This window comes from Kitasatospora sp. NPDC048715, from assembly GCF_043198905.1.
Lineage (GTDB): Bacteria > Actinomycetota > Actinomycetes > Streptomycetales > Streptomycetaceae > Kitasatospora > Kitasatospora lactacystinica.
Genome location: NZ_JBICVH010000013.1, coordinates 230,685 through 288,355 on the forward strand (window position 1 = coordinate 230,685; position 57,671 = coordinate 288,355).

The following is a 57,671-nucleotide window of genomic DNA, read 5'->3' on the forward strand; positions in this document are numbered from 1 at the left end:
CGGAACAGGCGCACCGCGTTGCGGTGCGGGACCACCACGCCCTTGGGGTTGCCGGTGGAGCCGGAGGTGTGGATGACGTAGGCGGCGTGGTCGGGATCGACGGTGATCCCCGGGTCCGTGTCCGGCAGCTCGTCCAGGTCGAGCGCGTCCAGCGGCAGCCGGTCGACCTGCTCCGCACCCGGCAGCTCGCCGGTCCGGCTCGTCGTCAGCAGCAGCGCCGGCCGGGTGTCCTGGAGCAGGTACGCGATCCGGGCGGCCGGGTACGCCGGGTCCACCGGCACGTACGCGGCGCCGGCCTTGAGCACCGCGAGCACCGCCACGACCAGGTCCGCCGAGCGCGGCAGGGCCAGCGCCACCAGCTGCTCCGGGCCCACGCCCCGGTCGATCAGGGCGTGCGCGAGCCGGTTGGCACGGGTGTTCAACTCGCGGTAGGAAAAGGTTACTTCACCGTCCGTGAGGGCGACGGTGGCCGGGTCGGCCCGTACCTGCTGCTCGAAGAGCGCGGCCAGGCCGCTCCCCGGCGTGTCCTCCTCCCGGTCGGTACGAGCCGGGAGGAGCGCGCGGAGCTCCTCGGCGGACAGCACGTCCACCCGGCCGATCCGCCGGCCGGGATCGGCGACGACGGCGCGCAGCAGCCGCAGCCACCGGTCGACGATCCCGGCCACGGTGGCCTCGTCGAACAGGTCGGTGCTGTACTCGACCACGCCCGACAGTCCCTCCGTACCCGGCTGTTCGGCCAGGATGAAGGTCAGGTCGCACTTGGCCGTCCCGGTGTGCACCAGGTCGGTCGTCACCCGCAGCCCCGGCAGGTCGAAGGCGCCGAGCGGCGCGTTCTGCAGGGCGAGCATGGTCTGGAACAGCGGGTGGTGCGCCAGTGTCCGGGTCGGGTTCAGCGCCTCCACGAGGTGCTCGAACGGCACGTCCTGGTGGGCGTACGCGGCCAGCGCGTCGGAGCGGACCCGGCCGAGCAGTTCGGTGAACGAGGGGTCGCCTGACAGGTCGGTGCGCAGCACGAGGGTGTTGACGAAGAAGCCGACCAGGTCGTCCAGGGCCTCGTCGGTGCGTCCCGCGATCGGCGTGCCGATCGGGACGTCGGTGCCGGCGCCGAGCTTGCCCAGGAGAGCGGCCAGCCCGGCCTGGAGCACCATGAAGAGGCTGGCGCCGCCGTCCCGGGCGAGCGCGCGCAGGCCCTGGTGCAGCTCGGCGTCGATCCGCACCGGCAGGTGGGCGCCCCGGTAGGACATCGCGGCCGGCCGGGGCCGGTCGAAGGGCAGTTCCACCTGCTCGGGCAGGTCCGCCAGCTGCTCCCGCCAGTAAGCGAGTTGGCTGCTCAGCAGGCTGTCCGGGTCGGCACCGTCGCCGAGCAGCTCCCGCTGCCAGAGGGCGTAGTCGGCGTACTGGACGGGCAGTGGCGACCACTCCGGCTTCGCGCCCTCGGTACGGGCCGCGTAGGCGGTCCGCAGGTCCCGCAGGAGCGGCCCCGCCGACCAGCCGTCTCCGGCGATGTGGTGCACCACCAGCAGCAGCACGTGCTCCTCGGTGCCGAGCCGGAACAGCTCGGCTCGCAGCGGCGGCTCCTCGGAGAGCTCGAAGCCGTGCCGCGCCGCCTCGGCCAGAAGGTCCGGCAGGTCGTGCTCACCGGCCTCGGTCACCCGCAGCCGCGGCCGTGCCGCGTCGGCGTCCAGCACTCGCTGGCACGGCACGCCGTCGACCACCGGGAAGACGGTGCGCAGGCTCTCGTGCCGCTCGACCAGGTCCGTCAGGGCGGCCTCCAGGGCCCGCTGGTCCAGGTGTCCGGACAGCCGCAGGGTCAGCGGGATGTTGTACGTGGCGCTCGGGCCCTCCATGCGGTGCAGGAACCAGAGCCGGCGCTGCGCGAAGGACAGCGGGACGGCCTCGGACCGCTCGCGCCGCCCCAGCGCCGGGCGGGCCCGGCCCGCGACGTCCACCGCCGCGGCCAGTTCCGCCACCGTCGGCGCGTCGAACAGGTCGCGCAGCCTCAGCTCCACGCCCAGTACCGACCGGGCCCGGGCGACCAGCCGGGTGGCCAGCAGGGAGTGCCCGCCGAGGTCGAAGAAGCTGTCGTCGGCGCCGACCTCCGGCACGCCGAGCACCTCGGCGAACAGGCCGGCGAGCAGGTGCTCGCTCGCGGTGCGCGGAGCGCGCCCCTGGTCGACGGGCTGCCGGTCGGGCGCCGGGAGGGCCCGCCGGTCGAGCTTGCCGTTCGGGGTCAGGGGCAGGGCGTCCAGCAGCACGAAGGCCGACGGCACCATGTGCTTGGGCAGTCGCTCCCGCAGGTGTGCGCGCAGGGCGGTGTCGGTGACCGCGGCGCCGGGCTCGGCGACGGCGTAGGCGACCAGCCGGGGCTCGCCCTCGGTGCGCACCACGACGGCGGCCCGGGCGACCCGCGGGTGCTCGGCGAGGACGGCCTCGATCTCGCCGAGCTCCACCCGGAAGCCCCGGACCTTGACCTGGTCGTCCGTGCGTCCGAGGAACTCCAGCTGCCCGTCCGCACCCCAGCGCACCAGGTCACCGGTGCGGTACATGCGGTCGCCGTGCGCGCCGAAGGGACTGGCCACGAACCGTCCGGCGGTCAGCCCCGGCCGGTTCAGGTAGCCGCGGGCGAGGCACGCGCCGGCGATGTACAGCTCGCCCGGCACCCCGGCCGGCACCGGCCGCAGGGCGCCGTCGAGTACGTGGAGCCGGACATTGGTGCCAGGCCGGCCGATGACCGGACGCGGGCTCGAACCCACGGACGCGATCACCGGGTTGACGGTGCACTCGGACGGTCCGTAGAGGTTGAGGCAGGACACCCCTTCGGCCGCCCGCAGCTGTTCCCACAGCCGCTCCGGGACGGCCTCGCCGCCTGCTGCGACCAGCGCCGGACGCCAGCCGCGGTGGCCCGACAACCCGTGGGTGACGAGGACCTGCAGGTAGGACGGCGTCGCTTCGATGTAGTCCAGCCCGCAGCGCGCCGCGTAGCCCACGAAGGCCTCGGGGTCGGTCCAGGTCGCGTGGTCCAGGACGTGCAGCTCGTGGCCCGCGAACAGGGCGAGCAGCTGGTTCAGGGAAGCGTCGAACGACACCGAGGTGGTCAGGGCCACTCGCAGCCGCTGCCGGTCCCCGAGCGCCGCCCGGAAGTGCACCTCCCGGAGGTCCGTGAGCAGGTTGAGCAGGCCCCCGTGGGTCGGCAGCACGCCCTTGGGCCGACCGGTGGAGCCGGAGGTGTGGATGACGTACGCCGGGTGGCTCGGATCGACGGCCACCATCGGGTCGGTCGCCTGGCAGCCCGCCAGCAGGGCGGCCGTCTCCGGGGCGTCGAGCACCAGCCGGTCGACCGGACCGCCGTCGGGCAGCCGCTCAACGCTGCCGGAGTCGGTCACCACCAGCGCCGGCCGGGCGTCGTCGAGCAGGTAGGCGATCCGGGCGGCCGGGTACTCGGGGTCGACCGGGACGTACGCCGCGCCGGTCTTCAGTACGGCGAGGATCGCCACCACCAGCTCGGCCGACCTCGGCAGCGCCACCGCCACCAGGCGCTCCGGCCCCGCGCCCCGGTCGATCAGGGCGTTCGCCAGCCGGTTCGACCGTGCGTCGAGCTCCGCGTACGTCAGCGAGACGTCGCCGCACACCAGCGCGACGAGGTCCGGAGTCGCCCGGACGTGCTCGCGGAACAGCTCCGGCAGGCTCGTGGCCGGCGCCGCCGCCACCCGCCCGGTGCCGAGGGCCGCCACCTCGTGGTGCTCCTCGGTCGTGAGCAGGTCGATCCGGCCCACCGCCTCGTCGGGGTCGCAGTCCGCGACTGCGTCGAGCAGGGCGAGCAGCCGCTGCCGGTGCGCGGCGAGGTCCTCGTCGCCGTACGCCTCGGGCGCTCCGTGCAGCCGGAGGAGCGGGGGGTTGCCGTCCCGGTAGTCGAAGACCCAGACGGCCAGGTCGCTGGTCGACCCGGACACGAAGTGGTGCACGGAGGCGGGGTGCCCGGCGAAGGCGGGCCTGGCGTTGAAGGCCATGATGTTGACGATCAGCGGGAACGCCGTGCCGATGCTGCCCGGCGCGCCGAGGTCCCGCAGCAGGTCCTCACTGCGGTAGCGCTCGTGCGCGACGGCCGCCTCGACCTCCCGTGCCACCTGGGCGACGAGTTCGCGCCACGGCATGTCCGGTCGTACCGTCAGCCGCAGCGGCACCACGTTGGACATCGTGCCGGGCACGGACATCAGGTCGCGGTCGGAGCCCCGACGGGCGGTGACGGGGAGGGCGAGCACCACGTCCTGGGATCCGCTCAGCCGGTGGGCGTAGAGCGCCGCCGCCGCGATCACCAGGCGGGACCACCGGACTCCGGTCCGCCCCGCCGCCGCCCGCAGCGCCTCCGGGCTCCGCAGTTCCCGCTCCTCGGCCAGGCGCAGGGCGCGGTGCGGATCGGTGGCGGAGGTGTCGGTGAGCCGGGTCGGGGCGGGCAGGTCGGCGAAGCGCTCGGTCCAGTAGGAGCGGTCGGCGGTGAAGTCGGCGGACGAACGGTAGGCGGCGTCGCTGTCGACCAGGTCCCGTAGCGAGCCGAACGGGCAGGGCGGCACGGCGCCGCCCTCGGCCAGCGCCGAGTACACCTCGCCGACCCGCTGGCGGACCATGGAGCTGCTGATCGCGTCCAGCACCACATGGTGGTAGTTCAGGTACCAGAGGAACTCGGTCGGTGACAGCTTGACCAGCGCGTGCCCGAACAGCGGGTCGTGCGCGAGGTCCAGCGGGCGCATCAGGTCCCGCTCCATCCACTCCATGGCCGCCGCGCGGGGGGCGGGCTCCCCGCTGAGGTCCAGGTGTGCCGGTGTCCAGTCCCAGGTCTCGCGGAGGATCTGGCGCGGGCCCTCGCCCTCGTCGACGAAGGTCACGTGCAGGGCGTCGACCTCGTCGACCACCCGGCGCAGCGCGGTCTCGAACAGTTCCGGATCGACCGGTCCGTGGATCTCCAGGCACTCACCGACGCGGTAGCCGGGGATCGGTGTCCGGGAGCGCTGCTCGGCGAGCCAGATCTCCCGCTGGGCCGCGGTCAGGGGAAGGACGTCGCCGTCGCGACGGGACATGGGGGTACCTCCAGAAGTGTGGGCGGGCATGCGCGCAGGACGCGCCGGGCCACGCCGACCGTGGTGGCGTCACACGGTCGGCGGGCGGTGCGGCTCTCTGCGGTCAGGCGGCGAGTTCGCCGGCCTGGAGCTGCCAGAGGGATGCGTAGAGTCCGTGCCGGGCGAGGAGTTCGTCGTGGGTTCCCTGTTCCGCGACGACACCGCCCTTGTCCATGACGTAGATCCGGTCGGCGTGACGGACGGTGGAGAGCCGGTGGGCGATGATGACCATCGTCCGGTCGGCCGCGAGGCCGCGGAGCGTGCGCTGGATGGCGGCCTCGGTCTCGTTGTCCACGGCGGAGGTGGCCTCGTCCAGGATCACGACCGGCGCGTCCTTGAGGATCGCCCGTGCCAGGGCGATCCGCTGCCGCTGGCCGCCCGAGAGGGCGGCGCCGCGTTCGCCGATCACCGTGTCGTAGCCGTCCGGCAGCGTCGCGATGAAGGTGTGGGCCTCGGCCATCGTGGCCGCCTCGGTGACGGCCTCGTCCGAGGCCTCGAAGCAGCCGTAGCGGATGTTGTCGGCGATGCTGCCGTCGAAGAGGAACGGATCCTGGGCGACGAACCCGATCGCGTGGCGCAGATCGTGCCGGGGCAGGTCGCGCACGTCCCGCCCGTCGAGCAGCACGCTGCCGGATTCCGCGTCCTGGAAACGCATCAGCAGCTTGGCGACCGTCGTCTTGCCGGAGCCGGTGGCGCCGACGAGGGCGGTGGTCCGCCCGGCGGCAATCGTCAGCGAGAGGTCCTCCAGTGCCGGCGGCCGACCCGGGTAGGCGAAGGTCACCCCGTCGAGGACGATCTCGCCCTGGACCTTCTCGACGTCGAGCGGTCCGCCGGCACCTTCGGCCTCGACGGGCAGGGCCCGCAACCGCTGGACCCGGTCGTAGGCGGCGAGGGTGCGCTGGTACTGGTCGACGATGCCGCCGAGCCGGTTCATCCGGAACAGCACCATCTGGGGCAGACCGATCAACGGGCTGAACACCTCGAAGCGCAGCGTTCCGTTGAGCACCGAGCGGCCGCCGACCAGCAGGGTGCCGGCCATGGAGGCGGTCGTGCAGGCCCGGACCGTCTCGGCGTGGCGGATCGTGCTCCGGGCGGTCTGCTGGTTGCTCTCCTGAACCGCCTCGCTCAAGCCGTCGATGCGTTCGGCCTCGTAGTCCTCCGTGCAGAAGCTCTTGACGGTGGCGCCGGCCTCCAGCGAGTTCACCAGCTGGCTGTGCAGCCTGGCCCGGTTCTCGCCGGAGACGGCGTAATCGGCCGCGACCTTGTCCTGGTAGTGGAGCGACAGCCAGGCGATGACGGGGATGGGCAGGAAGGCGATCCAGGCGATCTGCGGCGCCATCAGCAGGAACATCGGCACCAGGATCAGCAGGCTGGTCCCCAGGTGCAGCACGTCGTTGGCCGAGGTGGCGAAGAACGTGCCCAACTGACCGACGTCCCCGGTGAGCGCACCGGCGACCCGACTGGTCCGCTCGCCTTCCAGGTGGCGCAGTTCGAGGTGCTGCACGTGGGCGTACGTCCGGCTGCGCCAGTCGTGCTCGATGTCCTCGCCGAGCCCGCGCCACTGGAGGTTCGAGGCGTACGAGAGGCCCGCCACGGCGGCGCAGGCGGCCGCCACCAGCCCGGCCAGTCCCCAGAGTTGGGCGGACGCGGTGGTCAGGCCGAGGCGGACGAGCGGTGCGGCCTCGCCCTTGATGAGTACGAGTCCCGTCCAGCCGAGGAAGGTGCCCAGCGCCATCTCCGAGACCTGGCAGGCCACCGACAGCGCGGTGGCGCGGTAGAACCGCTTCCGGTGCGGTCCGACGATCTCCAGCAGGGGGTGGCGTGCGGCTCCGGTCCCGGACAGGTCCCGGGTCGTCCCGACCGTCCTGCGCCAGGCCTTCCGGACGACGGCCGCGGTCGCGGCCGCGACCCCACCGAGTGCCACCAGCTGCCTGCTCAGCGCCGACCCGCGGATCAGTGCGATGCCGGCCGCCACCCCGCCGCCCACGGCGAGGACGGGGCGCAGGACGGGAGCGCGGTCCGGACGCGTCCCCGGTTCGACGGCGGGCCGGGCCGCCACCGGAGGTCCGGTCCGGACCGGACCCGCCGCGACCCGGGCGACCACCCTGCGGATGATCCGGCCGACATCCGCGGCGCGCAGCTGCGGTTCGTGCCGGACGAGGACCCCACCGGTGATCGGGTTCGCCTGTGCCTCGGTGATCCCGGGGACGCGACGCAGGGCCGCTGCGAGGACTTCGGCCGTCCGGGGCCGTCCGAGGACCAGCTTGACGTCCCAGCGCTGGCGGCCCGGAATGACCGAGCGCGGGCTCGCGTCCGGATCCACGGAGCGGAATCCGGCTGCGGCACCCAGCAGAGATGGCATGTGTACGATCACCTGTTTGCGGAGGTCACGGGCGATCCGTCATCGGGCACGACGGAGCACTGCGACGGAGTGGGAATCTGAAGGGGGCGGGTGGTACGGCCGGAACGCCCACGGCCGGCCACCGCGTGGACACAGGTCGCGAAGTCGGTCGCGGTGTGCGCCCAGGCGGCGGGTCGAAGCGTGCCGGTGCGTCAGTGCGCCTTTCCGGCAGCGGCCGTCGCACGGATCTTCGGGGCCCTCGTCTCGGCCTCGGCCGGGTCGATCACCTCGGTCTTCCCCTCGATCGGTGCATCGTGCTCGACGGCTCGGTGGCCGTCACCGGAGACGGCCTGCGCCGCCACCATGTCGGCGGCCACCTCGGCCGCGAGGTCGTGGATGTTCTCACCGGCCTCGTGGGCGGCCTTCTTCACCTCCATGACGATGCCGACGGACGTCTTGACGACGCCGCGCACCAGTGGCTTGAGAAGGCGCTTGGCCAGCGGCGCGACGACGAGACCGATCAGGAACGGCGGAACTACGGGCGGCATGGTGTTCCAACCTCTCTACGCAGACGGTTGACACGGGACCCCGAGCGCTTCGGACTCCGGAGCGTGCACAGCAGGACGGACGGAAGCACCCCTCTCGCCGGATGACCGGTTCCGTCGCGGATTTCCCGCCGAACCGAATTCCTCGCCGATGGGGTCCACCGCCCGATCCTCCGTCACCGTAGTCGAGCCAGACTCGCCAAAACCAAACGTTCTCAACGGGATTCACTCGTGCGAGTGCAATCCGAACCACCAACCGCGACGAATCGTGGTACGCATGCCCATTAATTTGACGGATAATATTATTTAGCGATCAGCCATGACTTCCGAATTCCCGCGCCACCCGCCGGCGCAGGGCGGAGAACGGCAGCGCGCCCCCTCCCAGCACCGCCTCGTGGAAGGCCCGCACGTCGAACCCGGCACCCCGGCCGGCCTCGGCCCCCTCCCGCAGCCGGACGAACTCCAGGTACCCCGCGCGGTAGGAGAGCGCCTGCCCCGGCAGGTCCGTCGAGTACCGCAGCAGGTCCGAAGCGATCTGGCCGTCCTCCTCCGTGGAGTTGGCGCGCATGAAGTCCCGCGCCTGCGCCAGGTCCATCGTCCCGAGGTTGAGCCCGGTGTCGACGACGAGCCGCTGCGCGGTGAACCGCTCCTGCGCGAGGCGCCCGTACGCGTCCCACGGGTCCTCGTAGAGGCCCATCTCCCAGCCGAGCCCCGCCGCGTACTCGGCCCAGCCCTCGTTGAACGCGCCGAACTCCGCCGCCTCGCGGCGCACCAGCGGCAGGGCGGTGTTCTCCGCCTGCCGGGCCAGGTGGAAGTGGTGCCCGGGCGCCAGCTCGTGGTAGATCAGCGAGGCCGAGCCGATCAGGGACCGCCGGTCCAGGTCCGAGCCGTTGTAGCGGTAGCGCCCGACCGCACTGGCCGCGGTCGGAGCCTCGTAGTACCCGAAGGTCATCCCCGGCTCCAGTGCCGGGTCCAACCGGGCCAGCCCGTACGGCGCGGCCGGCAGGGTGGCGAACCACTGCGGCAGCCGTGGCTCCAGCCGGTCGAGGTGGCCGCGGAAGCGGGCCTCGACCTCCTCGGGAGTCCGGGCGTACAACCGGGGCTCGGTCCGGAGCCGTGCGTGGAACTCGGCCTCGGGGCCGTGGAAGCCGAGGGCCGCGCGCGCCTCCCGCATCCGCTCCGCCAGCTCTCGGCACTGGTCGCGGCCGAGCTCGTGCAGCCGCTCGGGCTCGGTGTCGCTCCCGGTGTGGGTCCGGACGAAGTCCCGGTACGCTTCCCCGCCACCCTCGTACTGCGCCCACCCGACGCCCTGCGGCGCCCCTCCCGGGTACGCCGGGTCGTCGACGCACCCGAGCAGCCTGTCGAAGGCCGGCGCCAACTCGGCCTCCACCAGCCCCTGCACACCGTCGCGGAGGCGGCCGCGCTCGGCCGGTCCCAGCCCGTCGAGCCGGTCGTCCGCCACCGCGACCCGGCGCACGGCGGAGGACCGCAGGTCCTCGATGGTGGCCCGCACTCCGGCCAGGGCCGGCGCCGGCACCCGGAAGCCGAGCGCGGCCTGTCCGACCACCTTGTCGCCGATCGAGCCGACCACGCGCGCGAGGTCCCGCACCAGCGCCAAGTAGCGGTCGCTGTCGGACCGTTCGGCGAAGCGGAAGGCGCTCAGGACGACATCGACGTACAGCGAGAGCGGGAAGAGCCGGTACGGCGTGGCGGAGGGCGTCAGCCAGTACCACCGATGGGCCCGCAGCTCCTGTTCCGCCAGCGCCACGAGGACGGCCGCGGTGTCGGCATCGGCACCGGGCAGCTCCGCTTCGTCGAGCGCCCGGACCCGCGACAGCACGTCTGCCGCGAACCGCTGCCGCTCCTCGGCCTCGGTGAGCGACGCTCCCGGCAGCGTGTCGACCGGGAGCCCCTGACGGACCCGCAGCAACGGCTCCCGCTCCAACAGGAACTCCCAGTAGCGGTCGGCCAGGTGACCGACCTCGCGACCCGGCTCGTTCGTCGTCATGTCGACACAGTGTGGCGATGACGGACGGCCAGGTCACCCGGGCGGGGACGGACAGCCCACAACACCCCCCGAAAGAGTGAATCAGGATCACCGCCCCGGCTCTCCCGCGCCCGACGCCCACCGCTCCCGTCCAGGCGAGAGGCGGACCGGGTCACTCGAACACACCTTTGCCACGGTCCAGTTGAATCGCCATCGCCAATCCCCGGTGGCACCATGACGCCATGCCCCGTCGTTCACCGTCGGTCGCCCTGGCGGCCACCCTGACCGCCGCGGCCGTCGCGCTGAGCGGGTGCGGCGGCGCCGAGTCCTCGACGACCACCCCCCTCGTGGACCGCGGGACCGTCCGGATCGCGGCGGCCAGCGAGACCCCCAGCTTCGACCCGTACTCCACCTTCGGCGCTGCTCAGGCCCGCTACGCCTACGACTCCCTGGTCAACCTCGCCCCCGACGGCACCCTGGTCACCGGTCTGGCCTCGTCCTGGCAGGCCACGACCACCACGGCCACCTTCACCCTGCGCCCGGACGTCACCTGCTCCGACGGCACCCCCCTCACCGCCTCGGCGGTGGCCCGGGCGCTCACCTACGCGAACGACCCGGCCAACCAGCTCGCCGGCGCCCGGACCGTCCTGCCGAACGTGCCGTTCACCGCGAGCGCCGACGACGGGACCGGCACGGTGTCGGCGACCACCGCCGCCCCCTTCCCCTTTCTCACCCGCAGCATCGGCCTGCTGCCGATCGTCTGCCCCGCCGGGCTCGACCGGCCCCGGACGCTGGACCGCGCCACCCAGGGCACCGGCCCCTACGTGCTGACCCGCTACACCCCCGGCGGGCCCTACGAGTTCACCGTCCGCGACGGATACTCCTGGGGCCCCGCCGGGGCGACCACCGCGGCGTCCGGCCTCCCCGCGCGCATCGTCGTCTCGGTCGTTCCCCAGGCCTCCACCGCGGCGAACCTGCTGCTCACCGGGGGCGTCGAGATCGCGAACGTGAACGGGCCGGACCGCGCCCGGCTCACCGGCCACGGCCTGGCCGCCACCGACGTGGCGACCGTGGTCGGGCTGACCTTCTTCAACCAGCGCCCCGGCCGGGCCCTCGCCGACCCTGCGCTGCGCCGCGCCCTGGTCTCCGCCCTCGACCGTCGGGGGCTCGCCAACGTCGCCGTCGGCGGCACCGGCAGCCCCGCCACCGACTTCGGCGCCGAGGGCGCCGTCTGCCACGCCGACCTCGCCGACGCCAACCTGCCCGCCCAGGACGGCGCCGAGGCCCTGCAGGCGGCCGGCTGGACCCGCTCCCCCGGTGGCCCGCTGACCAAGGACGGCCGGACGCTCCGACTCCGCCTGATCACCAGCCCCGACCTCGGCCCGACCCTCTCCTCCGTCGCCGAGCTGATGGCCCGGCAGTGGACGACGCTCGGTGCGCAGGTCGACCTGGTCACCGAGAGCCTGCCCGCCCTCGTCAACGCCATGTACGAGAGCGCCGACTTCGACGTGGTGGTCGGCAGTACCCCGGGGTTCGCGCTCCCGGTCGGCTTCATCCCCTTCTTCTCCGGCCCCACCCCCGCCCAGGGCCTCAACTTCGCGGGCGTGCGCAACCCCGAGTACGACGCCCTGGTCACCCAGGCCCTCCGGGAGACCGACACCACGGGCTGCGGCACCTGGAACCGGGCCGCCGCCGCGCTCTTCCGCGCGGCCGACGCCCTGCCGATCGCCGACGGCCGAAGTGGCGTGTACGGCTACCGCACCACCTTCACCACCACCTTCGGCGGCCAGCTCGTCCCCACCAGCATCCGCCTCCACCAGTGACCGGGGGCCCACCGTGTCCGTACCCCGACTGCTGCGGCACCCGTGGACCGTGTTCCTCGGCCGCCGCACCGTCCGGCTGATCCTCTCCCTCGCGGTCGTGCTCACCGCGTCGTTCGCGATGATCCGCCTCGTCCCCGGCGACCCCGTCCGCGCCGCGCTCGGCGTCGACGCCGCCCCCGACCTGGTGGCCGCCCGCAGACACGGCCTCGGGCTCGACACGCCGTTCCTGTCCCAGTACCGGCACTACCTCGGCGGCCTCCTCCACGGCGACCTCGGCACCTCGCTGACCACCGGGACACCGGTCGCGGAGCTGGTCCGCACCCGGCTGCCGGCCACCCTGGAGATCGCCGGGCTCGCCTTCCTGGTCACCCTCGCCGTCGCCCTGCCCGGCGGCCTGCTCGCCGCCGTCCGCACCCGCGACGGCCGCCGCCCTCGCACCGAGCTGACGTTCACCGCCGTCACCGCCGGCCTGGCCGGGGTGCCGGACTTCGTCCTGGCCGCCGGACTCACCGCGCTGCTGGCCGTCGGCCTCCAACTCCTTCCGGTGGCCGGTGCGGCGGGTGTCGAGTCGTTCGTCCTGCCGGTCCTCGCCCTCTCCCTCGCGCCCACCGCCGTCCTGGTGCGCATCGTCCGCGTGGAGGCGCTGAAAGTACTGGACGAGGACTACCTGCGCACCGCCCGGAGCAAGCGGCTGTCCCCCGCGCGGTACTACCTGCGGCACGCGGCACCGAACACGGCCACCGCCGCGCTCACCGTCGCCGGGAGCCTGCTGCCCGCCCTGATCGCCGGCACCGTGCTGGTCGAGAAGGTCTTCGCCTGGCCCGGCATCGGCTCCGCCATGGCGCAGTCCGTGGCCGCCCAGGACTACCCGGTGGTCCAGGCGATGGTGCTGGTGCTGGGCACCACCGTGCTGCTCGCCGGCCTCCTGGTCGACGTGCTGCTCGCCGTGCTCGACCCCCGTTCGGCGATCCGGGAGATGTGACCATGAACCTTCCGTCCGGCCTCCGGCGCTCGCCCATGGCCTGGGCCACCGCGGTCATGCTGGCCTCGGTCGTCGTGCTCGCGCTGGTCGGCCCGCTGGTCTGGGGAGCGGCGGCCGACCGCCCGGACCCCTCGGCGGTACTCCAGGGGCCCTCCGCGGGACACCCGTTCGGCACCGACAACCTCGGCCGGGACGTGCTCGCCCGGGTCCTGACCGCCACCCGGCCCTCCCTGCTGCTCGCGCTGGCGGCGGTCCTGCTCGGCGCCGGCACGGGAGTCCTCCTCGGAGCCTCCACCGCCGTGCTCGGCAGGCGCGCCCGCCGGCTGACCGGCGGGCTGATCAACCTCCTGCTCGCCTTCCCGGCGCTCCTGGTCGCGATGTTCCTCGCGGTCGTGTTCGGCGCGGGCGCCGCCGGGGCGATGCTGGCCCTCGCGGCCGCGGGCGTCCCCGGATTCGCCCGGCTCGCCCAGACCCTCGCCGCCGCGGTGGCGGGCACCGACCACCTGGCCGCGGCCCGGGTCCTCGGACTGCGCCGCCTGCGGCTGCTGTGGCGGCACGTCCTGCCCAACATCGCCGAGCCACTGCTCCTGGGCACCACCACCGCGGCGGGCACCGCCCTGGTCGCGCTCTCCGGGCTGAGCTTCCTCGGCCTGGGCGTCCAACCGCCCGGCTACGACTGGGGGCAGCTGCTCAACCAGGGACTCGACCGCGTCTACGCCGAGCCCCTGCCCGCCCTCGCACCCGGTCTGGCCATCCTCTACGCGGCCCTGACCTTCCAACTGCTCGGCGAGGTCCTGGCCGGGAGCGCCGCCCGGCGCGGCGCGACGCCGCGCACGCCCGCGCCGGCACCCGCCCCGAGCGGGCCCGCCGAGGACGGCCTGGTCCTCCAGGTCGAGGACCTCCACGTCGAACTCCCCACTCCTGACGGCGTGATCCGGCCGGTGCGCGGAGTCGGCCTCGCGCTGCGGCCGGGCGAGATCGTCGGGCTCGTCGGCGAGTCGGGGTCGGGCAAGTCGCTCACCGCGCTCGCCATCGCCGACCTGCTGCCGTACGGTGCCCGGGCGCCCCGGCGCACCCTGCGCCTGCTCGGGGCCGACCTCGCCGCCCTGCCCCCGAAGGAACGGGACCGGCACCTCGCGACGGGCCTGGCGGTGATCTTCCAGAACCCGGCCTCGGCGCTCAACCCGTCCCTGCGGATCTCCACCCAGCTCACCGAGACCGTCCGGGCCCATCGGGGCGCGAGCCGCGCCCGGGCCGCCGCGGAGGCCGCCGACGCACTGCGCCGGGTCGCACTCCCTCCGGCGCTGCTGCGCTCCCGCCCGCACCAGCTCTCCGGGGGTCAGCGCCAGCGCGTGATGATCGCCGCCGGGCTGATGGTACGGCCGGGCCTGATCATCGCCGACGAGCCGACCACCGCGCTCGACGTCACCGTGCAGCGGCAGATCACCGGGCTGCTGTCCGAGATCCGGCGGGACACCCGCGCCGCGATCCTGTTCATCAGCCACGACGTCGCACTCGTCGGGGAGTTCTGCGAACGCGTCCTGGTGATGTACGCGGGCACCATCGTCGAGGCCCTGCCCGCCGACCGCCTCACCGACGGCGCCCGGCACCCCTACACCCGGGCCCTGATCGCCTCGGTTCCGGACCTCACCGCCGACCGCGACCGGCCGCTGCTCACGGTCGAGGGCACACCGCCCGACCCGCTCGCACCCGCACCGGGGTGCCCGTTCGAGCCCCGCTGCCCGCGCCGCCGGGAACAGTGCGCCGAACAGACCCCGCCGCTGGACGACCTCGACGCGAACCACCGCGTCGCCTGCTGGTACCCGGTACCGGTGGCGGCGGACCCGGAGACGGTGACCGCGTCATGACCGGCCTTCAGGTGACCGGCCTCGTCGTCCGCCACCCCGGCCCGCGCGGCCCGGTCACCGCCGTGGACGGCGTCTCGCTGGAGGTCCCGTCCGGTACCACGCTCGGTCTCGTGGGCGAGTCCGGCTCCGGCAAGTCGAGCCTGGCCCGCGCGATCGTCGGCCTCACCCCCGTGCACGCCGGCCGGGTCCTGCTCGACGGCCGGGAGGCCCGCACCCGCACCGTCCGCGGCCGTCGCCGGCTCGGCCGCCAGGTCCAGATCGTCCTCCAGGACCCGGACACGGCGCTCGACCCGCGGATGACGGTCCGCCGGACGCTCGTCGAAGCGGCCACCGTCTTCCGCCGGCTCGACCGGCCCGCCCGTACCGAGCGCGTCGCCGAACTGCTCGGCCTCGTCGGCCTGGACCCTCGACTCGCCGACCGGCTGCCACGGCAACTGTCCGGCGGACAGCGCCAGCGGGTCGCCGTCGCCCGCGCTCTGGCCGTCGAACCCGGTCTGCTGATCGCCGACGAGATCACCTCGGCACTCGACGTCTCGGTGCAGGCCTCCGTCCTCAACACGATCCGGGAACTCCAGCTGCGGCTGGGGCTGTCCATGCTGTTCATCGGCCACAACCTGCCGGCGGTCTGTCACGTCTCCGACGCGGTGGCGGTCATGCGGCACGGCCGGATCGTCGAGACCGGTCCCACCGGAACCGTCCTGCACACCCCGCAACACCCGTACACTCGGACGCTGTTCGCCGCCGTGCCGAGCCTGCGCACGCCACCGCCCGGGGAGGGGCCGTCATGACCGTCGTTCGACCGGACGCCGTGGTCGTCGGAGCCGGGGTGATCGGCGCGGCCGTCGCCCTCGAACTCGCGCGCGCCGGGCGGCAGGTGGTCGTCGTGGACAAGGCGGGCGCCGTCGGCCACGGTTCCACCAGCGCCTCCAGTGCGATCATCCGCTTCAACTACTCCACCTTCGCGAGCGTCGCCACCGCCTGGGAGGCGCAGCACTTCTGGACGTCCTGGCCCGACCACCTGCGGCCGACCGGCCGCCGCCCGCTCGCCGCCTTCCACCGCACCGGTGCCGTGCTGCTCGACTCCCCCGAGGTCGCGCCGTCCGAGACCGCCGCCCTGTTCGAGCGCGCCGGCGTCCCGTACGAGCGGTGGGACGCCCCGACGCTGCGCAGGCGCCTTCCCGGGATCGATCCCGGGCGGTACTGGCCGCCGAAGCCGGTGGACGACGACGCCTTCTTCGCCGACCCGTCCGGCGAGCTCGGTGCCCTGGTCACGCCGGACGCCGGGTACGTCGACGACCCGCAGCTCGCCGCCCAGAACCTCGCCGACGCCGCGGCCGAGCTGGGCGCCCGGTTCCTCCTCCACCACACCGTGGTGGCCGTCGACCGGCACGCGGACCGGGTGACGGGCATCCGCCTGGCCGACGGCACGCGGATCGGCGCACCGGTCGTGGTCAACGCCGCCGGCCCGTGGTCCGGCGGCCTCAACCGGCTGGCGGGGGTCGGGGAGGACTTCACGATCGGTGTGCGTCCGCTGCGCGAGGAGGTCCACCAGGTCGCCGCACCGGACGTCCGGACCGCCGACCCGTTCCCCCTGGTCGCCGACCTCGACCTCGGCACCTACGTCCGCACGGCCCCCGGCGGGCACCTCCTGGTCGGCGGGACCGAGCCGGAGTGCGACCCGCACGAGTGGATCGAGGATCCGGACGAGGCCGATCCCCGCCCCACCGCCCGCCGCTTCCGCACCCAGGTGACCCGGGCGGCTCGCCGGTTCCCGGCGCTGCGGGTCCCCAACCGGCCCCTCGGCGCGGCGGGCGTGTACGACGTCGCCGACGACTGGACCCCGATCTACGACCGCACCGCCCTCGACGGCTACTACGTCGCGATCGGCACCAGCGGCAACCAGTTCAAGAACGCCCCGCTGGTGGGCCGCTTCCTCGCCACCCTGATCGACCGCGTCGAGGCCGGTCACGACCACGACGGCGACCCGGTCCACTACCGCGGCGAGCACACCGGCAACGTGATCGACCTGGGCGCCTTCTCCCGCCGGCGCCCGGTCCGGACGGACGCCGCCCGAACGGTCATGGGCTGATCACACGCAGCTCCCGCACGAGGTCCCCGACCACGCCGACCACGAACTCCGGCGCCTCGTGCGGGAAGTCGTGGCCGGTCCCCTCCGGCGTGTGCACCAGCCTCGACGCCGTCGACGCCGCCAGGTAGCGGACTCTGCTGCGGAGGTAGAAGCCGCTGATCCGCTCGGCCTCGACCGCGTCCCGGGCGTCGGCCAGCACCGCCTCGCCGCCGATGAGATCCCGCGGTATCACCAGCACCAGCGGCAGGTCCCCGAGATCCCCGTCGTACACCACGGTGTCCCAGCCCACCCTCGCCAGCCCGGACGGCGACAGCTCCGCGAAGATCGACGCGGCGGCGCAGCCCTGCCCGGCCCGGGCGCCGGGGCTCCGGTGCGCACCGAACAGCTGCCGCACCGCCGTCAGCAGGAAGCCTCGGCGCATCGCCGCGAGCTGCCCGTTGGGCGGCGCGAAGGCGATGACTTCCAGAGGCGTCGGATCCAGCAGCACGAGGCCGGCCACCAGGTCCGGTCGGCGCCTGGCCACGTTCGCGACCAGCAGCCCGCCGAAGGAATGGCCGACGAACACGAAGGGTGCCCGCTCCCCCGCCGCCTCCAGCGCCGCCGGCAGCTCCTCCGCCTCGGCCGCCGTCGTCCGCGGGAAGGGCCCGACGTCGCTCCGGCCCGTCCCGAGGCGGTCGACCAGCACCGACCGGGTCCGGGCGGACAGCATCGTGTGCAGCTCCCGGAAGTCCTCGCCGGGGGCGTGCCCGCCGGGCATCCAGACCACCGTCGGCGCACCTCCGGCCCGCCCCTCGGCGAGGACGTGCATCCGGTGACCGCCCACGTCCACCAACCGCCCCGGCGGTGGATTCACCCGCGCCTCCCGGGCCACCAGCACGAGGTGCCGAACGGCTCCCGCCGCCAGCAGCACCCCGACAGCCAGCGCCAGGCCACCGAGCGTCACCGCCCAGGCCGCGCCCGTCGTGAGGAGGCCGCCGCCCGCTCCTGCCACCACCAGCGCGACCGGCACCCCGATCCAGTCCCGGCTCAGCGCTGCGAGCAGGGAGTTCGCCATTCGTCCGTCCCGTCGCATGGGCCCTCCGCAACGGCACTCGTAGACCGATCCCTCCCAGTGTTCTTCCCCCGCTCATCCGGCCCGACGCCCAGCCGTCCTCCCGCAGCGGCCCGGGAACGCACCGCACACGGCCGGAGGCCAGCTCGCCGACGCCGGAATCGACGGGGTGGTGTTCGGCCGGGTCGACCACGCCGGACTCACCCGGGTGAGGTCCGTCCCGCTCGCCCGGCTCGAACACGCCGCCGGACAGTTCGCGGTCTCGGTCGCCGCCGAGGGGCCGGTCGAGGCGGCCGACACCACGATGCCGGTGCGCCACACCGTCCGGGCGGTCTCCGCCCGGCACGGCCCGCGGGTCTCGTTCGCACCCGTCTTGACCGGGTTCCGTGGCCTGCTCCTCCACCCGCTGTGCGCCCCGCTCGGCCCGACCGGCGCGAAGGCCGACGCGCGAGCCCCTGTTCGGCATCTCCGCGCCGATCCCCAGCTCTGCACGCCCGCCCCGCCCCGGGCTACCGCTCGGCATGCGGAACCACCCGAACGGCGTCAATGTGAGCCTCATGGCCTTGACGGTCAGGTCCCACCGGACCCTGTCCAGGAGCTTCCGGATGCCGGGATCACGCACGGCGGCGCCCTGCGCGCGGGAGAGCCGGGCGAGGCAGTGGTGGCCGACCGGGGGCGCACGACGGCCGGGCCGGCCGGCGGACAACCGGGCACCGCCGGCCCGGTGGATCGGTGCGTCCCGCTGGTCCCGGCTCGGTGACCGGCCGAAGATGGCGGCATGGGTGTCGACGACTCGGGTACCGGGCTGCTGGTGACGAACGTGCGCGTCTTCGACGGGATCGGAGGGGAAGCGGTGCCGGGGCATGTCCGGGTCCAACGGGACAGGATCGCAGAAGTGGCGCTGGGCCGCCCCTTCCCGCGCGGCCTCCCGGGAGGCGCGACGGTGCTCGACGGCGGAGGCCGCACCCTCATCCCGGGGCTCACCGACGCGCACGTCCACCTGTTCGCGATCGGCGGCACCATGGCGGAACTGCAGCTCGCGCCGACCGGCACCGTGTACTACCAGGCCCTGGCCGCTGCCCGCGACATGCTGATGCGCGGCTTCACCACGGTTCGGGACATGGCCGGCGACACCGAACCGCTGCGGCGGGTGCTGGACCTCGGACTGTTCCCGGGCCCACGGATCTACCCGAGCCAGGCGGCCGTCTCCCAGACCGCCGGCCACGGCGACTTCGGGACGGTCCACGACGCACCGACCGCCCTGGGCGGACCACCGGCCCGGACCGAACAGATCGGGTTCACCCGGGTGGCCGACGGGCCGGAACGGGTGCTCGCCGCGGTGCGCGAACAGCTCAAGAAGGGCGCCACCCAGATCAAGCTGATGGCCGGCGGCGGCGTCATCTCCGAGTTCGACCCGCTGGACGTGCTGCAGTTCACCACGGCCGAGCTGGAGGCCGCCGTCGCCGCGGCCACCGACTGGGGCACCTACGTGACCGTGCACGTCTACACCTCCGAAGGCGTCCGCCGCGCGGTGCGGGCCGGGGTGCGCTGCATCGAGCACGGGCACCTCGTCGACGAGGACACCATCCGCTACCTCGCGGAGAACGGCGTGTGGCTCAGCACCCAGCCGTTCGAGGTCGACGACCACCACTACGCCTCCCCGGACAGCGACCGCAAGAACCGCGAGGTCTGCGAAGGCGTCGCCCGCACCATCGCCTGGGCGGTGAAGCACGGCGTTCGGCTGGCCTTCGGCACGGACCTGGTCCTCGACCCCGGGAAGGCCCACCGGCAGAACGAGATGCTCGTCCGGCTCGGCAGCTACCTCGGCCCGGTCGAGGCCCTGCGGACGGCCACCTCCGGCAACGCCGAGCTGTTCCGCCTGTCCGGCCGCCGAGACCCCTACCGCGCCGCGCCGCTCGGCGTCATCGCACCGGGAGCGTGGGCCGACCTCCTGGTCGTCGACGGCGACCCCACCACCGACCTCTCCGTCCTCGCCGACCCCGCACGCAACCTGCGACTGATCGTCAAGGACGGCGTCGTCCACAAGAACGAACTCGGCTGACCCCGGGGCCGGTCGGTCAGGCGTGTCGCAGGCAGAGGCTCCCCCACTGGAATCCCGCGCCGATCCCGGACAGCACGTAGGTGTCCCCGGGGAGCAGCGCGCCTTCCGCCATGGTGGCGTGGAGTGCGGTGAACAGGCCGGCCGACCCGGTGTTGCCCAGCCGCTCGACGGTGACGGGGACACGCTCGCGGGGAACGCCCAGGGCGGTCATGGTTTCGGTGAGGATGTTCAAGTTGGCCTGGTGCAGGAAGAAGTACCGGATCCCTCCGATCGGCACACCGGCCCGGTGCACGGCGCCGGCGATGCTCTCGGGCAGACGGGTGGTGGCGGTGTTCCAGACGGCACGGCCGTCCATCCGCAGGTAGTGCTCCCCGGCGGCGACGGTGGCCGTGGTGGTGGGCAGCCGGGTGCCTCCGGCGGGGATCTGGACGTCGTAGGAGAGCTGGGATCCCAGGTCGTAGGAGAGCAGACCCGCCCCGGCCTCGTCGGTGCGGGTGAGGACCACGGCTGCCGCGGCGTCTCCGAAGAAGACACCGGTCGTGCGGTCGGTGGGATCGGTGACCCTGGAGGCGCAGTCGGCCGCGAGAAGCAGAACGGTGGTGATCGAGGGGTTCTGCAGGAGGTGGGCGGCGATCAGCATGGCCTGGACACCGGAGGCACAGGCCGCCTGGGTGACGTCCAGGGACAGGGCGCGGTGGGCGCCGAGGGCGTCCTTGACGATCAACGCGGTTGACAGGAGCGGCTGGTCCCAGGTGTAGGTGGCGACGATGACCGCGTCCAGCTGGGCGGGCGCGACACCGGCGGCGTCCAGGGCCGGACGGGCCGCGGCGACGCACATGTCGGAGGTCGCCAGGTGCGGGGCCAGCCGCCGGCGCTCACGGATTCCGGTGCGGCTGGTGATCCATTCGTCGCTGGTGTCCAGGGTGCGGGTGAGCTGCTGGTTGGTGATGACGGTCGGCGGCAGGTGCACCCCGGTCCCGACGACGGCGAACGGCACGGGCAGGCCGGCGCCGGTCTGGTGGAACAGCGTCCGGTCCACGGTGACGGTCACAGCAGGCTGCTCCACCCGGACTCGACGATCGGTTCGCCGCGAGAGACTCCCATAATTCGTTTCCCTCCCCTGCCGGTCCGTGCATGGCTCAGCACAGCCCGGTCCGTCGTGTTTCAGTACCGTCGTATCGTTCCATGACACATCTGGGTCGGAAATCGCACCGTAATCCGTGCGCGTGACAAAGCCTCCACGTGTTTGACGTCATGTCGCTGTTATTCGCTACCGCGTTCGCCGCGGCACGCCATGCACGGATTCCACATCGACCGGATTCCGGGATCGATCCGCACGTGAAAAAGGAATACAGCGCTCCTGATTCTTGATCGTCCTCCAGGCAAGGCCGTACGAAGGGGGCGCGGGTGACCGATCCGAAGGTGTTCCGGCGGGGTGCGCCGGGGTGATCGCGGCAGGGCCCGGACTGGCCCGTCGCCGGATCGGTCGGCAGGGGACACGGCCGTCGCCGAACCCGGCCCGGCGGCTCAGGCCCGGCGGCGCCGGCGGCGCCAGAACCCGGTGCCGACCAGCAGCACGGCCGCGACGGCGGTGCCGGCGGTGCCGGCGGCGGCCCAGGTGGTGGAGTCGGAGGTGTCGCGCGCGGAGGCGGAGCCGGAGGCCGCGGCCGGTGCGGAACCGGCGGGGGCGGGCTCGGACACCGGCCCGCCGGTGGGCACCGGGACGGGCCCGGCGCCCGTCCCCGTCGACGCGGCCGACGGCACACCGGCCGGGGGCGACGCGGCCGCCGTACCGGCGGGCGCCGGGTCGTCGATGACGGCGTCCGCCACGTCCAGTTCGCGCTGGGCGTGGCCGAGCGAGGGGAAGGCGCAGTCGACGGTCACCTGCCAGTGCCCGGCGGGCAGGATCTCCCGGGTGGTGTACGTCCCCGGGCGGCCCGGGACGCCGACCAGTCGCCAGGGGCCCACCGTCCGGCCGTCCGCCGCGGTGGCGGAGAGCGTGCCGGCGAACTCCTCGGTCACCGGGTCGTGGTCGTTCTCCCAGGTGGCGACGGTGCTGACGTGACCGTTCTGCTGGCCGGTGACGTCCAGGTGGACGCTGTCGCCGTGGGCACCGGCCGGTGCGGCGGTGGGCAGGACGGCGGCCGCCGCGAGGGCGCAGGCGGCAAGGAGCGGGCGGGTTCGCATGGCGGGTGTTCCTCGGAGCGGTGTGGGAGGACGGGTGTGGGAGGACGGGTGCGGGAGACGGGGGCGCCGGGCGCGGCCGCGCCGGAGCGGGTGGCCGCGCCCGGCGCGCGGGCCGGGCGACGTGCGGGACCGTGGCACCGGGCAGCCGGGCAGCCGGACTGCCGGACTGCCGGGCCACGGTCCTCGGGCGCGCGGCCCGCGGTCGGTCGGAGCTGCCTGCTTACGTGGTCTTCAGGAGCGACCAGTTCTGCTGCGGCCGGCCGTTCGCCTGCTGCAGCTCCAGCAGCCAACCGCCGTAGTACCAGCGAGTGCTGAGCCCCAGCACGAGCGAGCCGCCGTCCGCGGTGACGGTGAACCCGCCCTCGACGGCGTTGAGCTGCCACTTCTGCGCGGTCGTGTCGGAACACGGCTGCTGGGCGACGTACTGACCGGCCACCGGGGCGCCGCCGAGCTGCAGGCACTTGCCGGAGCGCGCGGACTTGATCCGCACCGCGCCGTTCCCGGCGTCCTCGAACTGCCACTTCTGGTTGGCGTAGCCGGTGCGCTGGTAGGCGATGGCCACGGTCCCGTCGTTCGTCGAGCTGCCCCACAGGTCGGCGGCCTGCCCGGTCAGTCCGTTGACCATCGTGTAGCGCGTGCCCGGCTGCGGGCGGCCGGTGTCGGCGACCGTGCGGAAGGTGGCGGTGCGACCGGGCTTGCCGACCGCGCCGGCGGCGTCGCGGACGGCCACGGCCACGGTGTACGAGGTGCCGGGGGCGAGGCGGACCACGCCGACCACCGTCGAGCGGACGGTGCCGATCGCCTGGCCGTTCAGCAGCACGTCGTAGCCGGCCGCGGCGGGTACGGCGGTCCAGCTGAGCACGGCGGAGTTCTGGGTGACCTGGCTGACGCCCACCGCGGGGCCGGTGTTGCCCGCCGTGGGGGTCGCGGTCGGAGTGGGGGTCGGGGTCGCAGTCGCAGTCGGGGTCGCGGTCGGCGACGGGGAGCCGGTCGGGGTGGGGGTGGTGCTGCCGGTGGGCGTCGGGGTCGGCGAGGGCGTGCGGGTCGGCGTGCCGGTCGGAGTCGGGGTGGGCGTCGGGGTGGGCGTCGGGTCGGGGCCGCTGCCGCCACCGGCGATGAGGAAGCGGTTGTTGGCGACGTTCCAGTGCGTGGTGAGGTAACTGCCCGGCGACGGTGAGGTGTTGTAGTAGTCGTCGTGGTTGCAGTCGAGCCGGTCGTCATGGGCGCGGTCCGGGCAGACGGTCCGCATCTGCGGGTAGTCGGGGGCGTCCGAGTAGCACATCACGTCCCACTCGTCGACGCAGTGCCCGGCCTTGCTGGAGTTGGGCGCGCTGTTGTTCACCGCGCCCAGGTTGTGGCCGAGTTCGTGGGCGGCGGTGCTGCCGCCCCAGCACCCGGAGTCGGTCCGGCCGTACGAGGGCCCGAAGTTGCTCAGGTTGTCCTGGCCGGGGCGCTCGTCGCCGGCGAAGGTGCCGATCCCGCAGTACACCTTGGCGTCGGTGAACATCATGTACTTGCGGTCCTTGCGGTTGAACCCCTGCGCGGCGAGGGCCCGGTTGCTCGCGTTGAAGTCCTGGATCTCGGCGTCGGAGATCTGCACGTTCAGCACCGAGGCGCTGCAGTCGGACTCGGTGACGAAGCGGACGTGCCGTTCGCCGCCGGTCTCCGCGGCGCTGGCGTTGTAGATGACGTCGACGTCGGCGGACCACTTCTTGAACGAGGCGAGGTACTGGGCGAAGCGGTCGTTGCCCGGGCTGTGGACGTACACCACCTGGACGCGGTTGCCGCTGCTGCCGTCGCCATCGCAGACCAGCTTCGACCCGGCGGGCACGGCCGCTGCGGCCGGGGCAGCGTCCGCGGCGGTGCCGGCGCCGCCGAGCAGCGCCTTCTGCGTGGCGTCCAGGACGGGCGCGGAGCCCTTCAGCAGGTCGGCGGCGGCGGGTGCCTGGGCTCCGGCCGCGACGGTGAGCGCGGGCGTCCGGGCGACCGGGGCCGCGACCGGCGGGACGTCCTGGCGGATGTCCACGCCCTTGGGCGGCACGTCCGGGCCGTGGCTGCACTGGGTGCTACCGGTGACCTCCAGCGTGCCGCCGCAGCGGTCGCTGCCGGGCAGGCTCAATCCGGCGTAGACCAGGCCGCGTTCGGGCTCGTCCTTGGGTATCGCCTTGAGCGGCGCGGCCTTCTGGTCCCGCTTCGGGGCGGGCGCCTGGGTGGCCCCCTCGGCGGTGCCGGTCTCCCCCGGTCCGCCGTCGTAGCCGACCAGCCCGGCCTGCGTCCCCGAACCGTCGACCCCGTCGGCCGCGGCCGTGACGGCGCCGTTCAGGGCCGCCGGCTCCAGCGCGGTGCGGATGCCGAGCGTTCCCGCCAGCAGCCCTGCCGCCACCGCCGCGGCGACCAGGGCGCTCCTGCGGGTGAGCCTGCGGCGCTTGCGCCGGCGAAGCTCGGTGCTCCGGTGTCCCATCGCGTTCCTTTCCTCGTGCGATGGCCCGGACCCTGTGGTGAGGGGGTCCGGGCCTTCCGACACTCCGGAGAGCACGAGGGACGACCGGCGATAACAGAAACATCTTGCGAAAATATTCAGCGCGTTCGAACCGGGGGCGGCGGCGCCGGTTCCGGCCGGGGTGGTCCGGAGCCCGGCGACGGACCGTGCCGCACGGCCAAGAGGTGATCCGGCCGGCGAAGTGAGTGCCTTCGCCGACCGGATCACCTCAGAGGTCAGTGCTCAGTGCTCAGTGCTTGGTGCTCGGTGCTCGGTGCCGACACGGTCAGAAGATGAGCTTCCAGCCGTCGATGCGGCCCGAGTCGGTGCGGTACATGTCCTGCACCCGGAGCCGCCAGGTACCGTTGGCGAGCTGGGCGGAGGCGTCAACCGTGTAGGTCTCGATGACGTTGTCGCCCGAGTCGCCGACGTTGCTCTTCTTCAGCGAGTACACCGCGCCGTCCGGGCCGACCAGGTCGACGACCAGGTCACCGCGCCAGGTGTGCTTGATGTCCACGCCCACCTTGAGGTCGCTCGGCGCCTGGCCCGGGATCCGGTCGATGACGATGTCCGAGAAGATCGCGGGGCCCCCGTCCGGGATCTGCACAGGGGTGGTGTTCGCGAAGATGCCCCGGGAGACCTTCCAGGTGAACGTCGTCGCGAGGCTGCTGTGGTGGGAGGCCTTGGCGGTGACGGTGACCGTGTACGTGCCGGTGAGGGCCGGGACGCCGGTGACCCGGCCGGTGACCGGGTGGAGCGTCAGGCCCTCGGGGAGGCCGGTCGCGTGGTAGGTGACGATGCCGGGGTTGAAGTTGGCGGCCTTGATCTGGAGATCGGCGGGGGCGCCGATCGCGGTGATCTGGCTGGCGACGGGGTCCAGCAGGAGGCCGTCGACGACGCGCGGGCCGACGTTGATGGCCGCCCAGGCGTTGGCGGTGTTCATGTAGGTCGCGCTGGTCGGCCCGTACAGGTCGGCGGCGGCCTGCAGGGTGGCGGTGCGGGCCGCCGCGTAGTTGGTCGACGAGGTCATGTAGGTGGTCAGCGCCCGGTACCAGATCTTGGCGGCCGCGTCCCGGCCGATGCCGGTCACCGGCAGGCCGTCGGAGGTCGGGGAGTCGTAGGCCACGCCGTTGACGGTCTTGCTGCCGCTGCCCTCGGAGGCCAGGTAGAACCAGTGGTTGGCCGGGCCGGAGGAGTAGTGCACGTCGATGGAGCCGAGGTCGGACGACCAGGAGTCCCTGGAGCGGCCGTCCTTCGAGGGCTTGTCCATGTAGCGCAGCGGACTGCCGTTGCCCCTGATGTCGATCTTCTCGCCGACCAGGTAGTCGCCCTTGTCCTCGGGGTTGTCGGCCCAGAACTCGATGGCGGCGGCCATGATGTCCGAGGTGGCCTCGTTCAGGCCGCCGGACTCGCCGCTGTAGATCAGGTTCGCGGTGGCGGAGGTGACGCCGTGGGTCATCTCGTGGGCGCCGACGTCGATGGAGGTCAGCGGCTTGACGTTGCCCGCGCCGTCGCCGTAGGTCATGCAGAAGCAGCTGTCGGACCAGAACGCGTTGACGTAGTTGTTGCCGTAGTGGACCCGGGTGTAGGCGCCGACGCCGTCGTCCTTGATGCCGTTGCGGCCGTGGACGTTCTTGTAGTAGTCCCAGGTGAGTTGGGCGCCGTAGGCGGCATCCACGGCGGCGGTCTGCCGGTTGGAGACGGTGCCGTCGCCCCAGGTGTCGGTCGGATTGGTGAACAGCTTCCTGGTGGAGCTGGTGCCGTTCAGGTCGTAGGTGCTGTGGCCGCCGCGGGTGTTGTCGGTCAGCGCGAAGCCGCCGCCGGCCGCCGCCGAGGTGCCGATGGTGACCTGGCCCGAGTACTTGCTGTTGCCGACGCCCGTCTCGATGCCCTGGTACTCGAAGATCTTCTTGCCGGAGTTGGCGTCGGTGATGACGTGCAGCTCGGACGGCGTGCCGTCCTCCTGCGTGCCGGTGACCACCGTCTCCCACGCGAGGCGCGGGGTGCCGGACGCGGCCCAGACCACCTTGCGGGTGCTGTCGGCCGCCGGCTCCGCGACCTTCGCGCTGCCGGCGCTGTCGAGCGCGAGGCCCTTCGCCGCCTCGGCGCTCTCCTTGGCGGTGGTGTCGACGGCGATGTCCGCCTCGGTGGCCTTGGTGACGCCCTTCGTGGAGCCGTCCGCGGCGGTGTGGACGACCAGGTCGCCGCCGAGCACCGGCAGTCCGTCGAAGGTCCGCTCGTAGCGGGTGTGCACGCTGCCGTCGGCGTCCTTGGTGACGCCCCTGGCGACCAGCGCCTCCTTCGACCCCAGCTTCAGCGAGCCGGCGGTCTCCGCCAGCGACGCGTCCGCCGAGGCCAGCAACTCACCGCGCTGCTCCGGCGACAGCTGCACCGGCAGCGCGCCGGCGGCGGCCCGGACCTCGGCGGGGGCCTGGACGGGAGTCTCGTCGGCGATGGCGACACCGGATGTCAGGGCAGCCACGATCATCGCGGCGCCGACTGTCAACGCGCCTGCGCCGGTGGTCTTTCGGGAGGATCGATTCACACTGAACTCCTTCTGCGACGGCCGCGCGGGTGCGGCCGGAGTCAGCCGGGAGGGCAGGGATGGTGCCGCCCGGTAGAGCTGGTGGTTCGAGTGGGGGACAACCTCCACGTGGTCACCGCAGCGGGTGGTGCGCGTGCGACTGCAAGGGCCGCTGCAGCGATGGGACGGTACAGTGCCATCTTTGTTGGAAACACGTCACCCGTGCGGCGACAAGTTGGCCGGAATGCTTCGTGATAGACGTAATGTCGAGGTAATCCATCGTCAGAAGACGGGTAATGCGGGGGAAAACAGACCGGCGCCGGCGTCGGCCCCGCACCGCCCCCGGCTCCTCCTCCCCGAGCTCCCGGACGGTCCCCCGTGATCGCCTCAGCATGGGGCGCGCGGTGTGGTGCTTACGGGTGGGTGGCCTTGATGTTGGGCTGGGTCTTCTGGTTGTAGATCTCCTTGCCGTCCGCGTTGTAGGCGTGGACGTAGGGGGCCGGGGGGAAGGAGTTCGCGTTGTTTCCGGTGGAGACGGCCGCCGTGTAGGCGAAGGCGCCGCCCGCCATGACGGCCGGGTACTGGGTCGGGTCGTCGCCGTAGCTGATGGTGACCTTGGCGACATCGGGTGTGTAGTGTCCGGCGCCCAGGGAGAGGAACTGCCCGGCACCGGCCGGGGTGCTGAAGCTGTCGAAGAACGAGATCAGGTGACCGGTGCCCCACAGGCGGTCGTTGATGAACGTCGCGGGGACGGACTTGCTGTTGCCCTGGTGGCCCTTCGACTCGCACTGCACGTACTGGCCGGCGGAGTTGACGGCGATGACCACGCCGTCGGTGTCCGGCGAGGCGACGGGAGCGCGGACCGCGATCACCGCCTGGTACTGCGACGCGTCGGAGCCCAGGCAGGAGGCCAGGATCCCGGCGACGGCCCCGGCCTCGATCGGGGTCGTCGCCGTGCTGGTGACGGTGAAAGCCGCCGGCGGGTGGGGGGAAGCCGGCACGGAGGGGGTCTCTGTGGTGGCTGCTCCTTGTTGTGGTCCCGGTGAGTGCGGCGCGGACGGGAGAGCCAGGCACAGGGCTGCTGCGATGCAGGCCGCGGCCGCGCCCAGGGCGTGTCGGCGGTGGCGGCGCCGGTCGGCGCGCCGGCGGATCTCCGCAGCGGGCAGGGTCGGTGCGGGCATCTGCGTGCCGAGCAGCCGCAGCCGGTCTGCGAGGGTGTCGTGGATGGGGTCAGACACGGAGCTTTCCTTCCTCGCCGGCCGGGGTCAGGTCGGCGAGTCTGGCCGCGAGCGCGGCCCGGCCGCGGGCGAGGCGGCTCTTGACGGCGCTGACGCTGGCGCCGGTATCGGCCGCGACCTGCTCGACGGAGAGATCGCACATGTGGTGCAGGACCAGGGCGCTCCGCTGTGCCTCGGGCAGCTCGCGGAGCGCGGCGACCAGCATCAGGTGCTCCTCGGTGGGCGGCTCGACGGTGGGTGGTTCCTGGCGGTGGTGGCGTCCGGCCAAGTGCAGGCCCCGGGCCAGACGTCGCCAGCGGGAGAGGGCCAGCCGCCGGGCCGTGGTCCGGATCCATGCCTCCGGGGCGTTGCCCGGGTCGAAGGTACGCCTTCGGTCCCACGCGCGGATGAAGGCCTCCTGGACCACGTCCTGCGCTTCGGACCAGTTGCCGGTTATCGCGTAGAGCTGCCCGGTCAGGCGGGAGAAGGACGCCGCGTAGAACGCGTCGAACTCCTGTGGCGTCATCAAGGGCCTCTCTTCCGGGGCTGTCCGTCAGCTCGCGGCACAGGCGGTGCGCGAGGAAGCACTCCTCGGCCGCGGCGGCGGATCTGTGCGTCCTGGGCGGAGCCTCCCGCCCTGTACGCACGAGCCCCGTCCCGGCGTTGCGCCCACGGACTATGACGTGGATCACGTGTGCGGGGTGCGACCTGCCGGGCGCCGGGAGGCGTACAGGGGTGCTGGCATCAACCGGACGCCCGCAGGAAAGGACACGGATTCATGCGTATCCGCCCGATCATGCTCATCTCCGCCACCGTCACCGCCGCGGCCATCGCGACCGCGGGGGGAATGGCCACTGCCGCACCCGGCACCTCCACGCCCACCCCCACGGCCCAAGGCAAGCCCTCCGGTGCGCCCACCGCCACGCCCACCGCCACGGCCTCCGACGCCGTCTCGGCCGACGCCTCGGCGATCCCCGGCGGCGGCTCGGCCGTCACCGGTGCGACTGCTACCCCGGCGGCTTTCACCGTCACCAGCACGGCGACGACCCCGATCGAGGCCGGGGCCGTCGCCGGGATCCTGGCCTCCTGCCTGGGCTCCGACGCGTCGCAGTACCAGGCGGTGATCGCGGTCCGCGCTCCCGTCGCCTCGCCGGACACCGACGGCGTGGTCATCGCCGTCAACTCCGCCGGCCAGTACGTGCAGTGCGAGTCGAAGGGCCACCAGGGCAACAGCAAGTCCGTCCCCGCGACGTTCATCAACGACCGCCTGTGGGGCACCGGTCACCTGATCGAGTACTTCGACAGCTTCAGCACCCCGGCCGGTGCCGGGCAGTTCCTCTCCCTGGGCGCCGGACACTACACACCCGATGTCGCCAAGGTCACCATCAGCTACGGCGACGACCCGACCCAGTACCCGGCCGTCATGGCGGGCGGCGCCTTCGCCTACACGGCGGCCGTCTCCACCGGAAACAACGCGAACTCCTTCCCCCCGGCCCCCTACGTCCACGCCTACAACGCGGACGGCAAGGAGATCTACAACCAGAAGACCCAGCCCAACATCAAGGCCACCCACCCGTAAGCACCACACCGGACACCCGGTGGTGGGGCGATCAGCCCGGCGGCAGCGCGGGCCGCGAGCGGCTCCGCCCCACCACCCACCGAAATTGCGCATTCCTGCGCCCGGTCCACGGCCCGGCGTCGCCGCGCGGAACCTCGTCCGGATTGTGCGAGCCCTTCGGCTCTCCGCCGTCCATCCGGCCGCCTGCTCCTGCTCCTGCTCCTGCTGGGCAACCGCTCTCAAGGCGGCCTCCCCATACCCCTTTTCCCCGCCGCGTCGGACGGCGGCGCTCTCGAATGCGTCGCTCCGCCCGTCCGTGTCGCGCGAGGGTGATCCGGGCTCCTGCGGCGTGCCTGGCGCTTCGGACGGTCCATTCCGGCATGCCGACGGCGCGCATCGTGGCGATCCTTCTGTGTGAGGTGTCGGCTCACAGCCGATCGCGGCGCAGGAGGTTCCGATGAGCAGTTCGGAGGTGCCGGCGGACGATGCCGAGCGATCGAGCGGCGCCCGGGCCGCGGACGCTGCGCGGGCAACGGCCGGATCGCAGAAGATCACCTGGTTGACGCTGGCACTGATGACGACAAGCTCCGTCGCGAGCCTGCGCGCCTCGCCCACCATGGCGGTGTACGGCCTCGCCTGTGTCTTCCTGTACCTGGTGCCGGCCATCGTGTTCCTGCTGCCCACCGCGCTGGTGTCGGCCGAGCTGGCCTCCGGCTGGAGCGGCGGTGTCTACAACTGGGTGGCGCAGGGGCTGTCGAAGCCACTGGCCTTCCTCGCCGTCTGGTGCCAGTTCGCCATGACGATCTTCTACTACCCCAGCCTGCTGGCCTTCGTGGCCAGCACGATCTCCTACGTGATCAACCCGGCGCTGGCCAGCAACGGCGTCTACACCGCGATCGTCATCGTGGTGCTGTACTGGACCGGCGTCTGGGTGTCCTCCCGCGGCACGAATGCCGTCGCGGGGCTGGCCTCCGGCGGTCTGATCATCGGCACGCTGATCCCCGGCACGTTGCTGGTCCTGCTCGGGTTCGTCTTCCTCGGCCAGGGCAACGCCTCCGCCGCACCGATGAACGCCTCGCACATCCTCCCCGAGTGGACCGGCATCGCCAGCCTGGTGCTCATCGTGAACAACTTCCTCAGCTACTCCGGCATGGAGATGAACGCGGTCCACGTCAACAAGCTCCGCGACCCGGCCAAGGAGTTCCCGAAGTCGATGTTCCTGGCCATGGGCATGGTGCTGCTGATCTTCATCCTGCCGGCCCTGGCCATCAGCTGGGTCATCCCGGCCGACCAGCTCAGCCTCACCGCCGGAGTCATGCAGGCCTTCGACGCCTTCTTCCAGTACTTCCACATCGGCTGGCTGGTCCCGATCGTCGCGTTCGCGCTCTGTGCCGCCTCGCTCGGCGGAATGCTCACCTGGCTGGCCGGCCCCTCGAAGGGCCTGCTGCTGATCTCCCGCCAGGAGGGCTACCTCCCGCCCTACCTGCAGAAGCTCAACAAGCACGGCATCCAGCAGAACATCCTGGTCACCCAGGGCCTGCTCACCACGGTGATCGCCCTGCTGTACGCACTGATCCCGAACGTGTCCAGTGTCTACTGGATCTTCTCGGTGATCACCACCCAGGTGTACCTGATCATGTATCTGCTGATGTTCCTGGCCGCCGTCCAACTGCGCCGCAAGCTGCCGGACCACCCCCGCGGCTACCGTGCGCCGGTGCTCACCACGCTCTGCGTGGTCGGCTTCGTCGCCTCCGCGCTGGCCATGGTGATCGGCTTCATCCCGTCCTCCCAGTTCGGCGGCGGTAGCGGCTGGACGTACGTCGCCATCGTCGGCGGCGGCCTGCTGCTCCTCGGAGTGGTCATCCCCTTCGGCTTCCTGAAGGCGCGCAAGCCCCGTTGGCGCCAGCCCGACGCGGACGCCGTTCCCGTGGACGGAGGCGCCGCATGAGCCCCACCCTGATGCGGTCCCAGCACCGCTGGATCTACATCGGCGCGATCGTGGTGCTGGTCGCCATGATGATCATCGGGCTGCTCACGTACACCCAGCAGCGGGCCACCAACGAGGCCCACCGAAAGGCGAACCAGCTGAACGACGCCCTCGTCGCCCAGGGCTTCCACTCCCAGGATGTCGAGAACCTCGCCCTCACCCTCGGCACCAGCGGAGGCCCCGTCTGCGACGACCCCAACTCGGCACTCAAACGCGCCCTCTGGCTGGTCCAGCTCTCCAACGGAGCAGGTGGCCCCGGACAGCGCCCGATCATCGCCGACCAGCGGATCCTTGAGGCCGGCGCCGAGGTGATCAAGGTGTACTGCCCGGACAGGCTGGACGACTACCAGAAGAAGATCAACAGCCTCAAGACCGCGGACGTGATCAATGACTGAGCCCGGACCGGCGAACGACCCGACCGACGACCTCGCCGACCGGGTGGCCGCACTCATGCCCCGGGCGAAGGCCGACCTCGCCGAGCTGGTCCGGATCCCGTCGGTCGCGGACGCCCGCCAGTTCCCGCCCGAGCACTGCCTGCACGCCGCCCAATGGGTCGCCGCGGCCTTCGCCGAGGCAGGACTGGAGGACGTCAGGCTCGCGGCGACCCCGGACGGCAGCCACGCGGTGCTCGGCCACCGACCGGCCCCGCCCGGAGCCCCCACCGTCCTGCTCTACAGCCACTACGACGTGCAGCCGCCCCTCGACGACTCCGCCTGGCAGTCCCCTCCGTTCGAGCTCACCGAGCGCGACGGCCGCTGGTACGGGCGCGGCGCGGCCGACTGCAAGGGCAACATCGTCATGCACCTCACGGCTCTGCGCGCACTGGGCGACGACATCCCGGTGGGCCTCAAGCTGGTGGTCGAAGGCTCCGAGGAGCAGGGCACCGGCGGGCTGGAGGCCTACGTCCCCGACCACGCCGACGAGTTGCGGGCGGACGCGCTGCTCATCTGCGACACCGGCAACGCGGCCGTGGGAATCCCCACCGCAACGACCGTGCTGCGCGGCCTGGCCAACGTCGTCGTGACCGTCTCCACGCTGGCCGGGGACCTGCACTCCGGCATGTTCGGCGGCCCCGCCCCGGACGCCCTGGCCGCGCTGATCCGCATGCTGGACTCCCTGCGCGACACCGACGGCACCACCCGCGTCAACGGCCTGGACAACGACGGCATCTGGCCGGGGATCGGCTACGACGAGCAACAGTTCCGCACGGACGCCGGGGTGCTGGACGGGGTCGGGCTGCTCGGCTCCGGAAGCGTCGCGGACCGGCTGTGGGCGCGCCCGGCCGTCACCGTCCTCGGCATCGACTGCCCGCCCGTGGTCGGCTCCGCCGCCGCCGTCCCCGCCACGGCCAGGGCCCGGGTCAGCCTGCGTGTGCCGCCCGGCACGGACGCCGCTGCCGCGGCCGACGCGCTGGCCGCTCACCTCCGGGCAGCGGCACCGTGGGGGGCGAGGGTCGAGGTGGAACGGGAGGGCACCGGCTCGGCGTTCCGTGCCTCCACGGACGGCCCGGCTTACGCCGCTCTCGACCGTGCGGTGCGGGACGCCTACGGCAAACCGGTCTCCTTCCTCGGCCAGGGCGGCTCGATCCCGCTGTGCAACGTCCTCGCCGGCACGTTCCCCGACGCCGAACTGATCCTGATGGGCGTCGAGGAACCCCGCTGCCTGATCCACGCGCCGAACGAGAGTGTCGAACCGTCGGAGATCGAGCGGATGGCCCACGCCGAAGCGCTCTTCCTGCGCTACTACGGTGCCGACCACGGCCAGTCTTCGGACGACGCCGCGTCTTCCTCGGCGGACTACTGCTGATCGTGGCCTCGTGCGTGCTGATCGCGCTCGCCAACGGCGGCGGGCTGGTGATCGCCGGCCGCGCTCGGCCGGCAAGGACTGTCCTGGATCGACGCGGGCATCGCCGCCGCCCGCGTGCCACCGATCCTGCGCACCAACCCGGACATCCGGCGGGTCCTCGGCCGGCCCCTCGCCCCTTCGCCGAGTGGGCCGCCCGCAAGGCCGCCGCGTTCCGCTGGGACCGGGCACCGACCGGGGGCGCGCGGGGCGGCGTGCCCGGCGGGCTGCCGGTCGGGTGTCAGCGGCCTGTCGGTGACGCGTCGGTCGGATGCAGGTGGGCTCTGGGACCTTCGAGAGGTCCCGCCGGGTGCCGATCCGGCTGCGGATTCAGGGGAAGGGGATCTCTTGTGCATGACGTAGTGATCGTGGGCGCCGGCCCGGTGGGGCTGTTCCTCGCCTGCGAGCTCGGCCTCGCGGGCTGCTCGGTCCTGGTGCTCGAGCGGGATCCGGAACCCCGCTCGCCGTTCAAGGCGCTGCCGTTCGGCATCCGGGGCCTGTCCTCCGCCTCGGTCCAGGCGTTCCACCGCCGCGGGATGCTGCAGCAACTGCTGAAGGCATCGGGCGTCGACGATGCGCCCGGCGTACACCCGGGACCGGGCGCGCCGTCAATTCCTCGTCGCGGTGGCCACTTCGCCGGCATGATGCTCGATCCGGCCAAGATCGACTTCGCGGCCCTGCCGTACCGGCTGCCCAACCCGGCACCGGAGGGCCTGCCGACACACGTCGAAGCCATCGAGGCGGTGCTGGCCGAGCGGGCGTCCGAGCTGGGCGTGGACGTCAGGCGCGGCGTCACGGTTTCGGCCATCGCGCACAACGACGGGGGCGTGATCGCGCAGGCGGGCGAACACGCTTACACGGCACGCTGGCTGGTCGGCTGCGACGGCGGACGCAGTACCGTACGCGGGCTCGCGGGCTTCGACTTCGTCGGGACCGAGCCGCTGTGCACCGGCTACACCATGCTCGCCACCGTCGCCGACCCCGAGAAGCTGAGCCCCGGGTTCAATCTGACGCCGACGGGCATGTACCTCCAGCCCGCGGGGGACTACATCGCCGTGCTGGACTTCGACGGCGGCGCGTTCGACCGCTCGCGGCAGCCGACGCGCGACCATCTCCAGACGGTTCTGCGCCGGGTGTCCGGCACCGACGTGACGCTGGGCGAGGTCCGTCTCGCGTCGAGCTTCACCGATCGGGCGATGCAGACGACGGCCTACCGGCGCGGACGCGTCCTGCTCGCGGGCGACGCCGCTCACATCCACTCGCCGCTGGGCGGGCAGGGACTCAACGCCGGTATCGGCGATGCCCTGAACCTGGGCTGGAAGCTGGCGGCGGCCGTGCACGGACACGCGCCGGACGGACTTCTCGACACCTACGGCCGCGAGCGCCGTCCGGTGGGGTCGGCCGTGCTCGACTGGTCGCGCGCACAGGTGGCGGCCATGCGGCCGGACCCGCACGGCCAGGCCGTCCAAGGGGTGATTCGCGACCTGATCAACACCCGTGACGGAGCGACCTACGTGTTCGAGAGGATGTCGGGATCGTCCATCCGTTACGACCTCGGCAGCGAGCACCCGCTGGTCGGCCGCAGCGCCCCGGACCTTCGCCTGGAGGACGGCACCCGTCTTGGCGACCTGATGCGGGACGGACGGGGCGTCACGCTCGACTTCAGCGCCGACCGATGCCTGCACGCTCCGGCGAGGGGCTGGGAGGGCCGGATGCGGTACGCGGCCGGTCCGGCGAAGGACGACCTCGGATTGGGTGCCGTGCTGGTCCGGCCCGACGGCGTGGTCGCCTGGGCAGGCGACCACGCACCTGATCGTGAAGGGTTCGAGCGGGCCGCGGGCCGCTGGTTCGGCAGTCCGGAAAGCTGAAACGGGCGCCGCCCGGCACCCCGAGAACGTCCGCTTCCCCGAGCCCGGACGTCGGACCGTGCGGACGCGGTGACCCCTCCAGCCCCGCGGCGGGCCGGAGGGGTCACCGAGTCCGCGCGGCGAGGCCGACGAGCTCGATGCCATCGCCGAGGCCGCCGGCAACCAACAGTGCGGCGGCGCGATCACCGTCGGTGCACCGCGGGCGACCACCTACGGTCAATATCCGGCTGGGCTCCCCATCGATTCACCGACGGTCGAAGCTCGGGCCACGTCCCGGACCGGCTGCGGGTAGCCGATCTCGGCGATGTCCTCGGCCAGGTCTGCGAGGGTGAGCTCCGAGTTCAGGGATGACACAAGCTTCTGGCTCAGCGGTCGCAAGGCATAGACGTCGCGCACCGCTTCCAGGTCCACGGGAACCTCGTAGTAGTCCTCGGCGAAGCGCTGGAACGCTTCCGGCGAACGGTCGACCAGGAGCTCGAACAGGCTTGTTGCCCCGTCGGGGTCGGAACACCCGGCAGGGAAGTCGATCACGCCGTGCCGCCACCGGTCGTCCGTCGCCTCCCGCCAGAGGCAGGCCGTCACGACGGGAACCTCGTCCTGGTCGGTGAACGCCGGCTCCTCCACGAAGGGCTTGAAGACCTCCGGAACCTCGTCGATCACTCCCGGCCAGGGTTCGCCATCGTTGCCGTACGGGCTCATCGGTGCTTCGTGGGCGAAGCCACGGACATAGGCCCCGGCAGCCGAGAACACGATGGAGTACTCGTCCCCCGACCCGTTGCGCATCGACGCCATCTCCTCGCCGTCGGCCCAGCCGGCGTTGAAGGAGTAGTACCGGCCTTCCCAGTCCGGGCTCAAGATCGCGTCGAGCATCGCCAGTGAGCGGCACAGGTTCCGCAGGTCGGCGATGGAAGGGAGCCGGCGAGCTACGTCGTGGACAGTCATGTGCTCATCCAACCGGATGCCCCTGACACCCGGAGAATCTCCCCACGGCTGTCACGCTCAGTAGCGGTACCGAAGTCAGGTGGGTCAACTCGCGACGGTTGAATACGCGAGACCATGACCTCGGGTGCCAAGGACAATCTGCGCTGTCTGTCGCACCGCCTACGGCTGCACGGCCCGCTGGGCGGCGGCCGGGACCGTCGGGGCTGGACGGTCGGCCGCCGAGACGGCGGACCGGCCCGACGCGGTCGGGCGCGGATTCGGCCCTCGGGTCAGTGCGGGCCGGTTCCCGCCGTGCGCAGTCTGTCGAGGGTGCGGTCCAGGTTGGCCTGGGTCGCCGTGACGGCGGCGTCCGGGTCACCCGCGGCGATCGCCTCGACCAGGGCGCGGTGCGCGCGGGTGATGCTCTCCTCTTCGACGCCGTCGTGGAGCCGGCTGTCGGCCACCACATGGCCGGCCGCCTCGCGCAGCGCGTCGACGAAGGAGTCGAAGAGGCGGATGAGCACCGGGTTGCGCGCCGCCCGTACGACCTGGCGGTGCAGTTCCAGGTCCGTCTCGACGAGTTCGGCCGGGCCGACGGCCGCGTCACGGGCGGCCAGCGCCGCCCGGAGCGCGGCGACGTCCGTCTCGGTGCGCCGCTGCGCGGCCAGTCGGCCCGCCTCCACCTCCAGCGCCGCCCGGACCTCGTACACGTCGAAGACTTCCGAGCGTCGCAGTTCCCGGTCGAACTCCGAGACCGGGGAGGCGGCGGCCACGTACGTGCCCGAGCCCTGCCGGGCGCGCAGCTGGCCGTCGACGATCAGCACCCGGACCGCCTCGCGCGAGGTGGTCCGGCCGACTCCGAGGAGTCGGCTCAGCTCCACCTCGCCGGGCAGTTTGCTGCCGACCGGCCACTCGCCCGTGGCGATCAGTCGGCGCAGCTCGGCCGTGGCCTCCTCCACCATTGAGCGATGGCGTACCGGGCGAACAGTCATGAGGACGACCTTATCGTCCTCCGGGTGCTGCGCCCGTGACGGCCGGTTCGTCGGCCGGCCCGGCCGGATCCTCCCCCGGCCGTTCCGTTCCCGACTCCGGTCCGGACGTCCGCTCGGGGACCGGAGCAGGGGCCGGGGCAGGGAGCTGATCAGGGAGCGGATCAGGGGCCGGCTCCGGACGTGCGCGGTCGCGCAGGCGCAGCGCGGAGCCGAGCCCGAGTGCCAGCACGCCGAGGACCAGGGCGAGGACGGTCCGCAGGCCGTGCGCGTCGGCCAGGCGGCCGAGCACCGGCGCGGCGAGGCCGCCCACGGACATGGCGAGTCCGAGGGTCAGCCCGCTGGCGGTGCCGGGCCGGGTGGGCAGGTAGTCCTGGGCGAGTGTCACCTGTGGGGCGAAGGGCAGGAACATGGCCAGTCCGAACGCCACCGCGCCGGCCATGGCGACCGCGACGGAGGGTGCGAAGGCCACGGCGGCCAGTGCGGGGACGGCCAGCAGGTAGCCGGTGCGGATCGGGGTCATCCGTCCGTGCCGGTCGCCCAGCCAGCCGCCGAGCAGGGTGCCGGCCGCCCCGGCCAGGGTGAGCAGGGTCAGTGCGGTGGCGCCGATTCCCGTCGAGCCGTGGAGGTCGCGCTGGATGTGGAGGGCGAGCATCGAGGTGACCGTCACGTAGGGGATCGACCAGGCGACGGTGGTCGCGGCCAGGCGTCCGAACGCCCGCCAGTCGTCGCGGTGGGCGCTCGTCGCCGCGCCCCGGGTGGGCGACGGGGCCGCCGGGGTGTGGCCACGGTACTGCTGCCAGCGGCCCCGCGCGGCCCACAGCAGGGCCGTCACCAGCGCCGGGACGGCCAGCAGCCAGCTGCCGCCCAGGCCGTAGGCGCCGACCACGAGGGTGACCAGTGCCGGTGCCAGCGAGGCGCCGAGGGTGCCCCCGACGGAGAACAGGCTCATCGCCCGCTGGGACTGTCCGCCGGCGGCCCGGGCCTGGCTGGTGGCGGCCGGGTGGTAGGCGGCGATGCCGATGCCGGCCAGGGCGGCGCAGAGCCAGGTGAGCGGGTAACTGCCGGCCATGGCCGCACCGGTGATCCCGGCCGCGGCGGTGAGGAAGCCGGCCGGGATGAGCCAGCCGCGGTGGCGGCGGTCGACCAGCAGGCCGAACAGCGGCTGGACCACGCTGGACAGGCCGCTCGCGGCCAGGGCGATGCCGGAGACGGCGGTGTAGCTGTAGTGCCGCTGGGACATCAGGAAGGGCAGCAGTGCCGGGACGGCGCCCTGGTAGAGGTCGTTGACAATGTGGGTGCCGGTCAGGAAGGCCAGCTGTCCGCGCTTCATCGCGTCCTCCGCCCGGGCCGCGCCGTCGCCCGCCGGGTCGCCTGCTCCGGCACGGCAGCCCGCTCCAGCACGGCCGCCTGCCGGGCGGCGTGGTGGTGCCAGGGCCGGGCCCGTTCCAGCTGGGCGCCGAGGGAGAGCAGGAGGCCCTCCTGGTGGAGCCGGGCGGTCAGCATCACGCCGATCGGCAGTCCGTCCGGTGTCCAGTGCAGCGGCAGGCTGATCGACGGCCGGCCGGTGAGGTTCGCCACCGGTGTGCGCGGGGTGACGGAGAGCATCCGGGCGTAGGTCCGCTCCGGCTCGTCCGGATCGGCCGACGTGCCGACCGGCAGCGGCGGTTGGTCCGTCGTGGGGCTCAGCACCGCGTCGAAGCGGTCGTAGCGGTGGCAGATCGTCCGGGCGACGGCGGTCAGCGAGGCCGTCGCCGCGGCCAGCCGGACCGCGCTGTGCTCGTTGCCCCGGTCGCGCAGCCAGCGGGTCAGCGGCAGCAGCCGGTCCTCCCGCTCCGGCGGGACGGGGACGGCGGCGGCCAGCACGCTCCACAGCACGGTGAAGTCCGGCAGGTACTCGCCCGGGTCGAACGGCGGGGCCTCCTCCACCCGGTGGCCGAGATCGGCGAGCAGGTCGGCGGTGCGGTGGCTGGCCAGCGCGGCCTCGGGGTGCCAGCCGTCCGTCCGGGGCAGGACCCCGATCCGCAGCGGGCCGGGCTCGCGTTCGCCGCAGGACCGGAAGTGGCTGGGGGAAACGGCGGGGACGGCGGGCAGGGTGCTGCCGTCGCCCGGGATGCTGCCTGCCATCACGTCCAGCAGGATGGCCGCGTCCAGCACCGTCCTGGCCAGCGGGCCGGCGGTGGCCAGCCCGAAGGCGTCCGTGCCGGGGGCGGGCGTCACCCGGCCCCGGCCGGGCTTGAGGCCGACCACACCGCAGGCGGCGGCCGGGATCCGGACCGAGCCGCCGCCATCGCTGCCCAGGGCGCCTGCGGCCAGTCCGGCGGCGACCGAAGCAGCCGCCCCGCCGCTGGAACCCCCGGCACCGCGGCCGGGGTCGTAGGGGCTGCGCGCGGTGGCGTGGACCGTCTCCGTGTAGGAGGAGCAGCCGAACTCGGCGGCCGTGGTGGTGCCCAGCAGCATGCCGCCCGCCGCCCGGAGGGCGCCGACCACGGCGGCGTCCTCCGGAGCGATGCGGTCGTCGAAGGCGGCGGAGCCCGCGGTGAACGGGAGTCCGCGGACCGGCCAGGTGTCCTTCACCGACAGCGGAACGCCGAGCAACGGCGGCAGCGTGGCGGCGTCCCCGGTCCCGTTGCCGCCCCCCGTCCCGGCGGCGGCCAGCCGGGCCTCGGCCGCACGGGCGGCCCGGCGGGCGCCGGACGCGTCGACCGTGCGGTAGGCGCCGAGCACGCCGTCCAGTTCCTCGATCCGGCGCAGGTGGTGGTCGACCAGTTCGGTCGGCGAGACGGTGCGTCGGCGGACCGCCGCGGCCTGTTCGGCCAGCGTCAGGTCATGGAGGTCAGGCATGATCACTCTCCCCAAATAGTCCTCAGGCCCCAAGGTCACCAGGTCTTCATGCCCTCAGGTCCGCAGATCCTCAGGTCCTCAGGCCCTCAGGCCCTCAGGTCCTCTGAGGACTTCACCCTAGGGGCGGGCCCGACCGGTTGGCAAGGCAAGCCTTACTGGACGGCGGGCCTGCTACGGTTCCGGACATGTTCCTCCCCCGTGCGTAGCGGACCCGCCACGACCGTGCCCCCTCTCACCGGGCACGGCGCTCCGGTGTCCCCGCACGCCTCCGGGCACGGCCCCGCCCTGCCCGCCTTCGCCGAGGAACGTCTCCCTTGTCTTCGCCCAACCCCTCCCACTTCTCTTCGCCGACCCCCTCCTACGCCGCCGTCCTGCGCGCCCCGCACGCCGGCCGCACCTTCGGCGCCGCCCTGCTGGGCCGGCTCTCGTACGGGATGGTCCCGCTCGCCATGATGCTGGCCGTCCGGGACGCCACCGGCTCCTACCCGGTGGCCGGCACCGTGCTGGCCCTGTTCGGGCTGACCAGCGTCTTTCTCTCACCGGCCCGTGCCGCCCTGGTCGACCGGTACGGCCCCCGGCGCGCGCTGCCGCCGATGGCCGCGCTGTACGCCGGGCTGCTGACCCTGGTGGCCTGCGCCACCTGGCGGCCGGGCGCACCGCCGGTCCTGACAGGTGCTCTGGTGGTCGCCGCCGGTGCCTGCACCCCGCCACTCGGGCCGGTGATGCGCACGCTCTGGCGCCGACTGCTGCCGGACCAGGAGCTGCTCCGACGGGCGTACAGCCTGGACACCGTCGCCGAGGAACTGCTGTTCGTCAGCGGCCCGCTGCTGGTGGGGCTGCTGCTCGCGCTCGCCGGTCCGACGGCCGGGGTGGCCGCGGGCGCCGGGCTCGTGCTGGCGGGCACCCTGGCACTGGTCTCCTCCCCCGCCGCGCGGGAGGCGGACCGGACCGGACCGGCCGCACCCGGCGCGCGCCCGGACGGCGGGGGAGAGCTGCGCCGGGCGGTGCTCGCCTCGGCCGCGACCGGGCTGGCGCTCGGGGCGCTCGACCTGATGGTGGTGGCCTTCGCCGAGGAGCACGGGCGGGCCGGGGCGGTCGCCTGGATCCTGGCCGCGCTCTCGGCCGGCAGTGCCGTCGGGGGCCTGGCCTACGGCGCCGTCGACTGGTCCGCCCCGAACCGGGCCCGGCTGCCGCTGCTGGTCGCCGGGCTGGGCCTGGCGCTGGCGGGCGCGGGGCTGGCACCGAACCTCCCCGTGCTGACCGCGGCCGTCGCGCTGGCCGGGCTGTTCGTCTCCCCCGTCGTCACCACCGCCTACCTGATCGCCGACGAGACGGCCGCACCACAGGCCCGCACCCGGGCCGGCGCCTGGGTGAACACCGCCTTCAACGCCGGCTCGGCGGGCGGCACCGCGGCCCTCGGCCTGCTGGTCGGCCGGCTGCCGCTGCCGCTCTGCTTCGCCCTGGCGGCCGCCCCCGCGCTGCTCTCCGCCGCGTCAGCCGCCCACCGACTGCGCGACTTTGGTGGCGACAGGTCGCACCGAAAGTCGGATACCGGGGCTGACCTGCGTCTCTAGGCTCAGGGGCATGAAGAATCTGCTCGGTTTCGTGAGCTTCGCCCTCATCGTCGGAGGGATCAGCGGCCTGCTCTCCGACCACCTCGGGGGCTTCCGCCTCTTCGGTTTCGTCCAGTACCTGGTCCCGGGCGGCCACGAGACCGCCGGGTACGCCGGGTTGGTGCTGCTGGGCACCGCCCTGGCCGTCGTCACCGGGCGGATCGGCCGCGCACGGTAGTCGCACATCCGCGACAGAGAGGCCTCGATGCGGTGAGCGCCCGGGGCCGGCCGGGCCGGGATCACTGCTCGTAGGCCCATGCCCGGCCGGTCTGCCGGTACTGCTCGACGGGGATGGGCTCGATGCCGGTCCGCATGCGGGCGGTGTAGAGCAGGCCGTCGAGGTGGTCGATCTCGTGGTGGACCAAGCGGCCGAGTCCGCGATCGTACGTGGTGGTGATCAGCCGGCCGTCCAGCGTGGTGCTCTCCACGATGATCCGCAGTGGTCGGGGGACCATGCCGCGGACGTCGAAGAAGGACAGGCAGCCTTCGTACTGCTCGTCCGTCTCGTCGGAGCGGTCGGTGATCGTCGGGTTGAGCAGGACGATCGCCGGCGCTCCCGGCTCGGCCGGCCGGACGATGGCGGCAGCCCGGCCGATGCCGATCTGGAGTGCCGCGATGCCCATGCCCTTGGCGAAGGGGTGGACCCGGCCGATGCGCTCCATCGCGGCGAACAGCTTCTCGACGACCTGCTCGGCGGCCTCGCGCTCGGCGGGCAGGTCGAAGGGACGGGCGGGCTCGGCAAGGACGGGCGCGCCCTCCCGGACGACGCCGAGGTCACGCATCTGCTCGCTGGGCCGCACCTGGATCACCTGAACTCCCTTTGAATCGTGTCGCGTTCGGGTCGGACCCGGAACCGTCACACGAGCAGCGCCCCGAGCTCCGGAAGCCGGCCGAACAGGTCGGGGAGGCCGCGCACGCCGTTGCGCACGGACTCGTGCGACAGCGCGAGGTCGGGGCCGGTGCTCGCCTCCACACCGGCGAGGCACCGGAGGATGTTCCACCTCGTGTGGCCCAGCCAGCCGCCGATCATGAACACGAACCAGCTCGGACCTGACGGCGGCAGCGCTCCGCCCCCCGCGACATAGCCGTCGAGGACCGAGCGGAAGACGGCGGGCTCGATGCCGTCGAAGCCGGGCCCCTTCGCGAGGCTCAGCGCGGTCGAACCCAACTCACCGGACAGGTCGAGCATCCCGGAGAGCTCCCAGTCGAGCACCACCGGCCGACTCTCCCGAGCGAGCAGGTTCCACGGCTGGATGTCCCCGTGGGTCAGCACGACGGGGCCCGGCCGTTCGCAGGTGTCGACGAAGTGGGCGATCGCGAGGAACGTCTCGACGTGAGAGGCGAGTTCGTCGGCCCACGGCTGTCCGGTCGCCGCCGCCCGCGCGGCGAGCTCGGGCCAGTCCCGTGACGTCGGTTCCTCGATCGACTCACGGGGCCACGCGACGTCGAGCGCGTGGACGCGCGCGAGGATCTCACCGATCTCGAACGCGTACGCCGCCGACACCGGTGCCTCTGGCACCTTCTCTCCCTCGACCCATCGATGAACGAGCGTGCGGTGGCCGGCCGAGATCGGTTCCGGCATCGGGATGCCGGCGGCGAAGGCCGCCCGCTCGAACCTGAACACGTCCTCGACACGATAGGTCCAGCGGCGGTCGACGAGGTTCAACTCCTTCACCGCGAACGACCCTTGGTCGGTGTCGAGCCGGTACATCCGGTTGGCGAACCCGCCGTGGACGCGAGTCATCGGCCCGATCGGCGTGCCGAGATGCGAAAGGTCCATCCACGCATGCTAGTGCCGGCCGCCACTCTGGTCTGCCGGCCTTCTGGACCGGTCCGTGGCGGCATCGCACAGCGTGGGACCATCTCGGCATGCGACTGCTTGCCGATGGGGCCACGCCGACCTCACGGTTGGTTCTGGTGGAGGACTTTGAAACCGACAACGGCTACGCCTTCGAGCTGGCAGGACCGCTCTTCCTGGCCGTCGGTGATCGAATCGGCTTCGAGGACGGGAAGCCGGTCGTCGTGCGGGTGAACGGAGAGCGGCTGGTTCCCGTCGGCTGCTGGTCCACCCGCTGCGGCATCAGGGCCGGCCGACGCAGCTGACCGTGTGCGTTGTGAAGCACCCATGATCGGCTCGGCTCCCCCGCCCCGGACGGTCCGGCGGCGGACGGTCCGGCGGCGGGCGGTTGGGCGGCGGGGCTCAGCGGCCGGGGTTCCGGTCGATCCGGGCGATGCGGTCGAGGACGGCACCGGCGCCGTCCTCGGCTGCGATCAGCCCGGCCACGGCGGCCGCACGGCGGCGGACCGGCTCGGCCAGCGCGGCCGTGATGGCGGCGGCGAGGCGTTCGGCCGTGAGCTCCGCGAACGGCACAGGCTGCGGGGCGACTCCCAGCCGGTGCAGCCGTGCCGCCCAGAACGGCTGGTCGACCATGACGGGCACCGGTACGGCGGGGACCCCGGCGCGCAGCGCGGCGCCGGTGGTGCCGGCTCCGGCGTGGTGGACAACGGCGGCGGTTCGGGGGAAGAGCCAGTCGTGGGGGAGGTCGCCGATGGAGAGGATGCCGTCGCCCGCCGCCTCCAGTCCGGCCCAGCCCGCCTGGACGACTGCGCGTACGCCGGCTTGCCGCACGGCCGCCGTCACCAGTTCGCCCAGCCGGGTGCCCTCGCCGGGTGCCATGCTGCCGAAGCCGATGAACACCGGGGCCGGGCCGGCGTGGAGGAAGTCGACCAGTTCGGCCGGGGGTTGCCAGTCCAGCGGCCGGGCGGGCCACCAGAAGCCCGCCACGTCGACCGGGGCCGGCCAGTCCACCGGGCGCGGCAGCAGCAGGGGGCTGTAGCCGTGGACGACCGGGCGGGTGTGTCCGAGCGGTGGCGGTGGTGTCGTGCCGGGCAGGCCGAGGCGCTGACGCATCCGGGTCACGGCGCCCGAGAACAGCCGGTCCGCGCTCCGGAGCCGTTCCTGGCCGGCGGCCAGGTTGCCCTCCGGTCCCAGGTCCTCGCTGCCGGCGGGGCCGGGCAGCGGGAACTCCCTGGTGGCGAAGGCGGGCGTGAGGTAGGTGCCGAGGACGGGCAGGCCGTGGGCCTCCCCGGCCGTGCGGCTGAGCGGCGACGGGGCGAAGGCGGTGAGCAGCAGGTCGGCTCCGCCCGCCACGGCGTCCGCCACGCCGTCGGCGAGTCCGTCCACGAACGCGGTCATCAGCGCGCGGGTCTCCTCCGGGGAGGTCGCGCGGGCCCTGGCGCGGATGAGTTCCTCCGGGTCCCCCGGCAGCGGCCGGTGCTCCAGGCCGCAGGACTCGATCAGTGTCGTGAAGGTCGGATGGGCGGCCACGGCGACCCGGTGCCCGGCGTCCGTCAGACGCCGGCCCAGGCCCGTGAACGGTGCGACGTCCCCGCGGGAGCCGGTGGTGACGATCAGGATGCGCATGGAGGTGATTCTCCACGACGGGCCCGTGCGAGTCCGGGCTCGGGGCGATGCCCTCACGGTCCGGCCCGGAGGCCCTCGGGCTGTGCGGACGGCTGCTCGCCGGGCGCGCCGCTCTCACCGCCACCGACCGCGCGGAGGGGGCCAACCTTCGGTGAAGTTTGGCCGATAATGAATCGACACCGCCTCTTGCCTCAACCTGCGCTCCCCGGTGCATAGTTAAAGCCCGACTCAAGGCGCACACCTGTGGAAACGCCTTCCCATTGCGTCGACTCCGGAAAGCGGGCGCGCGCGAAAGAGGTTGTTTCCAGTGCGAGAAGAGGGCATCTCTCGGAGGGGGCGGCTCGATGACAAGGCATGGAATTCGCAGGTTGACAGCGTTGGGAAAAGCCGTCATCGCGACAGCGGTGACGGTCTTCACGATCTTGGCGACGACGGGTACGGCCGGTGCCGTCACCGGAGCAGGCCCGAACAGTGCCCGACCCGACTTCTCGGCCCAGGCGAGGAGCGTCGGGCTGAACACTTCTCAGGCTGCGGCACTTCAGGACACGGTCAACGGCTATCTGGCCACAATGGGCGGGACCCAGACAGCCATCAACAGGATCGACCTGAGCGCGGGAGGGAGACTGCTCGTTCCGTTGCCCGGGGAGCAGCGGGCTCGTGATCTCTCCGCGCCGGACGGTCCGGAAGAGTTCTGCCCGTACACCTATGTATGCGCTTTCAGCCTGCCGAACTTCTGGGGCACGTCCCTGCAGTTCTTCACCTGCAATCAGCTGAATCGCATCACCTGGACCGGAACCGGATCGTGGATCAACAATCAGCGGGCCGCATTGCACGCCAAGTTCTACGATCGCAACGGAAATCTCGGCTGGACCTCACCCGGTGGCTTGAGCTGGGACGTTGAAGCCTCCTGGGACTGGGTCTGGTGGCTCAGCCCCTGCTGAGCCGGATCGCGCGCCGGTACGGGCGCCCGCCGGTACGGGCGCGCGCCGGCGCCGTGCCGGGCCGACTGACGGGCATTGCCGGGCAGCCGTGGGGGGCGGCCACCGACAGGGTCGGTGGCCGCCCCCCACGTCAGGGTCGGGACGGGGTGTCAGTGCCGGTGGCGCCGACGGCGGGAGGCGAGGACGAGGGCCGCACCGCCGAGGAGGACGGCGGCGCCGATGCCGCCGATCAGCGCGACCTGGCTGCCCGTCGCGGCGAGACCGCCGCTACCGCCCGGCTGCTGCGGCTTGCCGGTGGGCGCCGGGTCGACGCCGTTGCCGTCGGTCGCGGTCGGCGAGGGCGCGGAGGTCGGCGTGGTGGAGGGCGACGTGGACGGGGAGGCCGTCGGGGACGGTGCGGACGTGGTCACCGTCACGGTGGCCGTGCATTCCCCGGCCGTCGCACCGGCCGGGCAGTTGCCGCCGGGCCGGTCGGCCACCACGGTGTTGCGCAGCGTGTGGTCCCCGGCGGCGGGGTCCTTCACCTTGACGGTGTAGGTGAGCCGGGCGTTGCCGCCGGCCGGCAGGTCGCCGGTCCAGGTGAGGATCGGCTGCGTGTAGGAAGGGGTGCCGAGGGTGGCGGTGGCGTCGCCGTTGTAGGTGGCGTCGTCGAGGACGGCGCTCAGGTCGTCGGTGACGGTCAGTGCGGTGAGGGGCGTGTTCCCGGTGTTGGTGACGTCCACGTGGTAGGTGACGGTGTCGCCGGGGGCGGCCTGGCTCTTGTCGGCGGTCTTGGTGACCCGGTAGCCGGTGTGCTCGGCGACGGTGTTGCGCACGGTGTTGCTGGTGCGGTGCTGTTCGCGGCCGGTCTGGGTGCCGCGGTAGGCGAGGGAGGCGGTGTCGTCGAGCCTGGTGCCCGGTGCGAGGCCGGCGTCGACCCTGGCCCGGAAGGAGACGGTGGTCTCGGCGCCCGGTGCGAGGTCGGCGGTGGGGCAGCTGACGTTGCGTCCGGAGGCGGTGCAGCCGGCGCCGGAGCCGTCGACGTAACTGGTTCCCTGGGGCAGAACGTCGGTCAGGGTGACGCCGGTGGCGGTGTCGAGGTCGGCGGTGGTGCCGTCGGGGTGCCGGTTGGCGATGGTGAAGGTGTAGGTGATCTCGGCTCCGGGGTCGACGAGCCCGGGCGGGTTGTTGGTGGTGGTACCGGCCGGGGTGTTGGCCTTGACGACCTGGAGGTCGGGTTCCAGGGCCTCGACGGCGAGCCAGACCGCCTGGGGGTGCAGCGCGTCGCCCTGGCCGGTGACCTTGAGCACGGCCTGCTTGCTGCCGGCGGGCAGCTTGCCGGTGACGTCGATCGTCCGGGCGTCGTAGCCGACGTTGTTGACCGTGTTCGGGTTGCGGTCGGTGAGGTTGGTGCCGGTGCCGTCGGGCGCGACCCGGTCGATGCGGCTGGTGAAGGCGTTGTCGGGGGCGGGTCCGGTGGCGGTCGGCATCAGCAGCGGTGTCAGCCGACCGGCGTCGGGGCCGACTTCCAGGGAGTCCCCGGCGATGGGGGCGTCGCCGTCGCCGACGATGACGCCCATGGTGGCGGCCGGTGCGCGGCCGGCCGGGGTGCGGATGCCGTCGAGGGTCATGGTGATGCTGGGCTCGGGCGGGCGGATGAGCTGGTAGCCGTCCCAGACCTGCAGGTAGCGCAGCGGCTCCTTGGCGTCCTCGTAGGCGACGACCAGGGACCATCCGCCCCAGCAGCCGACGTTCTGGCCGCCGAAGTCGGAGGTGGAGGAGCGGCCCTGACAGGCCTGGATGTCGGCCACGGTGTACTCGCCGGAACCGGCCGCCCGCACCAGGTCGGTGACGTCCTTGACGCCCGCGTGGGCGGTGAGCGGGGCCGGGGGCGTGCCGCCGGTCTTCTGGTCGAACCAGTCGTAGGTGTCGGCGGTGAGCCGCTGGTAGCCGGTGGCGCCGGGGACCTTGAACTCGACCTGGTCGGCCTTGGAGGCGTCACCGGAGGTGGACAGCCGCGAGGTTCCGACGGGGTTGGACTGCCAGTACAGCCGGGCGTTGAGCACCTTGGCACCCGGCGGGACGGTCAGGGTGGCCGCGGAGGCGGTGTTCCCGGGGGCCTTGGGGTCGGTCTTGACCCAGTTGACCCGGTTGTTGTTGTAGGCGTTGAGGTCGCAGTCGCTGTCCTCGGGGTCGCAGGAGACCACCGAGTTGGACGCCATCGTGAGGTTGCCGTGCGCCAGCAGGTCCAGCGCCGGCTTCGGACCGATCGGCCGCTGCGCCCCGCTCGTACCGGCCTTCGCCGGCGGTGCCGCGGCGGCGTGCACGGCGAACGGCACGGACGACGCGAGCACGAGCGTCGTGGTGGCGAGAGCCCCGAGTACCGCGCGACCGGGCACGCGCCGGGCCCGGGATCCGGGTATCGGCCGCACCGCGTTCGTGACGGATGGTATGCGGTCGCTCAAGGTAGTTCTCCTGGGAGTGCTTGAGGGTACGGGAGGGTGAGGGGATGCCCTCCGGGCGGGTTCAGGACGATTGGTCCGAATTCATCCGCCGAGGAAGAATATGTCACACACTGACCAGTTTGGGTTAATGCGGCGTTCACAATCGGCACGCCCGGGGTTGACGCGGCCTCAAGGCCCTGATCCCGGCCGGTGGCCGGGCGGGGGGCGGTCACCGGGCGGGGGCAGTTACCAGGCGGGGGCGGTCACCGGGCCGATCCGGTCGGAGCGGGTGCGGGGTCGGTCAGGCCCGTGACGCGCAGGGTGATGTTGAGGCGTCCCCGGGCGGGACCGATGGCGGGGTCGCCGGTGCCGGGGAGGATCTTCGGCACGGCGTGGTACGCGAGGCGGGAGGGGCCGCCGAAGACGAGGAGGTCGCCGGACGCCAGGGTCAGGTCGGTCCAGGGCCGGTTGCGGCCGCGGGTGTTGCCGAAGCGGAAGAGGCAGGTGTCGCCGATGCTGAGGGAGACCACCGGGGCGAGGGAGCGCTCGTCCTTGTCCTGGTGCATGCCGAGCCGGGCGTCGGCGTCGTAGAAGTTGACCAGCGCGGCGTCGGGTTCGTAGGCGGCGCCCCGGTCGGGGTCCTGGTAGGCGTCGGCCACCGCCCGGCGGCCGAGGTCGGCGAGCCGGTCGGGGAGGCGGGCGACGCGGCGGCCGTTCACGTCGTCGGCGGTGCGGGTGTAGGCGTAGGGATGCCAGTGCCAGCCCAGGCACACGGTCTGCACGGACATGACGCCACCGCCCGGCAGCCGGGTGTGCCGCATCGGGACGGGGCCGACGGCCCAGGCGCGGCACGCGGCGACGAGCTCGCGCTGCCGGTCGGGGGTGAGCCAGCCGGGCAGGTGGACGGCGCCCGGCGCGATCTCGCGGCGCTCGTAGCCGGCGGGCGGCGGGCCGAACAGCGCGGGGGTGCTGTTCACGCGGCGGCGCCCGGGGCAGGGGTGCTGTTCACGCGGCGGCGCCCGGGGCGGGGGTGCTGTTCACGCGGCGGCGCCCGGGGCGGGGGGCGGGAAGGAGGCGGTCCAGCCGGATTCGATGCGCCAGGTGCCGCCGTCCGCGCTCGCGCCGCGCACGCCGTCCAGGACGCCGGGCCCGGCGAGCGCCGCGGCGACCGGCTCGGCGAGGGACGCGAAGCCGAACGTGCGGTCCGGGCGCCAGGAGGTGCTGTGGCGCAGGCGCCGGGCGAGCTGCGCCCAGCCGAGCGGGGCCGCGGCGATGACGAGGGCATCGGGTTCCCGGTCGGTGAGGCGCTGGGCGGGCCGCAGCCAGGAGGCGGCCTGTTCGGGCCAGTCGACGACGGCCAGGACGGCGTTGCCGGCGGCGTGCCAGGCGTCGGCGAACGCGGCGGCGGCCGTGCGGGAGGCGTCGTCGCGGCTGTGCCCGATCGCGACGCTGCGCAGGGGTGGGCGGCGGTGCTCGGCGAGCAGGCGCAGCAGGGCGGCGAGTTCGGGGGCGGTGTGGGGGGCGGGTGCGGGGAGGTCGCCGTAGGCGGTGCTCCCGGGTTCGGGAAGGAGCGGGGAGCGGTCGGGGGCGGGGCTGGGGTTCACGGGGTGCGGTCCTTCTGACGGGTCTTCCACTCCCGGTACCTCCCGGGCAGGCACACCGAGCAGGGCCGGTAGGCGGCGGCGATCGCGGTGGCCTCGTCGGCGAAGAAGACGCGGTGGCGCACGTAGCCGCCGGCGGCGATGGCGCGCAGGGCCGAGGGGCAGTCGAGGCGGCCGTAGCGGCGGCCCCGCCGGTGGCCGCCGAGGGTGCCGGGCGTGGTGCTGGAGTAGGGGCGGTTGTCGGGTCCGGTCAGGGTGTAGCGGCGCGACGGGACCGGGGCGGTGCCGACGGTGGGCGCGGGCGCGGGCGTGCCGGTGGCGGCCATGCGGCGGGGCTCAGGCGTCGTGGAAGACGAGGCCGAGGGCGTGGCGGCGGCCGGTGCGCACGGTGCTGACGCCGTGGCGGACGGGGCCGGCGCGGTGGCCGCGGGCGGAGGGGACGGGGCGGTCGCGGGTGGTGAAGATCAGGCCGTGCCCCTGGGGAAGGACGGTGGCGGTGCCGCGGGACTGGGCGCGGGGGCGCTGTTCGACGAGGAGGAACTCGCCGCCGGTGTAGTCGGTGCCGTGGGCGTCGAGGCCGATGACGACCTGGAGGGGGAAGACGAGGTCGCCGAAGACGTCGCGGTGCAGGGCGTTCCAGTCACCGGGGCCGTAGCGCAGCAGGATCTGGGAGCTCTTGTCCTGGCCGGCGGCGTGGCACCTGGCGGTCCAATCGGCGAGGGTGTCGGGCCAGGGGGCGGGGCGGCCGAGCTTGTCGGCCCAGGCGCGGGCGACGGTGAGCAGGCGGGGGTACAGGGCTTCGCGCAGGGCGGCGACGGGTTCGGGCAGGTCGTGGGTGAAGTAGCGGTACTGGCCGGAGCCGAAGCGGTGGCGGGCCATGTCGACGGTGGTGCGGAACAGTTCGGGCCGGTCGTAGAGCGCGGCGAGCTCCCGGCACTGGGCGGGCGACAGCAGCGGCTCGGTGAGCGCCGCACCGTCCCGGTCCAACTGCTCGTGCACGCCCTGCCAGTCGAGAGAGTCGAGCGCGGGCAGGACGGCCGGGACCGGGGCGGGCGCCGCGGTGGTGGGCGCGTCGGCGGTGAGGAGGGTGTCGTTCACGGGAGGGATCCTTGGACGGGCGGGGACGAGCGAGGGCATGGGCCCGCGGACCGGGAGGGCCGCGGGCACCGCACGGTCGGGCTGTTCCGATCGTCGCCCTGGACGGGGCCGCGTGCTGGCGGCATTCGGACACCGCGTCGGGCACCGCATCCGATGGATGGCGGGTCCGGGGCCGCCCGACCGGCGAAGGGGCCGGAATCACGCTCGCGGACCAACGTCGGGCCCATCGGGTCCGCGCCGAGGGCGTACCGGCTCCACCGCTCCCCCGCCGCTCCACCGCTGCTCGCACTCGGATCCGGTGTCAGGGCGTGCGGGACCGGGTGGGCGTCAGATCCGCGACCAGGAGCGCCAGGAGTTCCGCCGGCGCCTCGATGAAGCGGTAGTGGCCTCCCTCCAGGAGTTCGAAGGTCGTTTCGCCGCAGGCCGGCCAGCCGGTCATCCGCGACGGCTCGATGCCCGTGTCCCCGGTCCAGCCGATGGCGGTGATCGGGCACGGCAGCCGGACCGGCTCGGCCACGTGGTACCGCTTGTTCATGTCGACGTCGTTGCGCAGGACGCCGAGGTAGAGCGCGAGCAGGCTCGGTTCCAGGGTGCCGCCCAGTTCCGCGACGAGCCGGCGCAGTTCGGCGGCCAGCTCGTCGTCGCTCATGCCGAGGAAGCGGCCGTACGGGCCGTCCTGCGGCGCGACCTCGGAGGAGACGAACAGCCGGGTCGGGGCGGGGCAGCCCCGCTGGACCAGCCGTACGGCGGTCTCGTACGCCGCCAGCGCGGAGCCGCAGTGCCCGAACAGGGCGTAGGGGCGGTCCAGGTGGGGGCGCAGCGCTTCGCAGAGGTCGTCGGCCAGCGCCTCGTAGGTGGTGTGGGCGGGCTCGCGCATCCGGTTCTCCCGGCCGGGCGGCTGCACGGGGCAGACCTCGACGCCGTCGACCTGTGACGGCCACTGGCGGTACATGCTCGCACCGCAGCCGGAGTAGGGCAGGCAGAACAGCCGCGCCGGTGCCACCGGCGACGGCTCGCGCAGGAACCACTTGTTGCGGGTACGGGCCGTCGGAGCGTCCACTGATGACCTTCCGGGTGGGGGGTTTCTTCTCGGGTTCGGCAGCGGCGGTGGCAGCGGCCGGGGTGACGGCTCCGGCTCCTAGCGGGTCCGCGCGGTGATCGGCAGGTGCGTGAAGCCCGCGATGATGTTCGAGCGCATGCGCCGCGGCGTCCCGGCGGGTTCGAAGCCGGTGAACCGGCCGAGCAGTTCGGCGAAGAGGATCCGCAGGGCCACCCGTGCGACGGTGTGTCCGATGCAGTAGTGCGCGCCGACGCCGAACGCGATGTGCTTGTTGGGTCGCCGCCGGATGTCGAAGGTGTCCGGATCGGCGAACACGGTCTCGTCGCGGTTGGCCGACGCCAGCCACACGACGACGGCGTCCCCCGCGCGGATCGGCACGCCCCGGATCTCGACGTCGCGGGTGGCGTGGCGCATGAAGTGCTGGGTGGGCGAGGCCCACCGCAGTGCCTCCTCCACGCCGCTGCCGAGCAGTTCCGGGTGGGCCGCCCAGTCGTCCAGGACGGCGGTCCCGGCCAGTTCGGCCATTGCCGCGATCGGCGGCTGGGCGGTGGTGACGGTCGCTCCGAGCAGCAGGCTGTAGCAGTTGGACACGATCTCGCCCGGCGACAGTCGGCGTCCGTCGAGTTCCATGGTGAGCAGCACGCTGATCAGGTCGCCGCCCGGTGCGCGCCGACGCGCGGTGACGAGGTCCTGGAAGTAGGCGAACAGTTCGCGGTGGGCGGTCACGAGGGTGGCCGCCGGTCCGGCGGCGAGCTGGAACTCGGGGTCGTCCGCGGCGATGCAGGCGTGGGCGAGCCGGACCAGCCGCGGCCAGTCCTGCTCCGGCAGCGCCATCATGGTGCCGATCACCGCCATCGGCAGGGTGGCCATGGCAGCGGCGAAGTCGTACGGGCCTCCGTCGGCCAGCGGCCGGAGCAGTTCGACGACGGCCCGGCGGATCGCCTCCCGGTCGTTCTCCACCGTCTTGATCGACAGCGCCTGCTGCAGCGGGCCGCGCAGGCGCGAGTGCCGGGGCGGGTCGGTCACGGCCATCTGCCGGCCGCCGGCGGGGTCGCCCTTGCCGAGGAGGTTGAGCAGGGTGCCCTGTTCGGAGGTGAACGTGTCGTGGTCGCGCAGTACCCGGTTGGCCTCGGCGTGGGCGACGATCGACCAGTAGCCGATGTCGCCGACCGGCTGCCAGCTCACCGGGGCGTCGCGGCGCAGCCGTCGCCACGCCTCGTGCGCCCCGCCGGAGAGGTAGAGGTCGGGGTCGATCAGATCGACCGGCCGCGGGGCGAGGACCGGGCAGCGCGTGGTCGGGGGAACCGCCGTCATCGGGGCTGCCCCTCCCCCGCCCCGTCGGCCGGGTCCCCCGTCGGGCCGTCCGTCGGGCCGTCCGGGCCCGGCGTCCGCATCCGGGCGGTGAGGGCCGTCGCCAGCTCGGCGACGGTCGGCGACAGGTACAGGGTCTGCGCGGGCAGGTCCACGTCGAACTCGCGCTGAGTGGCGACCAGGAGGTCGGTGGCCAGCAGGGAGTGTCCGCCGAGGTCGAAGAAGTCGTCGTCGACGCCGACCGGTTCGACGCCGAGGGCGTCGCCCCACAACTCGGCCAGTCGCGTCTGCACCTCGGTGAGGGGCGGGACGAACTCGTTGGGCACGTTGCGCGGCACCCGGGTGGCGGTGGGCAGGGCCCGGCGGTCGATCTTGCCGTTGCGGTTCACCGGCAGCTCGGGACGGACGAGGATCGCCCAGGGGATCAGGTAGCCCGGCAGCCGGTCCCGCAGTTCGTGGCGCAGCCGCCGGCCGAGCTCGGCGTTGCCCGCCGGATCGGGTTCCGCGGGCACGACGTAGGCCAGCAGCCGGGTGCCGCCCGCCGGGTCGGGCTGCGGCAGCACGACCGCGTGCCGCACCCCGGCGAGCCGTTCCAGCTCGACCTCGACGGCGCGCGGTTCGGCGCGGTAGCCCTGGACCTTGACCTGGTCGTCCGCACGTCCGACGAACTCCAGGGTGCCGTCGGGCAGCCATCGCACGAGGTCGCCGGTCCGGTACATCCGGGCGCCCGGCTCGCTCCCGAACGGGTCGGGCAGGAACCGTTCGGCGGTGGCGGCCGGGCGGCCCAGGTAGCCGCGGGCCAGGCCCGCCCCGGCCACGTACAGTTCCCCGCACTCGCCGACGGGCACCGGGCCGAGGTCGCCGTCGAGCACGGCGACCCTGGTGCCGCTGATCGGGCGGCCGATCGGCACGCTCCGCAGCTCCGGGAGGGTGCTGCTGGTCCAGCAGGTCGTGTACGTGGTGTTCTCGGTCGGTCCGTAGCCGTTGGTGAAGAGCAGCTCCGGGTGGCGGGCCAGCAGGTGCTGGACGTGGTTCGGCGAGGCCACGTCGCCCCCGGTGAGGACGTGCCGCACGTCGGCGAACGCCTCCGGGTGGGAGCTCGCCATCTGGTGGAAGAGTCCGGTGGTCAGCAGCAGGACCGTGACGCGCTCGGCCCGGACGAGGCGCGCCACGTGCTCCAGCGTGATGGCGACCGGGGGGAAGAGGACCAGTCGGCAGCCGTTGACGAGGGGGGCCCAGATCTCGAACGTGGACGCGTCGAACGCGACCGGCGCGAGGTGGAAGAAGACGTCCTCGGCGCGGACGTCCATCCAGTCCGCGCCCCGGACGAGCCGGTCGATCGCCCGGTGGGGCACGCCGACGCCCTTGGGCTCGCCGGTGGAGCCCGAGGTGTAGCTGACGTAGGCGAGCCGGTCCGGGTCGCCGGGGCGGGCCGGAGCCGCCGGGCCGGTGGCCGGCTCCGGCGCCGGGCGGCCTTCCGTCACCGTGACGACGGTGCCGGGCAGTTGCTCCCGCAGGGCCTCCTCGGTGATCACCATGCCCGCGCCCGCGTCCTTGAGCAGCAGCGCGTGGCGGCTCGCCGGGTCGTCCGGTTCGAGTCCGAGGTACGCCCCGCCCGCGACGAGGACGGCGAGCAGGGCCACGATCAGCTCCGGCGAGCGCGGCACCAGCACGCCCACGACGTCCTCCTGCGCCAGTCCGGCCGCTCGCAGTCGCCCGGCGAGCCGGTGGGCGCGGTCGTTGAGCTGCTGGTAGGTCAGGGTCCGTCCGTCGCAGGTGACGGCGGGCGCGTGCGGGGCCCGTTCCGCCTGTTCGGCGACCAGCTCGTGGATCGCCCGGGCGTCGAACGGCGGCCGTCCGCTGCCGACGAACGCCGGGATGTCGGAGGTGAAGACGGTCTTGGTCAACTGCTTCCCGCTTTCCTGTGCTGAAGTGTCCCCGTCGGGGTTGAACGCGCGGCCGCGTGGGCCGTCGCCGTTGGCGCCGCTGCAGCTGCTGTAGCTGCTGCGGCCGCTGGAGCTGCTGGAGCCGCGGCTCAGACCGCGGGCACGTGGAAGAAGGTGTCCCGCGCGGCGATGCGGCCCTGCGGCGTCATCCGGAAGAAGTCCGCGAACCGCAGCTCGACCTCACCGCCGTCGTGCAGCACGCCGCGGAACAGGCCGTGCACCGCCACCTCGTCGTCGGTCGTGACCACGGTGGCCAGGGTGTGCACGCCGGTGCGGATCACCCGCTGGTCGCGGTAGAAGCGTTCCAGTTCGGCGTGCCCGACCATGGGTCGGTACCCGGGGCGGTGGTAGCGGGCGTCCGGGGTGAACAGGGCGACCAGCGCGGGCACGTCCCCGGCGTCGACGAGCTGGTAGTACCGGCGGACCTGGGAGACTCCCAGCGCCGGGGCCGTCGGGGGTGCTGCCGCGATCGGGGTTTCAGGTGGTACCGGCGCTGCCGGTGTCTCGTCGGGCTGGGAGAGGGTGTGGGCCATGCCGAGGTGCTTCCTGTGATCGCTGTCGGAGCTGTCGGAGCTGTCGGAGCTGTCAGAGTCGTGTGCGTGGTGCGAGGTCCGGTACGGCCGCGGAGTCCGGGGCGTCGTCGAGCGCGTCGACCAGGCGCGCCGGCGTGGGCGCCTGGAACAGGGCGCCGAGGGTGAGTTCGCGGCCGAACCCCACCCGCACCCGGTTGACCAGCCTGGTCGCGAGCAGGGAATTGCCGCCCAGCGCGAAGAAACCGTCGTCGACGCCCACCGTGGGCCGGCCGAGCACCTCGGCGAACAGCGCGCACATCGTCCGCTCCGCCGGGGTGCGCGGCCCGGGGCCGGACGGCGCCGGTGCGGGGTCCGGGACGGGCAGCGCGGCCCGGTCGATCTTCCCTCTGGGGGTCAGGGGAAAGGCGTCGAGCGTGACGATCACCGAGGGCACCATGTAGTCCGGCAGCGCCGCCGAGGCGTGCTCCCGCACCGACGCCGGGTCGAGCGCCGGGTCCCCGGCCGGGACGACGTAGCCGATCAGACGCCGGCCGGGCGGGGCACCCGGGCCGGCGACCACGGTCGCCTGGGCGACGGCGGGGTGCCCGGCCAGCACCGCCTCGATCTCGCCCAGTTCGATGCGGAAGCCGTGGAGCTTGACCTGCTCGTCCGCGCGGCCGAGGAACTCCAGCTCCCCCTCCGCGTTCCAGCGGACCACGTCGCCCGTGCGGTACATCCGCTCCCCCGGTTCGCCGAACGGGCACGGCACGAACTGGCCGGCCGTCCGGCGGGGGTCGTTCAGGTACCCGCGCGCCACGCCCGCACCGGCGACGTGCAGCATGCCGGCCACCCCCGGCGGCACCGGCGACAGCGCCTCGTCCAGGACGTACACCCGCCTGTTGTCCATCGGCCGGCCGAGGGGGACGACGTCGGGCACGGCCTCACCGGGGCGGAGCACCCGGCGGGTGGTGAAGGTGGCGGCTTCGGTCGGGCCGTACCCGGCGACCACCACGGAGTCCGGACACCGTGCCAGGACGCGCCGTACCGCGTCGGCCGGCACGATGTCACCGCCGGTCCACACCTGGCCGACCCCGGCCAGTGTGCCGGGGGACTCCTCGGCGAACACCCGGAACAGCCCGGCCGTCAACCACAGCGTGCCGACCCGGTGGTCGACGATCAGCCGGTGGAGGTCGGAGAGCGCCAGCTCCCCGGGCGGGGCCACGACCACCCGGCCCCCGTTGAGCAGCGGCACCCACCACTCGAAGGTCGAGGCGTCGAAGGCGTGCGGGGAGTGCGCGAGCACGCGCGGGCCGTCCTGTTCGCGCCAACAGCCTTGCGCGGTGAGGCTGATGACGTTGCGGTGGCTCAGGGCCACGCCCTTCGGCGAGCCCGTGGACCCCGAGGTGTACAGCACGCACGCCAGGTGGTCCGGGCGCAGCGGCACGACGGGGTCGGTGGCCGGCTCGT

Annotated in this window: 43 protein-coding genes (2 of these 43 cut by a window edge); 15 read left to right on the forward strand and 28 right to left on the reverse strand. The window is 73.3% G+C overall.

The features are described 5' to 3' along the window. The 4 genes from ACGFSC_RS24575 to ACGFSC_RS24590 form a co-directional block, all read right to left on the reverse strand. On the reverse strand, positions 1–5,072 hold the 5' end (the start) of the coding sequence (locus ACGFSC_RS24575) for a non-ribosomal peptide synthase/polyketide synthase (protein ID WP_359901308.1). 18,904 nt of this gene lie to the left of the window's left edge; only the first 5,072 of its 23,976 coding nucleotides appear in the window; it begins with the start codon at positions 5,070–5,072; the stop codon falls past the left edge of the window. Between the two features lie 103 nt (positions 5,073–5,175). Continuing rightward, the gene (locus ACGFSC_RS24580; protein ID WP_359901305.1) at positions 5,176–7,473 is read right to left on the reverse strand and encodes an ATP-binding cassette domain-containing protein; all 2,298 of its coding nucleotides are present in this window, start codon (positions 7,471–7,473) and stop codon (positions 5,176–5,178) included. Between the two features lie 191 nt (positions 7,474–7,664). Beyond that, entirely contained in the window at positions 7,665–8,000 is a 336-nt protein-coding gene (locus ACGFSC_RS24585; protein WP_359901302.1) for a DUF5132 domain-containing protein, read from the reverse strand. A 310-nt stretch (positions 8,001–8,310) separates the two neighbouring features. Then, on the reverse strand, positions 8,311–10,005 hold the full coding sequence (locus ACGFSC_RS24590) for a DUF885 domain-containing protein (RefSeq protein ID WP_359901300.1): 1,695 nt from the start codon (positions 10,003–10,005) through the stop codon (positions 8,311–8,313). Positions 10,006–10,226: 221 nt separating this feature from the next. On the opposite strand from ACGFSC_RS24590, the gene ACGFSC_RS24595 reads away from it, so the two are divergent. Genes ACGFSC_RS24595 through ACGFSC_RS24615 form a run of 5 tightly spaced genes read left to right on the forward strand, consistent with a single transcriptional unit; the run spans position 10,227 to position 16,746 of the window. Continuing rightward, on the forward strand, positions 10,227–11,807 hold the full coding sequence (locus ACGFSC_RS24595; RefSeq protein ID WP_359901298.1) for an ABC transporter substrate-binding protein: 1,581 nt from the start codon (positions 10,227–10,229) through the stop codon (positions 11,805–11,807). A gap of 13 nt (positions 11,808–11,820) precedes the next feature. Then, positions 11,821–12,789 (forward strand): ABC transporter permease, encoded by a 969-nt coding sequence (locus tag ACGFSC_RS24600; protein ID WP_359901295.1) that lies wholly within the window; start codon positions 11,821–11,823, stop codon positions 12,787–12,789. Positions 12,790–12,791: 2 nt separating this feature from the next. After that, positions 12,792–14,657: a dipeptide/oligopeptide/nickel ABC transporter permease/ATP-binding protein gene (locus ACGFSC_RS24605; RefSeq protein ID WP_359901293.1), complete on the forward strand. Its 1,866-nt coding sequence runs from the start codon at positions 12,792–12,794 to the stop codon at positions 14,655–14,657. Beyond that, the gene (locus ACGFSC_RS24610) at positions 14,654–15,445 is read left to right on the forward strand and encodes an ATP-binding cassette domain-containing protein (RefSeq protein WP_359901290.1); all 792 of its coding nucleotides are present in this window, start codon (positions 14,654–14,656) and stop codon (positions 15,443–15,445) included. Before ACGFSC_RS24605 ends, ACGFSC_RS24610 begins: the two co-directional genes overlap by 4 nt. After that, on the forward strand, positions 15,442–16,746 hold the full coding sequence (locus ACGFSC_RS24615; protein WP_359901287.1) for an FAD-dependent oxidoreductase: 1,305 nt from the start codon (positions 15,442–15,444) through the stop codon (positions 16,744–16,746). Before ACGFSC_RS24610 ends, ACGFSC_RS24615 begins: the two co-directional genes overlap by 4 nt. On the opposite strand, the gene ACGFSC_RS24620 is transcribed toward ACGFSC_RS24615, so the two are convergent. Beyond that, entirely contained in the window at positions 16,736–17,800 is a 1,065-nt protein-coding gene (locus tag ACGFSC_RS24620; RefSeq protein ID WP_359901285.1) for an alpha/beta hydrolase, read from the reverse strand. The two genes, ACGFSC_RS24615 and ACGFSC_RS24620, sit on opposite strands and share 11 nt — an antisense overlap. Before the next feature lie 775 nt (positions 17,801–18,575). Between ACGFSC_RS24620 and ACGFSC_RS24625 the strand changes: the two genes are divergently transcribed. Continuing rightward, a complete protein-coding gene (locus tag ACGFSC_RS24625) occupies positions 18,576–19,859 on the forward strand; it encodes an amidohydrolase family protein (RefSeq protein ID WP_359901282.1) in 1,284 nt (427 codons plus the stop codon). Positions 19,860–19,875: 16 nt separating this feature from the next. Here the strand turns inward: ACGFSC_RS24625 and ACGFSC_RS24630 are convergent, their stop codons facing one another. The 6 genes from ACGFSC_RS24630 to ACGFSC_RS24655 all read right to left on the reverse strand — a co-directional run bounded on the left by ACGFSC_RS24630 (position 19,876) and on the right by ACGFSC_RS24655 (position 28,792). Continuing rightward, positions 19,876–20,910: a ketoacyl-ACP synthase III gene (locus ACGFSC_RS24630; RefSeq protein ID WP_359901279.1), complete on the reverse strand. Its 1,035-nt coding sequence runs from the start codon at positions 20,908–20,910 to the stop codon at positions 19,876–19,878. Positions 20,911–21,386: 476 nt separating this feature from the next. Then, the gene (locus ACGFSC_RS24635) at positions 21,387–22,046 is read right to left on the reverse strand and encodes a hypothetical protein (RefSeq protein WP_359901277.1); all 660 of its coding nucleotides are present in this window, start codon (positions 22,044–22,046) and stop codon (positions 21,387–21,389) included. Positions 22,047–22,266: 220 nt separating this feature from the next. After that, entirely contained in the window at positions 22,267–24,507 is a 2,241-nt protein-coding gene (locus ACGFSC_RS24640) for an RICIN domain-containing protein (RefSeq protein ID WP_359901275.1), read from the reverse strand. A 304-nt stretch (positions 24,508–24,811) separates the two neighbouring features. Further along, positions 24,812–27,013 (reverse strand): M4 family metallopeptidase, encoded by a 2,202-nt coding sequence (locus ACGFSC_RS24645; RefSeq protein ID WP_359901273.1) that lies wholly within the window; start codon positions 27,011–27,013, stop codon positions 24,812–24,814. A gap of 449 nt (positions 27,014–27,462) precedes the next feature. Then, complete coding sequence (locus ACGFSC_RS24650; RefSeq protein WP_392863919.1) at positions 27,463–28,287, reverse strand: hypothetical protein; 825 nt, start codon at positions 28,285–28,287, stop codon at positions 27,463–27,465. After that, positions 28,280–28,792, reverse strand: coding sequence for a SigE family RNA polymerase sigma factor (locus ACGFSC_RS24655; RefSeq protein ID WP_359915663.1), 513 nt, complete (start codon positions 28,790–28,792; stop codon positions 28,280–28,282). The genes ACGFSC_RS24650 and ACGFSC_RS24655 overlap by 8 nt, the downstream gene beginning before the upstream one ends. Positions 28,793–29,044: 252 nt before the next feature. Between ACGFSC_RS24655 and ACGFSC_RS24660 the strand changes: the two genes are divergently transcribed. The 5 genes from ACGFSC_RS24660 (at position 29,045) to ACGFSC_RS24680 (ending at position 35,521) form a co-directional block, all read left to right on the forward strand. Then, positions 29,045–29,845, forward strand: a complete 801-nt coding sequence (locus tag ACGFSC_RS24660; RefSeq protein WP_392863924.1) for a hypothetical protein — start codon at positions 29,045–29,047, stop codon at positions 29,843–29,845. 436 nt (positions 29,846–30,281) lie between these two features. Beyond that, positions 30,282–31,772 (forward strand): APC family permease, encoded by a 1,491-nt coding sequence (locus ACGFSC_RS24665; RefSeq protein ID WP_359914563.1) that lies wholly within the window; start codon positions 30,282–30,284, stop codon positions 31,770–31,772. Beyond that, complete coding sequence (locus ACGFSC_RS24670) at positions 31,769–32,206, forward strand: hypothetical protein (RefSeq protein ID WP_359914560.1); 438 nt, start codon at positions 31,769–31,771, stop codon at positions 32,204–32,206. The genes ACGFSC_RS24665 and ACGFSC_RS24670 overlap by 4 nt, the downstream gene beginning before the upstream one ends. Continuing rightward, on the forward strand, positions 32,199–33,617 hold the full coding sequence (locus ACGFSC_RS24675; protein ID WP_359914557.1) for a dipeptidase: 1,419 nt from the start codon (positions 32,199–32,201) through the stop codon (positions 33,615–33,617). The genes ACGFSC_RS24670 and ACGFSC_RS24675 overlap by 8 nt, the downstream gene beginning before the upstream one ends. A 386-nt stretch (positions 33,618–34,003) precedes the next feature. After that, positions 34,004–35,521, forward strand: a complete 1,518-nt coding sequence (locus ACGFSC_RS24680) for an FAD-dependent monooxygenase (protein WP_359914554.1) — start codon at positions 34,004–34,006, stop codon at positions 35,519–35,521. Positions 35,522–35,737: 216 nt separating this feature from the next. Here the strand turns inward: ACGFSC_RS24680 and ACGFSC_RS24685 are convergent, their stop codons facing one another. The 4 genes from ACGFSC_RS24685 to ACGFSC_RS24700 form a co-directional block, all read right to left on the reverse strand. Beyond that, positions 35,738–36,463 carry a hypothetical protein gene (locus tag ACGFSC_RS24685; protein WP_359914551.1) on the reverse strand — a complete coding sequence of 242 codons (726 nt, stop codon included), beginning with the start codon at positions 36,461–36,463 and terminating at the stop codon, positions 35,738–35,740. Positions 36,464–36,732: 269 nt separating this feature from the next. Further along, positions 36,733–37,404 (reverse strand): FCD domain-containing protein, encoded by a 672-nt coding sequence (locus ACGFSC_RS24690; protein WP_359914548.1) that lies wholly within the window; start codon positions 37,402–37,404, stop codon positions 36,733–36,735. Between the two features lie 40 nt (positions 37,405–37,444). Next, positions 37,445–38,764, reverse strand: a complete 1,320-nt coding sequence (locus ACGFSC_RS24695) for an MFS transporter (protein WP_359914545.1) — start codon at positions 38,762–38,764, stop codon at positions 37,445–37,447. After that, positions 38,761–40,275, reverse strand: a complete 1,515-nt coding sequence (locus tag ACGFSC_RS24700) for an amidase (RefSeq protein ID WP_359914542.1) — start codon at positions 40,273–40,275, stop codon at positions 38,761–38,763. Before ACGFSC_RS24700 ends, ACGFSC_RS24695 begins: the two co-directional genes overlap by 4 nt. A 314-nt stretch (positions 40,276–40,589) precedes the next feature. On the opposite strand from ACGFSC_RS24700, the gene ACGFSC_RS24705 reads away from it, so the two are divergent. Together ACGFSC_RS24705 and ACGFSC_RS24710 are read left to right on the forward strand one after the other, a co-directional pair. Beyond that, positions 40,590–41,849, forward strand: coding sequence for an MFS transporter (locus ACGFSC_RS24705; protein WP_359914539.1), 1,260 nt, complete (start codon positions 40,590–40,592; stop codon positions 41,847–41,849). Between the two features lie 10 nt (positions 41,850–41,859). Next, positions 41,860–42,066: a hypothetical protein gene (locus ACGFSC_RS24710; protein WP_359914536.1), complete on the forward strand. Its 207-nt coding sequence runs from the start codon at positions 41,860–41,862 to the stop codon at positions 42,064–42,066. Positions 42,067–42,127: 61 nt separating this feature from the next. On the opposite strand, the gene ACGFSC_RS24715 is transcribed toward ACGFSC_RS24710, so the two are convergent. Both ACGFSC_RS24715 and ACGFSC_RS24720 read right to left on the reverse strand, forming a co-directional pair. Then, positions 42,128–42,697, reverse strand: coding sequence for a peptide deformylase (locus ACGFSC_RS24715; protein ID WP_359914533.1), 570 nt, complete (start codon positions 42,695–42,697; stop codon positions 42,128–42,130). Between the two features lie 47 nt (positions 42,698–42,744). Beyond that, positions 42,745–43,668 (reverse strand): phosphotransferase, encoded by a 924-nt coding sequence (locus ACGFSC_RS24720; RefSeq protein WP_359914530.1) that lies wholly within the window; start codon positions 43,666–43,668, stop codon positions 42,745–42,747. 137 nt (positions 43,669–43,805) lie between these two features. Between ACGFSC_RS24720 and ACGFSC_RS24725 the strand changes: the two genes are divergently transcribed. Then, positions 43,806–43,991 (forward strand): hypothetical protein, encoded by a 186-nt coding sequence (locus tag ACGFSC_RS24725; RefSeq protein ID WP_359914527.1) that lies wholly within the window; start codon positions 43,806–43,808, stop codon positions 43,989–43,991. A 97-nt stretch (positions 43,992–44,088) separates the two neighbouring features. Here the strand turns inward: ACGFSC_RS24725 and ACGFSC_RS24730 are convergent, their stop codons facing one another. Further along, positions 44,089–45,312 carry a glycosyltransferase gene (locus ACGFSC_RS24730; protein WP_359914524.1) on the reverse strand — a complete coding sequence of 408 codons (1,224 nt, stop codon included), beginning with the start codon at positions 45,310–45,312 and terminating at the stop codon, positions 44,089–44,091. A gap of 377 nt (positions 45,313–45,689) precedes the next feature. On the opposite strand from ACGFSC_RS24730, the gene ACGFSC_RS24735 reads away from it, so the two are divergent. Then, complete coding sequence (locus tag ACGFSC_RS24735) at positions 45,690–46,253, forward strand: hypothetical protein (protein ID WP_359914522.1); 564 nt, start codon at positions 45,690–45,692, stop codon at positions 46,251–46,253. Positions 46,254–46,402: 149 nt separating this feature from the next. Here ACGFSC_RS24735 and ACGFSC_RS24740 read toward each other — a convergent pair whose 3' ends face one another. The 10 genes from ACGFSC_RS24740 to ACGFSC_RS24785 form a co-directional block, all read right to left on the reverse strand. Beyond that, entirely contained in the window at positions 46,403–48,586 is a 2,184-nt protein-coding gene (locus ACGFSC_RS24740; protein WP_359908922.1) for a DUF11 domain-containing protein, read from the reverse strand. 353 nt (positions 48,587–48,939) lie between these two features. Further along, positions 48,940–49,653, reverse strand: coding sequence for an alpha-ketoglutarate-dependent dioxygenase AlkB (locus ACGFSC_RS24745; protein WP_359908919.1), 714 nt, complete (start codon positions 49,651–49,653; stop codon positions 48,940–48,942). A gap of 60 nt (positions 49,654–49,713) precedes the next feature. After that, positions 49,714–50,280 (reverse strand): hypothetical protein, encoded by a 567-nt coding sequence (locus tag ACGFSC_RS24750; protein ID WP_359908916.1) that lies wholly within the window; start codon positions 50,278–50,280, stop codon positions 49,714–49,716. Continuing rightward, a complete protein-coding gene (locus ACGFSC_RS24755) occupies positions 50,277–50,603 on the reverse strand; it encodes a metal-binding protein (RefSeq protein ID WP_359908913.1) in 327 nt (108 codons plus the stop codon). Before ACGFSC_RS24755 ends, ACGFSC_RS24750 begins: the two co-directional genes overlap by 4 nt. A 10-nt stretch (positions 50,604–50,613) precedes the next feature. Further along, the gene (locus ACGFSC_RS24760) at positions 50,614–51,309 is read right to left on the reverse strand and encodes a 2OG-Fe(II) oxygenase (RefSeq protein ID WP_359908928.1); all 696 of its coding nucleotides are present in this window, start codon (positions 51,307–51,309) and stop codon (positions 50,614–50,616) included. Between the two features lie 367 nt (positions 51,310–51,676). Continuing rightward, positions 51,677–52,435: a thioesterase domain-containing protein gene (locus ACGFSC_RS24765; protein ID WP_359908910.1), complete on the reverse strand. Its 759-nt coding sequence runs from the start codon at positions 52,433–52,435 to the stop codon at positions 51,677–51,679. Positions 52,436–52,513: 78 nt separating this feature from the next. Further along, positions 52,514–53,749, reverse strand: a complete 1,236-nt coding sequence (locus tag ACGFSC_RS24770) for a cytochrome P450 (protein ID WP_359908907.1) — start codon at positions 53,747–53,749, stop codon at positions 52,514–52,516. Continuing rightward, positions 53,746–55,653: a non-ribosomal peptide synthetase gene (locus tag ACGFSC_RS24775; protein WP_359908904.1), complete on the reverse strand. Its 1,908-nt coding sequence runs from the start codon at positions 55,651–55,653 to the stop codon at positions 53,746–53,748. The genes ACGFSC_RS24770 and ACGFSC_RS24775 overlap by 4 nt, the downstream gene beginning before the upstream one ends. Positions 55,654–55,781: 128 nt before the next feature. After that, on the reverse strand, positions 55,782–56,225 hold the full coding sequence (locus ACGFSC_RS24780; RefSeq protein WP_359908901.1) for a nuclear transport factor 2 family protein: 444 nt from the start codon (positions 56,223–56,225) through the stop codon (positions 55,782–55,784). Positions 56,226–56,277: 52 nt separating this feature from the next. Continuing rightward, positions 56,278–57,671, reverse strand: partial view of an amino acid adenylation domain-containing protein gene (locus ACGFSC_RS24785; protein ID WP_359908898.1) — the 3' portion only. Its footprint extends 1,753 nt past the window's final position; 1,394 of the gene's 3,147 nt are visible here — the last part of the coding sequence; its start codon lies off the right edge, out of view; it ends in the stop codon at positions 56,278–56,280.

What these genes read in the sequence shown, in the direction of transcription:
- ACGFSC_RS24635 (WP_359901277.1), bottom strand. Translation starts at nt 22,046, where the DNA reads ATGCGAACCCGCCCGCTCCTTGCCGCCTGCGCCCTCGCGGCGGCCGCC.
- ACGFSC_RS24675 (WP_359914557.1), top strand. Translation starts at nt 32,199, where the DNA reads ATGACTGAGCCCGGACCGGCGAACGACCCGACCGACGACCTCGCCGAC.
- ACGFSC_RS24615 (WP_359901287.1), top strand. Translation starts at nt 15,442, where the DNA reads ATGACCGTCGTTCGACCGGACGCCGTGGTCGTCGGAGCCGGGGTGATC.
- ACGFSC_RS24710 (WP_359914536.1), top strand. Translation starts at nt 41,860, where the DNA reads ATGAAGAATCTGCTCGGTTTCGTGAGCTTCGCCCTCATCGTCGGAGGG.
- ACGFSC_RS24695 (WP_359914545.1), bottom strand. Translation starts at nt 38,764, where the DNA reads ATGAAGCGCGGACAGCTGGCCTTCCTGACCGGCACCCACATTGTCAAC.
- ACGFSC_RS24595 (WP_359901298.1), top strand. Translation starts at nt 10,227, where the DNA reads ATGCCCCGTCGTTCACCGTCGGTCGCCCTGGCGGCCACCCTGACCGCC.
- ACGFSC_RS24605 (WP_359901293.1), top strand. Translation starts at nt 12,792, where the DNA reads ATGAACCTTCCGTCCGGCCTCCGGCGCTCGCCCATGGCCTGGGCCACC.
- ACGFSC_RS24590 (WP_359901300.1), bottom strand. Translation starts at nt 10,005, where the DNA reads ATGACGACGAACGAGCCGGGTCGCGAGGTCGGTCACCTGGCCGACCGC.
- ACGFSC_RS24580 (WP_359901305.1), bottom strand. Translation starts at nt 7,473, where the DNA reads ATGCCATCTCTGCTGGGTGCCGCAGCCGGATTCCGCTCCGTGGATCCG.
- ACGFSC_RS24585 (WP_359901302.1), bottom strand. Translation starts at nt 8,000, where the DNA reads ATGCCGCCCGTAGTTCCGCCGTTCCTGATCGGTCTCGTCGTCGCGCCG.
- ACGFSC_RS24645 (WP_359901273.1), bottom strand. Translation starts at nt 27,013, where the DNA reads ATGATCGTGGCTGCCCTGACATCCGGTGTCGCCATCGCCGACGAGACT.
- ACGFSC_RS24620 (WP_359901285.1), bottom strand. Translation starts at nt 17,800, where the DNA reads ATGGCGAACTCCCTGCTCGCAGCGCTGAGCCGGGACTGGATCGGGGTG.
- ACGFSC_RS24685 (WP_359914551.1), bottom strand. Translation starts at nt 36,463, where the DNA reads ATGACTGTCCACGACGTAGCTCGCCGGCTCCCTTCCATCGCCGACCTG.
- ACGFSC_RS24755 (WP_359908913.1), bottom strand. Translation starts at nt 50,603, where the DNA reads ATGGCCGCCACCGGCACGCCCGCGCCCGCGCCCACCGTCGGCACCGCC.
- ACGFSC_RS24640 (WP_359901275.1), bottom strand. Translation starts at nt 24,507, where the DNA reads ATGGGACACCGGAGCACCGAGCTTCGCCGGCGCAAGCGCCGCAGGCTC.
- ACGFSC_RS24655 (WP_359915663.1), bottom strand. Translation starts at nt 28,792, where the DNA reads ATGACGCCACAGGAGTTCGACGCGTTCTACGCGGCGTCCTTCTCCCGC.
- ACGFSC_RS24610 (WP_359901290.1), top strand. Translation starts at nt 14,654, where the DNA reads ATGACCGGCCTTCAGGTGACCGGCCTCGTCGTCCGCCACCCCGGCCCG.
- ACGFSC_RS24780 (WP_359908901.1), bottom strand. Translation starts at nt 56,225, where the DNA reads ATGGCCCACACCCTCTCCCAGCCCGACGAGACACCGGCAGCGCCGGTA.
- ACGFSC_RS24770 (WP_359908907.1), bottom strand. Translation starts at nt 53,749, where the DNA reads ATGACGGCGGTTCCCCCGACCACGCGCTGCCCGGTCCTCGCCCCGCGG.
- ACGFSC_RS24665 (WP_359914563.1), top strand. Translation starts at nt 30,282, where the DNA reads ATGAGCAGTTCGGAGGTGCCGGCGGACGATGCCGAGCGATCGAGCGGC.
- ACGFSC_RS24670 (WP_359914560.1), top strand. Translation starts at nt 31,769, where the DNA reads ATGAGCCCCACCCTGATGCGGTCCCAGCACCGCTGGATCTACATCGGC.
- ACGFSC_RS24720 (WP_359914530.1), bottom strand. Translation starts at nt 43,668, where the DNA reads ATGGACCTTTCGCATCTCGGCACGCCGATCGGGCCGATGACTCGCGTC.
- ACGFSC_RS24730 (WP_359914524.1), bottom strand. Translation starts at nt 45,312, where the DNA reads ATGCGCATCCTGATCGTCACCACCGGCTCCCGCGGGGACGTCGCACCG.
- ACGFSC_RS24625 (WP_359901282.1), top strand. Translation starts at nt 18,576, where the DNA reads ATGGGTGTCGACGACTCGGGTACCGGGCTGCTGGTGACGAACGTGCGC.
- ACGFSC_RS24660 (WP_392863924.1), top strand. Translation starts at nt 29,045, where the DNA reads ATGCGTATCCGCCCGATCATGCTCATCTCCGCCACCGTCACCGCCGCG.
- ACGFSC_RS24700 (WP_359914542.1), bottom strand. Translation starts at nt 40,275, where the DNA reads ATGCCTGACCTCCATGACCTGACGCTGGCCGAACAGGCCGCGGCGGTC.
- ACGFSC_RS24690 (WP_359914548.1), bottom strand. Translation starts at nt 37,404, where the DNA reads ATGGTGGAGGAGGCCACGGCCGAGCTGCGCCGACTGATCGCCACGGGC.